The organism is Psychrobacter sp. 1Y4 (genome assembly GCF_051847555.1).
Map to the genome: position 1 here is coordinate 1 of NZ_JBPYDE010000003.1, position 57671 is coordinate 57671.

Genomic DNA, 57671 nt, shown 5'->3' on the forward strand with positions numbered 1-57671 from the left:
TTCAGTTGGTTAGAATACCGGCCTGTCACGCCGGGGGTCGCGGGTTCGAGTCCCGTCCGCTGCGCCATATTTAAAACGAATTTAAACTGTAAAGTTTAAGCAAGTTTCGCCTCAAACATTAGATTGTTTGAGGTTTTTTTGTGTCTTACATTCTTTACCCTATACAGATTGACATAACATACCTTAATTGAGATTTATAGGTAACAAAACTGGCGTACATTTATTGTTTGTCCTCAAAAAGTCAATATCTACTAAAATTTAAGAAGTGGCCATAATGAATCAAATGAGCGAGTGGATACTGGCTATCATGGCAAAGTTTGGCTATTTAGGTATTGTATTTGCTATGTTTGCCGAAAACGTTTTTCCGCCCATACCTTCTGAAGTTATTATGCCAGCAGCTGGTTTTGCCGCATCAAAAGGTGATTTAAATCTTATAATAGTTATACTGGCTGGTACGATTGGCGCTACGCTAGGTGCCCTACCTTTATATTATCTAGGAAGCCTATTTGATAAAGAACGATTGATAACATTCGCAGAGAAATACGGCAAATACGTATTTGTAAAGCCTGATGATATCTCCGCGACTAATGACTGGTTTGATAACCATGGTAAAAAAGCCGTATTCTTCGGAAGAATGGTACCCGGTATTCGCTCATTTATCTCAATCCCTGCTGGGATGAATAAAATGTCACTCTTACCTTTTTTAACCTTAACGGCATTAGGGTCTAGCATCTGGACAACTGTACTAATGCTTGCGGGTTATTATTTTGGTGAAAACTATCAGATGGTTGAAACTACCCTAGCACCTTATTCTAAGATTTTTGGCGTATTGGCTTTAATTATTATCGCTGGTTGGTTTATAAAACGCCGATTGTCTGACTAGTTCCTTTCAATGCTCAATCTGCGCTAAGCGTCTCTTCCTTTTTGTTTTATCTAATGAAAATAGAAACACAAACATAGCAGCTGAGAGCATCAGCTCTACTATAATAAATATACTCAATGTGAGTTTATAGTGTTATAAAATAACCATATAGCCTACGATTTAATCAAAAAGGACTTTTGGAGGCTAAACGTGCAACCAATTGATTTGATGCAAACTACATATCTGGCTTTTTATATTGCTGATCATGGGAAACTGCTAGATCGAACGATTAGTCTGATTGATGGCTCGCCTTTTAGTCATTGTGAGCTTGTCATCAATGACCTTGGTAATCAGTGCTACGATTGTATTAGCTCAAGTCACCGTGATGGCGGACTAAGACGCAAGAATATCGACATGTCAGGCAGTCACTGGGTTCTGATACCAGTTAAGTGCGATATGGGTCATGTTCTTCGTTGGTTCGATAAACGCCAAAACTTCAAATATAACTACTTTGGCATAATTAGAACTGTAATCCCAAACTTTTATGAACCTGCACATTCGCTGTTTTGTTCTGAAGCTTGTGCAGATATGCTTGAATTAGTTGATCCCGGAAGTTACGGACTCAAAAAGCTCTACGAATGGGCAACTCAGATAAATACACTTATGGCTGTAGATAAACCACCTATTGAACTATAAATTTCAGCGGAGGTTTCTTGATGCAATCTACCTATTTAGCTTTTTATACTGCTACACATGAGACGCTATTGGATCGAGCGATTAGTCTAATTGATGGCTCGCCCTTTAGTCATTGTGAGCTTGTCATCAACGACCTTGGTAATCAGTGCTACGATTGTATTACCTCAAGTCACCGTGATGGCGGACTAAGACGCAAGAATATCGATATGTCGGGCAGTCACTGGGTTCTGATACCAGTTATGTGCGATATGGGCTATGTTCTACGCTGGTTTAATAAACGCCAACATTTTAAATACGACTATCTTGCTTTATTCAGGCCAAAGACTCCTGGCTTTTACAATCCTGTATACCGAGTATCTTGTGCGGAAGCTTGTGCAGATATGCTTGAGCTAGTTGATCCCGGAAGTTACGGAATCAAAAAGCTCTATAAGTGGGCTTTAAACAATGGTAATAGTGGTTAATTGGCCGTTAGAACCGTCAATGCCTTTCTTTTACATCCACCTTGTTACGTTAGGATCTTTAATCAGTTGTTTAATGAGATTTTAATAAATCAAATCAGCGACTGGGTAAGTAGGCATGATGATGACAAGGCTAAAACTTTCAATAAGTTAAACTTTACAAGCGATGCTGGCAGCTTTGGCTTTTTCATAAACACCATCAGCATCCAAGCCTAAGGCATTGACATCATCAAGATACTTCTGTGTGCCCTTTTCAAGAGGCCCTTTCCAGTCTGGATCGTTGAGTGGATCTAAAATATCAATAACCTCGTCACCTTTGTCTCGAGCTGCTTGCAATTGTACCGAATAAGTCTTATCCCACATCGCACCTACTTTCTTGCTAAGTGCCATACCTGAGTTGGCATCAATAACTTGTTTCAAGTCTTCTGGCAAGCCTTCATATTTGTCTTTGTTCATAGTTACCATTAAGGCGGAACTATAGAATGGCATATTAGTATGATATTTTGTCAGCTCATCAAGCTTAAAAGTTGCCATAGCTTCCCATGGAAAGCTCAATCCATCAACAACACCGCGCTGTAGAGAAGTATATATATCATTAGCAGGTAGTCCTACAGGTGAAGCACCCATACTTTCAATAATGTCACCCGCCACTGCTGAAGGCCTACGAATACGCATACCTCTCATATCTTCAGGAGTTTTAATTAATTTATTAGTGCTATGTAAAGTCCCAGGTCCCGTAGCGAACATGAACAGTAAGTGTGAGTCATCATACTCACTAGCAATAGCACCATTATCATAAAGCGTTTGTAACATACAGCCTGTCTGTGTGGACGAATTAGACAAACCTGGAAGCTCTGCGATTTGAGACAGTGGGAATCGACCGCTGGTATAACCCTGTACCTGAGAGCCGATGTCAATCGTTCCTTTTACTGCAGACTCATAAGCAGTATCTGCTTTACTAATCGTTGCTGAAGGATAGACTTCGACCTTGAGACGTCCATCAGAATCTGCTTCTATTTTTTTGGCCCACGGTTCAAATATTTGCTCGTTGATATCGGAGGTCGATGGATAAAAGTGTGAAAAACGTAGAACGATAGTTTCCTGAGATGAGGCCTCGTCACTACTGCTATTGGACTGGTTAGAACAACCAAATAGGCTGACAGCTGCAAGCGCCGTTATAGATAATAGAGGGGCAAGTTTCACTATTAATTCCTTTTGATAGTGATTAAAAATTAGAGGTTATTTTATTGATTGGCTGGATAATTACGAGCTTGTCGATTCAGATTTTTTGCAGCATATATGACATTCATTGTTAAATAAGCTTCTATAGAATTTAGAAGCATTATCAATAATGCTTCTAAATTAAAAAGCTATTTAAAATTAGCAGCTATAATGATAGCTGTCAAATCATTTTATGACGTGTTTATACAGGTATTATTATTAATCATATACTCAGTAATTTGCTCCTTATTACAAACGTTAAGCATCAAAAATAATAATAAAATCTTAATAAATTAGATATAAAGCACTATAAAAACTTAGTATAAGTTCATACTGGAAAACTTATAAGTAAGGAACTTATGTATACAGAACCATGAATACTACATTACAATTAGTACTGCTTTATACATGGAAGTACCTCTACACAAGGAAGAACACATGATAGGGATTGAATTTTATACCAATGGTCATATCGTTAGCGAAGCTGACAGTATGCGCCAAAAGCTCGGTGCATTAGCCAAGCAGTACTCTGCAACATCGGCTATTATCGTTACGGATGCTGGCATCACTCAGCTAGGCTATGTCGATATTGCTCAGCAATCGTTGCAAGAAGCTGGCATACAAGCAGTTGTTTTCGATGCCGTTGTAGCTGACCCGCCTGTTCAAGTCGTCAATGACGCTATCAAAATTGCTAGAGACAATAAGTGTGAGTTGGTTATTGGTTTAGGTGGTGGTAGCTCTATCGATACTGCAAAAATTGTCGCTTTATATCCAAACGACTTTGAGTCTGTTAATGATATTTTGGATAAAGATGTCAGTGGTTTTAACAAGCTACCTCTGTTTGCGATACCGACCACCGCTGGTACTGGCGCAGAATCTACCTTTGTATCAGTCATCACGGCAAAAGATGGCAGCAAAAAAGCGATTTATACCCCAAAAATCCTACCTGATGTCGCCATTTTAGATGCGACGCTAACCCTTAATTTACCTCGCCACATTACTGCTGCAACAGCACTTGATGCCATGGTGCATTGTGTTGAAGCTTATACCAGCCGTACGAAAAAGAATCCTATCTCAGACGCCTTAGCGCTTCAAGGCTTGCAGATGCTCTGGAATAACTTTGAGAAAGTATTAAATCAAGTCGATGATATCGACGCTCGTGCTGATATGCTACTGGGCTCCACGCTAGCCGGTATTGCTTTCGTCAACTCTTCCGTAGCCGCTGTACATGGACTCTCCTACCCGCTTAGTATTAACTTCCATATTCCACATGGACATGCCAATGCTCTTGTTATGTGCGGGGTATTTACTTTTAACTTATCAGCAGCAGCACCTCTCTATGCAGAGCTGGCTCGTGCCGTCATGCCTGCTCAAACCTCTGGTATGAATGATTTTGATGCGGCAAGTCAGTTCATCAAACAGTTGCGAGGTTTCTTAGAGATGAGTGGCCTTAAATATCGTTTGAGTGAATTAGATATTACAGACCAGGATATCTCTGCTCTAGCAGACATAGTGACGAATACTTATGCTCGACTGATTGCGACCAATCCTAAGGATATGACGTTAGATGAAGTGACAACGATATATAAGGAGATACTCTAAAAGAAAAACAATCATTATGTAAAATAATTGCACTTATTTATCAAGGAAGATAACCACTAATTAAGGGAAATAATTATGTCGAAATATGAGTTAGACGTTGTCGTTGATGGCTTTCATTATCTAGAAGGCCCTCGCTGGTATAAAAACGCTTTATGGTTTGTTGATTTTTATACGCAGGGGGTTTACCGCGTTAATGATCAAGGTGTGGCAGAAAAAATTGTCCATATTGAACAGCAACCTTCTGGTTTAGGTTGGTTGCCTGACGGTCGTATGCTGGTAGTATCGATGAAAGACCGTAAAGTCTTACGCTTAGAAGACAATGGCGAATTAGTCGTGCACGCTGACATTTGGGAGCATTGCGGTGGACATGCTAACGATATGGTGGTCGCTCCCAATGGAAACGCTTACGTCGGTAACTTTGGCTTTGACTTGATGGGCGGCGCTGATCATGAGCACGCAGGACTGGTACTGGTTAGACCGGATGGAAGCTCACAAGTGGTTGCAAAAGGTTTGTCTTTTCCCAATGGCATGGTGATATCAGCCGATGAAAAGACCTTAATCGTCAACGAACTATTTGGCAATAAAATCTCGCAATTTGATATTAATAAAGATGGGACACTTGGCGAAAAACGTGACTTTGCAAGCTTTGGCGAATTGGGCGATGAGCCAAACCTTGGTGTGCGTATAGGAAACGCCGAAATTCTACCAGACGGCCTTGCACTAGATAGCGAAGGCGCTGTTTGGATTGCAGATACTTTAAATCAGCGTGCTGTACGTATTAGCGAGGGTGGTAAAATTTTAGAAACTATCGATACCGCACCTGACGGTATTTTTGCTGTGGCTCTTGGTGGACAGGATGGTAAAACACTATTTATGTGTGCAGCCCCTGACTGGGATGAGGCATCGCGTAAAGCTGAGACTAAAGGTCGTATGCTGTCTACACAAGTCAAAGTCGATCATGCTGGGACACCATAATAACGAATAAACTTTATTTAAAAACGTAAGAATCATAGTATTTCTTAGCTTTCGATAATATGTACTATAAATGCAGCAACGTAATGACGCTGCATTTCTCCCTATGTCCTTTGACAAACCTAATATCATACTTAAAAACAAAACTAGCCTAGTGGTATTTTGTTGCTAATGTACTGTTTCAAAATCAATAATAACCGTATTTATACCATCGACTTTATGCCTGTTTATTGCTACAGTAATTTTTCGTTGTTGGTTCATAATAGCTCTCAGCACCGATCCTTTATGACCTCAAACTTGTTTTAAATTTGACCTATTTTTCTACTATTGTTCTAGTATTTATTGATATTCGAGACCTTTTATGATGTTAAATAAGCAATATGCGATCCTACTGCCTATACTATTAGCAGCTGGTTGTGCCACTCAACCGACAACGCAGCAACCAACTAAGCCTGTGCGTCAAGGCAACGTTCAGGTGACACAGACTCAAACTATCAAAGTAAAGCCTGCTCCTGTCATTGTTCAACAACAGACGGTCATTACCCCTAAACCTAGCTACCGCAGTTTTTCAGACTGGAAATCAGACTTCTCTATGCGTGCTATGTCTGCCGGATATAGCTCATCCGATGTCCAGCGTTTACTCGGCTCAGCCTACCTAAACGAGCAAGTTATTTCACTCGATTCAGGTCAGCCTGAGTTTTCTAAAATGCCGTGGGAGTATGCAGACTCAGCGGCGTCAGATGGACGCATCGCAACTGGTAAACGCAAATTTGCAGAGCAGCGCTCGTATTTATCAAGTTTAGAATCCCAATATGGTGTTAATGCAGAGATTATTGCTGCGATCTGGGGTATGGAGTCCTCGTTTGGTGCAGTCACTGGCAACAGCTATTTACCAAGTGCACTTGCAAGCCTTGCCTATGATGGACGCCGTCAAGAGTTTGCTGAGACTCAATTACTGTCACTTATGCAGCTATTACAGCGTGGCGATGTATCTTGGTCTCAACTTGAAGGCTCTTGGGCAGGTGGTATGGGACAGACGCAGTTCATCCCTGATACCTGGGTAAAACATGGTGTCGATGGCGACAGTAACGGTCATCGCAATCCATGGTCAACGGCCGACGCGCTGGCATCAACCGCCAACTACCTGAGCAACTCAGGCTGGGTACGCGGTCTGGCACCATTCTACGAAGTCACCTTGCCAGCATCTTTTGATTACTCTACGGTCAGTACCAAGCAGCCTGCTGCTAGATGGGCAGCCCTCGGTCTCGATACCATTGATGATGTAAGCTTAGATGCCAATACGCAGATGGAGCTTTGGTTACCTGCTGGTAAAGATGGCCCAGCCCTACTGCTTAGCCCTAACTTCGATGTGATAAAAGTCTATAACAACTCATCAAACTACGCATTGGGCGTCAGCTTATTAGGTAATGCAATCGTTGGAAAAAGTGGCCTACGTAAATCATGGCCACGTTATGAGCGCCCACTATCAACGGCGCAAGTGACCCGTTTACAACAGCGCTTAACCAGTGCAGGCTATGATACCAAAGGCGCTGATGGAATTATCGGCACCAATACTCGTAAGGCATTTCAGAGCTGGCAGGCTAACAATGGACAAACACCAGATGGTTTTATCAGTCAAAGTAGCGCCTCATCATTGACTAGCTGGTGAAGTTATGGCTTGTATATTTTATCTTTGATATATATCTGATAACTATATGCCTGATACAGATATACCTGTTGCCTATACTAAATTGAATAAAGCTCAACGAAGTAACAATTTTCTATATTGAATGATTAATATGAAAAATTAGTATAAGCAAAGATAGTTTGTCTAAAAAGAGAGATAGTTAAAGAAGAAAGGGGCAGCGCACATTAATTGTCGCTCGCCCCTTTTTTTAAAATATTTACACCAGTAGCTGCTAGAATTATGAGAAAGTTATTTTATAATAATATATTAGGAATCCTCCCCACAAATTCTAGTCTAACTCTGTTATTACTTCCTAGTAATCCAAAAAACATGTTCAGAATAATGCTATCTCTAAATTTTCGTATATGAAAGATAGTATATTTATTTTCGCTAAATAAAAATACCTGTAAAAACAGGTTGATTAGAAAATATTTTACGCAAACAACTTCAATTATACGATGATATATAAATATTACTGGTTACGGAAATAAGTTGATAATAGAAACTATAAATATGGAGGCATTTATTCTATTTACTAAATAACCTCATCTATTTCTTAATTAAAGCAAAGAAATCATCAGTACCAACTCATACCCTTAATAATCATCTCAGTTATATCTCCTTAGCTCAATGGCTACTAAATATTTATAACCCTGCATCTTCTTGCGTAATTGCCACTATCTTAATGGGGACAGCATAGGTCCATGGTGCCCCACTTGTGCAGATGAATTTACCATCTACAAAAGATACAATACGAGCGGTAAAGTCATTATTCTTATGATCTGTAATAGCCCGCTCATCACTTTCGTCGTCTACTGCACACCATATGTTATGGTCACCGTTTTTTAACATTGCTCGAGTTAGATCACTACCTTTTAATTGATTGTTCATTTTAAACTCCTTAGTCATTAGTTTTTTTTGAAAGTTTAAAAGATTTATTACATTATAGTAATATAAAGCCTTTATCTTTTATTATTCAAAATGAAGTCAAATACCTGTATCACTATCATTTTTCGAATGATAATATTTTTATATTAATTGGATTTTTGCCATGAATTAATTAGTAAAATTAAATAATCCAGTTTTAGATTGTTTAGTTAAAGATATGACTTTGAACAATCTTGACTTAACTTAACAAACTAAGTGCACTAACAGCTACTACTTATTTTTTCATTGTCATAAGTGGTACAAATGTATTCTTAAATGGTAAAATCAATCGAATAAATAGTAGTACTGCTGTTAAATAAAGCTTACTAAGGCTAATGAATGGTCATATATTCAAAAATGTGTCTATTAGTCTGCTACACAAACGGTTGATTCTAAGATTAATGTAGTGCAGCTGGTTAATATCTAGCTTTAAACCCCTCCGATTACATCTTATATTCAACAACTACTACTCAAAAACTCCATACTTTCAGGTAAAATAGAATCTATGACAGCTTCTATCACCCCTACCTCTCGTAAGATTATTCACCTCGACATGGATGCTTTTTATGCTAGTGTTGAACAACGAGATTTTCCCCAATACCGTGGCAAGCCTTTAGTCGTGGGTGGAGATCCAAGTGGTCGCGGTGTGGTCGCTGCTGCCAGTTATGAGGTGCGTAAATTTGGCGTACGCTCTGCGATGTCCTCTTATGAAGCCCGCAAGCGGTGCCCAGAGGTGATATTTGTACGACCAAGATTTGATGTCTATAGAGCAGTCAGTAGCCAAATTCGCTCTATTATGCATAGTCTGACACCGCATGTTGAGCCACTATCTTTGGACGAAGCTTATCTTGACGTTACAGGCCTTCAAGTACATAAAGGCTCAGCTACCCTAATGGCTAACTGGTTACGAGTACAAATATTAGAGCAAACAGGACTAACGGCATCGGCAGGTGTTTCGTTTAATAAAATGCTAGCAAAGATTGCTTCTGATATGAATAAACCTAATGGTACAGCGATTATCACCCCTGATGATGCAGAAGCATTCATTAGTACGCTACCTATAGAGCGTTTTCATGGAATTGGTAAAGCAACGGCCAGACGCTTACATGCTATGGGAGTGTCTACTGGTGCTGATCTTCGTCAGGTGCCCGCTGCCGCATTAGTTAACGAGTTTGGTAAACGAGGACAGTTTTATCATGATATTGCTCATGGACGTGATGAGCGATTAGTAAAATCTGAACGTCAGCACAAATCAGTCGGTTCAGAGACTACCTTTAAAGACAACCTGAACGATTGCGAACAATTACGGTTACAGATACATGAGCAGAACGCTGATGCGTTTAAACAGATGAACAATAAGCAGCTTATTGCTTATACCATTACCCTCAAAGTAAAATACGCTGACTTCACACAAATAACGCGCTCACATACTTTATCCACGGCTTTTATTAGCGCAGAATCTGCGCATTACTGGTTAGATAAGCTATTTTTAGACATACCGCGCGCCCTACCTATTAGACTCGTAGGAGTCACCTACTCGTCTTTAGCTTCTGCAGTACAGCCCCTACCACAACTTACCTTATTCGATTAATCGTGTCTTTTTTATACTGATCTGACTATATTTGGAACTTTTCCGCTATTATCCCGTTTCTGCTAAACTAATGCCAAAATTTTACCTACCTGTATGACTCATTATGACCAACTTAAACATCAAAACCACCACTCCTAATGTAGATAACGATACCGATATGAATGATACTCAACATGATGATAGCCCACTGACTTATCTGAGCGTAGCCGATTACGATTATGAATTACCAGACGAGCTAATTGCTCGCTATCCGTTAGCTAAGCGCTCGGATTCTAAGTTGCTTTATGTACCCACTATAGATCAATCAGAACAAACAAGTCTGCCTCAAGACCATTTATTTACCGCATTACCGTCGTTGCTTGACGCGGGCGATCTTATTGTCTTTAACGATACTAAAGTAATGAAAGCGCGACTATTTGGTAAAAAAGATACTGGAGGGCGCGTTGAAGTATTGATTGAACGTTTGATAGAGCGCGCGGAACTAGAAGATATAAATATCAATCATGAATCATTAGCCACACGCCAAAATATTGCACTGTGTCATGTAAAATCCAGTAAAGCGCCAAAAATTGGACAACGCTTATGGTTAGCTGATGACAATATGAGCTGTGAGATGATCGGTCGTCAGGATAACTTATTTGTGTTAGCTTTCGATGCGCCTATTCTTCCTGATTTAGAAATCTACGGTGAGCTGCCAATCCCGCCTTACTTTGAGCGTCATGCTGATGCAACTGACAATACTCGCTATCAAACGGTGTTTCATGATCCTGCCAAACTGGCCAGCGTTGCCGCGCCCACAGCGAGCTTACATTTTGATGAAACCACTCTCTTAGCTTTGACTAACAAAGGGGTTAATACCGCGTTTGTCACTCTACACGTTGGTGCAGGTACATTTGCGCCTGTCAAGACAGAAAACCTGCTCAATCATACTATGCATAGTGAATATGCCCATTTACCGCAAACAACCGCAGACCTAATCAATCAAACCCATGCAAAAGGTAAAAAAGTCATAGCTGTTGGCACGACTGTTGCACGTGTTCTTGAGACGGCTTATCAAAAAACGGCAAACGATGGACAAATTATTGCTGCATGGTCAGGCGATACCGATATATTTATTTATCCTGGTTTTGAGTTTGGCGTGATTGATCGTCTACTAACCAATTTTCATTTACCCAAGTCTACCTTATTAATGCTTGTATCCGCATTTTCAGGTAAAGCAGCTATTGAACAAGCTTACCAACATGCAATTAGCCATCGATATCGCTTTTTTAGTTATGGGGATGCGATGTTATTGGATAAAAAAGTACATTAGCAGGGTGTTAAATATTATTTAATTAAAGCGATACGAGTACCTAATACATTGCGATAAACATAATTGTATTTGGCTATTTTCGTAAGTCATTTCTCAATAAGTCATAATAAAAAGGGCTGCGCATGTCTTGGCATTTACCTCATCGATTGACTAATATTCATCACGCGGTGTCAGTAGCACTCCTTTGTTCTGTGAGCTCTATTGCGTGGTTACCTGTTGCTCAAGCAGCCACTATGGGTAAAACAACCATTACCTCTGCTCAGCATGAACCTTTGACTGCCAGTATTACGGTCACCGACATCGATGCTAAAGATTTTGCCGCTAGTATTGCAAGTCCTGTGATTTATCAGCAAATGGGGCTGACCCCTACAGCATCTATGGCTGTACGGTTTGTACCGATTTCTGCCACCGCAGGTCAATTACTTATCCAGACATCACAGCCTGTAACAATGCCATTTGCAGATGTCGTACTAGCAATAAATGATAATGGCCAACGCAATGTCATTCCTAAGACTCTACTGATGCCTCTTGGTAATAATAACGTACCAATTAAACAGTCCAAACGAGTGGTATCAGGTGCGCCAAAACCAAACTTGCCGGTAGTGTCAAACTCTAACGCTAAACCCCTAACGGTCAGACGTGGTGCGCCGCCACCATTGATTATGGTACCAGATACCCAAACGCCAGCATCAATGCAGACATTACCAAAAACTGTCTTGCGTAAAACACCTAATGTCAATGCACCAGCAGTGACAAGTCCAGCTGAAACCACCCCTTTGTCAGTATCTCAGACTTCACGTGTATCACAGATAAGCTCATTAAAGATAAGAGAGACAACCGGTTTGTCTGCTGACGACCTAAACAACAAAGGTTTGAGCAATGTTAATTCAACGACGAATAATACTAACACTAAACAAACCAGTAAAACAGATCCGGTAAATACCAGTGACCCAAAAAGCGTCTTAGCATTAGAGAATTCGGCTGCCTCTAATACCAGCTTGGCTGCTAAAGATAATACGCAAAAAAACAAAGCTCTAAACAACAGTATGCCCGTGAAGAATACTGCGTTTAGCCCTATCGAAACTGCTGTTAATACCAACAAACAAGCCGATATCTTAAATATTCAAGTAACTCGTCAAATACAGCTAAAAACAGATCTCAAAAATAGTCCAAATCGGCCAACCCCTTTTACAAATGATATTAAGGCGACAAGCACTTCATCCAACGCACCATTGCCCTCTGCTACCGTTTCCTCAAATACCGGTACTGATATAGCGGCCACAGACTCTATGTCAGACAGTAAAAGTACAGCCATGACAAGCTATACCGTACAACGTAATGATAATCTTTGGCTTATCTCTCAGCAGATTGCACAGCAAAATAATGTTGACGTATCGACGGTTATGAAACAAATAAAATCGCAAAATCCTGATGCTTTTATTGCAAAGGATGCTGACTTGCTAAAAGCCAACGCTGAGCTGAGCTTACCCAGTTATGACATCGTACCTTCACAAGAAAGTCTGCAGACTGCTATTGCAGCTCAAAGACAACATTACATACAGGTCAGCCGGGCTAAAAAAAAGAGCGTAGAGAGAAAAAAGACAACTGCTGCAGACTCGACTAGCGACAAGGAGTTAACAGCATCTACAGACATGTCCTCTAAAACAAAAACAACATCTAAACAGTCAAATAAGCCTTCAGAAGTCGCTCCTAAAACCTTGCCAAAAGCACGTTTTTCTGTTGTTGCGCCTGGTCGTGATGGTAGCGCTGATGGCACTCAAACTAAAGCTGGCGCGGCAACTGGTAATGGATTAAGCACAGATATTTTAGCCACGCTAAAATCGGCGCGTCAACGGACCGCTGAGCAGGCTAAGCGGGTAGCAGCAACCAACAGTATTCTTGGTAGCTATGCCAAAAAATTACAACTACAAAACCAAAAACTGGCTGAGCTTGAAGCTCGTCTCAAAAAATTACGCAATCAATAATTGCCTCGCTGCTCAGCATAAATTGCTGTAAACAAGGCTCGTAGGCTTAGGAGTATTTATGGATAATATGCTGTATATCATTGTGGGTCTGGTAGCAATTTTACTGGTAGCGGTACTCGTGCTACGCAAAAACAAGGCCAAACAACCAACCACACAACACTTGGATAAGACCAATCAAAGTGTAGATGCTCATGCATCCACATTAAAGCCAAAGACGGCGTCTGTAGACTCAAAACAAGTCCCTGTTCAGCAAAACGCGACCAAATTTGATCCATTAACCGTGGCTCAACGCTTTATAGATCAGCAGCGTTATGATAAAGCCATTGAAACCATTGAACGAGGCTTAACTGAAAAACCTCAAGATTCTGAGTTATTACTTAAGCTATTAAATATCTATGCAACAACCGATCAGCGTGAAGATTTTAATAAAACTTATAACGCGATCAAATTGTCCGGTAATGCAACTGCTATAGACAATGCTGATAAACTCAAAGCTCTATTAGACCAAGAACAAACGCAAAACCAACCGATAAAACCTGAATCTGACAATGAAGCTGCGTTTGAAGGTATAGATTTTGACTTATCCACCTCACAGACTGTTACGGATGTTAAATCTGATACAGACAACGACAATTTAGATAGTTCTGAAGCATTTAGTGACTCTGTATCATCACAACAAAGCATCCCTAGCGCTAACAATGATTCTGATGAAAATTTTGACCTGACGTTAGCTGATTTGGAAAGCACAAACGCAGGAACTAACAATCTAAATGCCAGCAGCCTAGAAACTAGTCATTTAGAAACTACTCAGCTAGAAACTACAGCAGATGGCGATGACATCAGTGATTTTGATATAACCGAAGTGACAAGTGCTGATGAAACAAGTGCTCGGCCTGTTACTGTAGATGACGTTAATAAGGATCAACACGTAAACAACGTAAACGTCGATGATGACTTTATGCTTGATTTCGATTTGATGACAGATGATAGCAACTCGTCGGAGCTAGATTTTGATGATGTTCAAGCGCAAGACAGCCAGTCACAAGATGTCAGCTCGGATGACGAATTTGTTTTAGACTTTGATGACTTGGTTGAAGAGGCAGATACTAGTAAAGAGACAGATACTACTAATCAAGAAGACAATATTCAGCCTACTAACGACGATTTTGCGTTACTGCTAGAAGATGAAGATAGCTTGTCTGTTACAGACGACTTGGCAGTTGAAGATAGCTTAGTAGTTGAAGATAACGCCCTTGTTACAAGCTCATTAGACACTCAAGAAAACCTTAATGAAAATGAGCAGGTGTCAGGAAACGACGTTGTAGACAGTTTTGCTGCACTTGAGACAACTGACAGTAGCGACGAGCCAGCTGTAAGCGAGGCTACACAACTAGAATTAGCAGCGACTCAGGAAGTAATTGACGACAGTACTGATGAGAGTATTGAAGAGACTTTATCAATAGATGAAGAATTTGATTTTGATGAAGTTGCAACTTCACCTACTGCCGATACACCAGTAGAGAATGAAGCTGATATCAGCTTCACCGAGGACTACCATGCAGATATTCAAAACGATACGACAGTTGCAGCGTCCGATAGTGATTTTGCCGCACAGTTTGCAGCAGATTTCGATTTTGTTCAGACCTTGGACAGCAATCAGGTGACGTTAGATTTAGCAGGTCAGTATTTACAACTGGGTGAATACGATAGTGCTAAACGCCTACTCAATGAAGTCGTCACTCAAGGTGATAGCGAACAACAAAGTCAAGCAAAAGAGATGCTAGCGCGTACTGCTTAATATAAAGGTAGAGTGCTCTACAGTATTTTGAACAAAGATTATTTATCAACAAGCATCTTATGAAAATAAGATGCTTGTTTCTATTTGACGGTTTATCATTTATATTAACCCTATTTTATTTTTTTCACTCACTTCTAGTACGGTAAACCCATGTCATTACCCCCGACCTCGACAAATCTATCGTCCAACTCTATTCAGCTCATTTATGCTGGTGGTACCTTTGGTAGTTATGGACGTCCATTGGCGCCTTTAGATGCCGACATTTTCTTGCCAGCTTTACAGACGCTGCTCACCAATTACAGTCAAACAAACTATCTACCAGAGTTCTCGTGGTTAGATAACACACTAATTAAAGATAGTAGCCAGCTAACTTCAAACGATTTTATGCACTTTTACAGGCTCCTACTAGATGCCTATGCGACAGGAGGACGTCAATTTATACTTATTACAGGCACAGATACTTTAAGTTATCTTGGCGCATTTTTGGCAGAGGCTTTTGCAGGCACTGATATGTGCTTGATCGTTACAGGTAGTATGCGTCCACTGTTAGACAGCGACGTGTTACAGACATATACTGTTGATGCAAATAGCGATGCATGGAACAATCTTAGTGAGTCCCTACGTCTGGCTGCTGCTGGAGAATCCGGCGTCAAAATTAGCTTTGGCGGCGAGTCATGGCCTGCACAAACAGTACAAAAGATTCATAGTCATGACTTTATGGCTTTTACTGGTCATACTCGTGCTGGCTATCCAAACAACAGTTATATAAAGCAGCTGCCAGACACTCGTCGTCAACACTGGCTTGATGACCAAATGGCTGTTGGTGACAGCATCCAAGCGCGTGCCAAACGGGCGAGCGTACATGCGCTATACTGTCTGCCCAATGCACCTGATATCTTGGGCAAACAACTAGAGGCACTGTTGACTGAGCCACCCTGCGGTATCATTTTATTGGGTTTTGGTGCAGGCAACGTTCCCTACTCTGAGAGTTTAGCCACCGCATTAAAACGTGCATATGAGCAGGGTCATATGGTGGTATGCGCTAGCCAATGCCCATTTGGCGGAGTCAGCGATAGTTATGCAGCGGGCAGTTGGCAATATGACTACCATGTCATCGCTGGTGGACGCTTAACTATCCCTGCTATCTATGCGCGGTTATTATGGTTATTGCTACGTTATGATACACCTGTACGCAGACGACAACGTTGGACATATACTGTCAACCAGTCAGGAACGACTTTGAACAAAAACCGCTAACCGTGAGCGCCAAGCAACAAACAAGCACTTACTTCAAACGCTACGATTATTATGGAAGTTAAAAGATTAATGGAATCTGAGAAACAAGACATCCCTACTTATAACTTGGCGCTCGCTATCGAGTTTTTGGGCACCAATTATCGAGGCTGGCAACGTCAAAAAGAGGTGACAGGAGTACAAGAGGTACTAGAAAAAGCCATCAGTACTGTCGCCAACGAAACTGTTGAAGTTATCGCAGCGGGTCGCACCGATGCCGGAGTCCACGCTGGTAATATGATTGCGCATTTTGTCACTTGCGCCTACCGTCCGACCCATAATTGGCTACGTGGTATCAATAGTCTATTACCTGACGATATTGCCCTACGCTGGGTGCAACCTATGCCAACAGACTTTCATGCTCGTTTTGGCGCTATAGCACGTCGTTATCGTTACATCACGCTCAATCAGGCTGCGCGTCCTGCCATACTCAACCGTCAAGTGACTCATATTCACGAACCTTTAGATGTAGCAGCGATGCAACTTGTGGCAGCTGATATTGCTGGGACTCATGATTTTAGCAGTTACCGTGCAGCAGCTTGTCAATCTAACCAGCCTATACGTACTGTTAGTCACGCAAAGCTTTTTACGCATGGCGCGTTTGTTGTCTTTGACATACAAGCCGATGGTTTTTTGCATCATATGGTACGTAACTTGATGGGTACACTACATGCAGTTGGAAGGCATGAGCTACAACCTTCAGACTTCTTAACTATTTTGGCAAAAAAAGACCGTACCATTGCGCCGCCCACTGCTTCTGGTGACGGACTATACTTTATCAACGCTTACTATCCTGAGCATTATCAGCAGCTGTTACCCATGTCACCACTTACTCCCCTGTGGCTCAACTTACCTGAATAAAATATTACCGACTGATATACATAACACTTGCTCACTGTCAAGCAAAAACAATGATTTGTTGCTTTAATATTGAAACTTACGTATAATATCGGTTTATTTTTCATTGATAGATACCAACTATGGCTAAAGACGATATTATTGAATTTGAAGGTGAAGTTATTGATACCCTTCCAAATACATTGTTTAAAGTTCGTTTAGAAAACGGACACGAGATTATTGCTCATATCTCAGGAAAGATGCGTAAGCACTATATCCGTATTTTAACGGGCGACAAGGTTAAAGTAGAAATGACGCCTTATGATTTGACTAAAGGTCGCATTACCTACCGTGGCAAAAACTAATCTCTTATAGTGTTTTATCTTTAAGATATCAGCTATTTACTCTTAAGTCGTTGAGTAGATTATCTTGTTATTATGTAACACTAAACGATTTTTACGATAATAATAAAAAATGGTAGCCTGTTTCTTGCTATCTTTTATAATCAATCGTACTTAATTTTGCCAAAAAAATACCGCCAATTTTGAGCGGTATTTTTGTATTTGAGGTTTGGAAACTACTTGAATTCTACTGTTGCGTCATCTTTGATCGTACCTAGTAGTGCTAAAGCGTCCCAGTTGGTCAACCTTATGCATCCTGATGATGCTTGTCTGCTGATGCGGGCCGGGTCTGGTGAACCATGAATGCCATAAGTAGGCTTACTTAGCCCTATCCATACTATTCCTACTGGATTATTCGGCCCTGGCGGAATAATCGCCTGATTGCCATCCTCGCCAGTATAAGTGTAGTTAGGTTCATGTACTTTGACTTCAACTTTATGCGTCCCTGATGGTGAGGGTGTTTCCGTGCTACCGACAGTCGTTGGATAACTTGCAACTAAGTTGTCTTTCTCATCATAAGCATATAGAGTTTCAGTCGCTTTATCAGCGACTACTCGACTTATCGGTTTTGTGTTTGGATTACCAGGGTTATAAACAGTGATGGTCTCTCCAGGCTCAAACTTAGCATTCGGGTTAAGAGTCTTAAGATACTTCTCACTCATATGAAATTTTTCTGCTAACGCTTCACTGATGCTTTCATAGTACATACCTTCAAGCTTGGCTTTCGCTTCTGCACCAGTAGGAATGCTAGTAGTTTTCACATTCACATCGGCATCATTTAGCTTATAGCTAACCAATACAGGTTGGGACATAAGCTTTTTATTGTTAGTTAAGGCTTGCCATGTCTCATCATTGAGATGATCTGTCACCTTCAAACCACGAGCTTTTTGGAACGCTTGCATGGCCTTTCGAGAGTTTTTACCCCAATAACCATCTATAGGCCCGACACTACTTTGGTTCCAGTTCAGTAAAGCTTGAAGCTTGGTACTCATGCTACGATTTACCTCTACCCCTTTCTGCCAACTATCGTTATTCACCTTTTGAGCAAACTTTGGTAAGTTATCTGTCGCATACTTAATAGTAGGCAATAGCTTGTTCAATGAAGTTACCGTGTCACTATCTCCAGCAAGCTTTTGACTGACTCCATTAGTCACCGGACTAACATCAGTGCTAGAAAATTTGTTACTAGCATTAGCATTGGTATTGGTATTGGTGTTAGCAGCAAAACTTGGGTTCATTAATAGTGCTACAATTAGTCCTAACACCCCCATGCTTTTACTTTTTGGTTTATACATATTTTATTCCTCAATTTTTTATTATAGACAGATCAAAATTATTGTTTTGTTTTTCGCTTTTGATAAAACCAAGCAAGATGATAATCGACCTATTTCTATGGATAGCTCTATAAGATACTAGTTGTATACACTCTTTGAGCAGATATAATCATGTCACAATAGCATTATATAATGTAACAGATTTATGTTAACAAACATCTAGTCTTATAGTCTCTGTGTTAAAAAAGCGCCTACAGTACAGATTATAGATTTAACCGCTATGATCTAAGTATTATTAATCATAAAAAACCCGCAAACTGCTGAGCAATTTACGGGCAAACTATCTTTAAGACTTTTTGTAAAACAAATACTAATGTCTATTATTATATTCGTATAGATTTATTTATACAAGCTTTGCCAATACTGCCTGACCCATCTCTTGACACCCTACTTGTCGTAAATCAGCTTCACTACTGTCTAAGATATCAACTGTACGTAAGCCGTCATCAAGAACATCACTCACTGCCTGTTCAATCGCTTGGGCAGCTTGTTCTTGCTTAAAAGTATAGCGTAGCATCATAGCGACAGAGAGTATGGTGGCTAATGGATTGGCTTTATCTTGTCCAGCGATATCGGGTGCAGAACCATGGCAAGGCTCGTACATCCCTTTACCCTTTTCATCAAGACTGGCGGACGGCAACATGCCAATAGAGCCTGTTAGCATAGCCGCTTCATCAGATAAAATATCGCCAAACATGTTGCCCGTTACCATAACATCGAACTGCTTTGGATCACGAATCAGCTGCATACAAGCATTATCTGCATACATATGACTAAGTGCAACGTCAGAATACTGAGATTCTTGCATTTTAGTCATGGTTTCTTTCCAAAGCTCAGTGACTTCTAAAACGTTTGCTTTGTCTACCGAACAGATTTTTGCAGGTTTATCACTTGCTTTAGCACGAACTTGCGCCAAATCAAAAGCCACCTTACCGATACGCTCAATCTCGCTGGTTTTATAGACCATGGTGTTATAGCCTTGCTGTTCACCATTATCCAAAGTACGAATGCCGCGCGGTTCACCAAAATAGATACCACCCGTTAGCTCACGAACGATTAATAAGTCTAGGCCTGAGATAATTTCAGCCTTAATACTAGAGGCATTCGCCAATTGCGGATAAAGCTTAGCAACACGTAAGTTGGCAAATAAACCAAGCTCACTACGGATTTTTAGCAGACCACGCTCAGGACGTTTACTGCGTTCGATGGTGTCCCATTTGGGCCCACCAACTGCACCTAACAATACGGCGTCCGCTGCACGTGCTTGGCTAAGTGTTTCTTCTGGCAAGGGTTCACCAGTTGCATCAATAGCTGTTCCACCAATCAACCCAGACTCAAGAGTCAAGTTTAATTTAAACTTTTTGTTGACGGCTTGTAGTACATCGATGGCTTGGGTCATAATTTCAGGACCAATGCCGTCACCAGCTAATGTTAAAATCGTTGCCATACTAATCCTTGTTGATAGATAAAAAAAGAAGAGACAAGCGTCTAATGTTGCTTTAACCGATCTATGTCCATGATATATGACATCAAATTAATGGGTCGAAAGATACAATATTACACCTTAGCTTTTGACTGTGTTGCTTGTGCTGATTGCTTTATTTGGTTTGTCACGTTCGTTTCTACAAACTCACCCTGACTTTCGTTATTCATCTGTTTACAAAACTGACGCTTGATACTATCGTTTTGAATAAGATCAATACATAAAGGATTGGGCGAGGCTGTGTCTAATAAACTGCCCGTATCTTGGCTAGATTCTTTACGGTAAGCACGGAGTAGATAAGTGTCTGGCTCTATAAACTCATGGATCATAGCAAAACGCTCAATATAACCCATATTATTTTCAGGATAAAAATTTATATGCACTTCACGTTTTGCAGGCTTAACTCGCGCATAATAGTTTATCATCCCAGCCATACCAGAAGCTGATAACGGTACAACCTTGACAGAGTGCTGATTCTTTAATGGTGTAAATAGCACATTTTGTGTACGCTTAACAACTTTATCATCCGTATCAAACACACTTAACAGCTTATGATCTACTGGTTGATGTGTATCTGGCGCGATAACCGCAGTTTGGTCGATTTGCATAATTTCACAATGATAAGTACCCGCACAAGCGATGTTTACTTCTCCAGCAATCGGTTTGATTTTCCCTGCCCACTTGTCAGCGCTTTCTGCATCATCTATTTTCTGATAGCCTGTTAGTAGCTGACAACCCGACAATAGCAAGCTTGTTGCGATAGAAAGACTGGTAAATATAGCAATACGTTTTTTATTCATAATGATGACTACTATTTCATAGTGATAACAAATTACCTTTCATTCTAGTCATTTTGTTACGATAACTCAACGTTGTATTATTGACCAATTCATTTTTATTAAACATCAATTTATATAACATTAAAAACTTAACTTTATGCTTTGACTTGATTGAATATCCACGGCGTCTTTTGTTGCATTTGCTGTTCGTACGCATTAATCGCATCACTTTGCTGTAGAGTAAGCCCAATATCATCTAGTCCATTTAATAGACAATGCTTACGAAAATCGTCAACTTCAAAACAGTATTCTTGTCCAGTTGGATCAATAACGACTTGTCTCTCTAAATCTACGCTTAACTCATAACCTTCATTTTTCAAAGTTTCTTTCATTAACTTATCGACAATTGCTTCCTCCAAAATAATGGGAAGCATGCCATTTTTAAAGCAATTATTATAAAAAATATCAGCAAAACTTGGGGCAATGACCGTACGAAAACCATACTCAGACAACGCCCAAGGCGCATGCTCACGGCTAGAGCCACAGCCAAAATTCTTGCGGGCAAGTAAAATAACGGCATCTTGATAGCGTGGCTGATTTAGTACAAACTCTGGATTTATTGGACGCGTGCTGTTGTCCTGACCTGGGTAGCCTTCATCTAAATAACGCCAGTCATCGAATAAGTTGACGCCAAAACCAGTACGCTTAATAGACTTCAAAAACTGTTTAGGGATAATTTGATCGGTATCGACGTTTGCGCGATCTAGCGGACAGACGATACCCGTTTGAGTATTATAAGCTTGCATAATAGTTCCTATCGTATTCTCAGTAGTGTTGGTAGATACTGATTGGCAAAATCAACCCATGATGTATTATCGACATAAATAAATAGTTTTATACAATCAGTATCAGACGCGTTGTGACGGATGCGCAGCTTAAACAACGCAATTGTCTATCAACTAAAAAGTACGTACATCCACAAAGTGACCAGCCAATGCAGCGGCGGCGGCCATCGCAGGACTGACCAAATGCGTACGTCCGCCAGTACCTTGACGACCTTCAAAGTTACGGTTAGACGTCGAAGCACAGTGCTCTTCTGGTTCAAGCTTGTCTGCATTCATCGCAAGGCACATTGAACAACCTGGCTCTCGCCACTCAAAACCTGCATCAGTAAATAGCGTGTTTAACCCTTCGGCTTCGGCTTGTCGTTTTACTTGTCCAGAGCCTGCTACTACGATGGCTTCTTTGATCGTATCTGCAATTTTACGACCCTTAATCACTGCTGCTGCGTCCCGCAAATCCTCTATACGTGAGTTGGTACAAGAGCCTATGAAGACCCGATCAAGTTGGATATCAGTAATCGGCTGACCTGCCTGCAACCCCATATAGGTATAAGCACGTAACCAACCCTCTTGCTGCGTCTCATCAGCAGCCTGATCAGGTGTGGGTACCGACTGAGTAATATCAACGACCATCTCAGGCGATGTGCCCCAAGACACTTGCGGGGCAATCTGACTACCATCAATCTCTATAATCGTATCAAACTTGGCATCATCGTCCGAAAACAATGTACGCCAGTAAGCCTCTGCTTGCTCCCACTGCTCATCAGTTGGCGCATAAGGACGACCTTTAACATAATCAATCGTTGTGTCATCTACAGCTACCATACCCACGCGTGCGCCTGCCTCAATTGCCATATTGCAGACAGTCATGCGCCCCTCCATACTCATATCTTCAAATACTTTGCCTGCAAACTCAATGGCATGACCGTTGCCACCAGCAGTCCCGATCTTGGCAATAATGGCAAGTACCACATCTTTTGAGGTCACGCCAGCACCAAGTTCACCATTCACGCGGATTTGCATGTTTTTCATTTTTTTGGTAATTAAACACTGGGTTGCAAGCACATGCTCTACCTCAGAGGTACCGATGCCATGAGCAAGACAACTAAGCGCACCATGGGTTGCAGTATGCGAATCACCACACACTACCGTCATGCCTGGAAGTACCAAGCCTTGTTCAGGACCAACCACGTGCAAAATACCCTGACGAGTATCGTTAATGGTGAATTCAGCAATATCGAATTTAGCGCAGTTATCATCTAACGTTACGACCTGCAAACGCGATACCTTGTCTTTGATACCAGAGACCCCTTCAAGTCGCTCTTTGACCACTGTAGGTACGTTATGATCAGGACTAGCAATGTTAGCCGACAAACGCCATGGGGTACGATTAGCAAGCTCCAATCCTTCAAATGCCTGCGGACTTGTTACCTCATGCAATAAATGACGATCGATATAAATTAAGCTCGAACCATCATCGCGCTGTGTGACTTCATGCGCATTCCAAAGTTTGTCGTATAACGTGTGACCGGCCATGTTGCTATCCTTTGTTAATTGCTAATTGTCTATGATGAAATGCCACTGTATCTAGCGCATGCTAAACGTTTTTGGCCGCATAAAGCTCTTTGCTCTTTCTTAAGGTTACTTTGATAACGGTTATTTTATTCGGACGTCGTTCATCGACAAGTTATCAAGCGATTAAAATAAAAACATCAAAAAGTACTTTGATACCTTGTGATTATAGCAGCCTAATTCTATAATAATAATTGATGATTTTTATCTATTCACAAACTTTTATTTCTAATATATAACGAATAGACAAGCCAACTTTTATTTATAGCTTATTTTGAAGCTAAGGACATCGGTGTGAATACCACTAATTTGACGACGTTTGTGACTGTTATGCAAACAGGTAGCATCTCAGGCGCAGCAGAAAAGCTATTTATCACTCAACCTGCTGTCAGTAAACGTATCAAAAACCTAGAGGACGAGTTCAATATCGTCCTTTTTGATACAGTAGGTCGAGGTATCGTACCGACTCAAGCAGCAAGTGAGATGCTACCACATGCCAAACGCTGGTTAGAAGATTATGAAAATTTTAAAATAAACTTGCAACACTCTAAGCAAATGGTCTCTGGCAAGTTGGTCATCGGTACCAGTCATCATATTGGTTTGCATCATCTTGCACCAGTGCTAAAAGATTTTATCCAAAGTTATCCTGCTGTACAGCTCGAAGTCCATTTTGTGGATTCAGAAGAAGCGCACAAAGCGGTTCTTGATGGCAATTTATCTTTGGCTTTTTTGACGTTACCACCTGTTTATGATAAGCGTCTAACCTATCATACATTGTGGTCAGATCCATTATATTTTATGACAGGTACGCTGTCGCCATTAGCCACAAAAACCAATGTAACTTTAGAGCAGTTGGCTCATTATCCTGCTATTCTGCCCTCTGCTAATACTTTTACTAGTCAAATTACTTTGGCAGAGTTCGCCAAACACAATTTAAAACCTTATGCGACAATGAGTACCAACCCTCTAGAATCTATTCGTATGTTAGTGTCGGTAGGACTTGGATGGTCTGTATTACCGCAAACGTTAATCAGTCAAGATTTAGAACGTATTAATATGGCCGATAATATTGAGCTACAGCGCTATCTAGGCGTCGTTATCAATCCAAAGCTTACACGCTCAAGTAGCGTTGAGGCACTGTTAGAATTGCTTGCTCCTATCGATTAGTAATGGGGCCTACTGAACATAGCTACCAATACAGTCAGCAAATAAATCTACCAAATAATGTTATTTGGTAGTTAGCGACCCACATGAAAAGCAGTGGTTCGCAATTATAATCTCTATACGTTATAATACGCTCAAGTTTATGTTCATAACATATAGTTACCATAATAACACTGATACTCACCTATTGAATGGTTTGAGTAAGTTACGATAGCAAACAATACTGTTTTATTAATCGTTTATTGTAATAAGCGGTTCATTAATCATAGATATTATCAGTAATAGTCTTTAAGAATGGTGCTTTATGGTTGAACTTTCCTAAATTTTGCATACTCTATTTGTATAAGATGCAGAGTTGACAGTTTTAAATGATTGATTTTGTCCACAACGATTGATTAAAACGACTTAAATTAGGTAATTTAATTAATGGTTGATAACGCGATGTTATAGGTAAAAACAGCATCAATCATATAAAACTATAAGTAAGTACTGACTATAAGCAAAAAGCCATTTTGTTCTACTTAATGGCTTTTTTTGTCTTTATACATCGTCTTTTAATCGTAAGATTTTATAGTTAAATATAATTAAAACCAACAATGTTGGTTAAGGACAGTTTATATGAATGGGATTTCTAGTGGCGTGCTAATATCACTTGGCGCCTATTTTTTGGTAATGATTGGGATTGGCATTTACGCCTACTTTAAACAAGCAAACGATACTGAAGGCTATATGCTCGGTGGCCGTAACCTAGGCCCTGCTGTCACAGCCTTATCAGCAGGCGCATCAGACATGTCAGGTTGGCTATTACTAGGTCTACCTGGGTATATGTATGCCGACGGTGTGGTCAGTGTCTGGATTGCACTTGGTTTAACACTTGGTGCCTTATTGAACTATATTATCGTCGCCCCGCGTCTACGCGTTTATACCGAAGTTGCTGACAATGCAATTACTCTACCCGACTATTTTGCCAATCGCTTTGAAGACAAGTCGCACATGCTACGTGTCATATCAGCATTGGTTATCATCTTGTTCTTTACCGTTTATACTGCTGCAAGCTTAGTTGGCGGTGGTAAGCTTTTTGAGAGCTCACTCAATTTATCTTATAGCATGGGACTTTGGGTAACGGCTGGTGTTGTTGTCGCCTACACCTTATTTGGTGGTTTCTTAGCAGTTTCAATGACTGACTTTGTGCAAGGTATCATCATGTTATTTGCGATGGTCATCGTGCCGATCGTTGCCTTTACCGATCTTGGTGGCATTTCAGCTACTACACAGGCGGTTGGAAATATTGATACAAATCTGCTAAATGTTACTAGTGGTATGACTGTTATTGGTATCATCTCCTTGATGGCATGGGGGCTTGGTTATTTTGGTCAACCCCATATTATTGTACGTTTTATGGCTATTCGTTCAGTTAAAGATGTACCGACAGCACGTAATATTGGTATGAGCTGGATGGTCGTTAGTCTTATTGGTTCATTGATGACTGGTTTTGCTGGCCGTGCTTATGTACAAAAAACTGCTATGACTCTCGATGACCCCGAGACTATTTTCTTAGTATTTACGCAGTTTTTATTCCATCCATTGGTGTCAGGTTTCTTATTGGCTGCTATTTTAGCTGCTATTATGAGTACTATCTCATCTCAGCTATTGGTGGTATCAAGCTCACTAACAAAAGATGTCTATAAATTATTCTTTGACAAAGATGCACCAGAAGCCCGTCAAGTATTGGTTGGTCGTATCTCAGTTATTATCGTCGCTGTAGTTGCTATTTTCCTAGCGTCTGATCCAGATAGCTCGGTATTGAACTTGGTTTCTAATGCTTGGGCAGGATTTGGTGCAGCGTTTGGACCACTGGTTATCTTCAGTCTTACTTGGCGCGGTATGAACCGTAACGGTGCCGTTGCTGGTATGGTTGTTGGTGCATTGACGGTTATTTTATGGGTCTATGGTCCATTCGAGATGAATGGTGTGGCATTAAATAGCTGGTTGTACGCTATTGTTCCAGGCTTTATCTTAAGTACCATTGCTATTTTTGTAGTTAGTATGATGACTGGCGGTCCAAGACCTTCAGTATCTGCTAAGTATAAAGAGATGGAGCTAAACTTAAACAAATAAGCTTATAGACCGTCCTATCGCTATAAAAAAACCTCGTCACTATTGACGAGGTTTTTTGTTGTCAGTTTCTTATTAGTAATTATTTACTTAATACAAGCCGTTTTAACGAATAAGAAATGTAGCTTGACCTATACTACAAGCATGAAATTGATTTAATGATGTTATATGGTTTGTGAGAGCATGCAACAGATATGGTCTTTATAATTATAATTTTTATAGTAAGTTCGAAATAAAAAAGACGCGTTGATAATAACCATAAAAAAGCGACCCATTATGGATCGCTTTTTTTATAAAATATAGTACAACTTATAAGTTAGGTCTTTTATGGTTAGATTAAAAATCTTGTTTTGCTTGGTATGATAGCTTCACACCGACGATATAACCGTCGTTGTCATCAAAATCAGCAACGATTTTGTCAGTTGGCAATGCACCTTGAGCATCACCGAACCATAAGTATTTTCCACCAGCTGATACGGCCCATTCTGGAGTGACATTATACTTAGCGCCCAGACCAACACTGTAGTAGCCTTCGACAGGTCCTAATGACGTCGTAGGATCTCCAGCACCACTATCCCAACCAATAGTACCATTTACTGCTAACGCAGGTGCTAAACGCTTAGCCAAGCCCAGCTCTACCTGCCATTGATCGTCATCATAATCAACTAAGTTTAAACCATCTTCTGCATACAGTTCGTTGTTTTTACTGACTTCATTATATAATGGCGGTGTTATTTTAAAATCACCCCAAGGTACCCAGCGTACTTTTGCTGTGGCTAAAGTCGTTGGATTGATACCGGTTTGGAAATCAAAATTGACCGATTCTGGGGTCGTGATTTCGTACTTACTGCTTTGATTGGCTGCGGCAGGATCACCAGCTAGAACGCCAGCTAGCGGATATGTTTCGGCTATATTCATATCATGGTCAATCTCAGAACGATATGTCAGTGCCGCTTTTAAAGCAATTTCAGGTTTGCTATATGACATACCTGCGATCCAACCATAATCCATATCAGGATTACTGCTTGAAGTATAGCCAGTCGCTGGACCATAAGCCAATCCGCGCAGTTTTACTTCAGATTCAATACGCTGAGCGACCGGACCACCATATAATTGGAACTCTTTATTAGCACCGAACTTCATACCTAGAAGTCCTGTTAAGCTTTGGCTACGAACCTCTACATTGGTATTTTCACCTGCATTACCTGCCTCAGCTTGTGCTATTGCACCTGCAGTACCAAGATTAGTAGCATCGTCCACAAAACCTTGTGCTGCTTCTGCTTGTTCTTCGGCTTGTCGTGCAAAATCTTGTGCGACTTGTGGATCTGTAGCTGTTGCAGCTAACTGTCCAAGTCGTTGCGCTTCTGCACCAGCGGCTTGAGCATCTTCAGTTAAACCTTGAATAGCATCTCCAATAGTCGCAGCATTCACTCGTCCATTAGTTAACTGAGTGATAGAAGCATTAATATCGCCTTTTGAAACGAAATTACTATCACCAGTATATTCAGCAGCAGCACCAAATGGCTCATCATATAAAAGACCGATACTAAAGGTATCATTGATATCTGCTTTTACGCCATAACGGAAAAAATCATAAGATTCAGCAATATCACCAGTGTCACCACCTTCAACATAAGTATTACTGCTAGGCACATTATTTGCGCTATCTCTACCACTAACGTCAGCATCAATGTAAGTATAGACAGATTCGGCATAAACGCCATCTTGGAAGAAAGCAGTGACATCTTGACCCGAGCGATCAAGGCCAGCAGCGTTTGTTACGCTGGCTACAGAAAGCGTTGCGATCGCTACCGCAAGTGTTTTTAAATGAAAGGTAGTGCGCATTGTATATCTCCAAACGTCCTCGTTGTTTTACCGTTCCTATAATCAGTAGGTCAGAACAATCTCCTTCCATACCTATTATTTAAACGGTCTCCTAATTTGAATAGTAATGGCTTTCTCACACTAAGACAACACTTAAAGTACTTTATTTCTCAAATATGACTGGACAGTTCTTAATTATTATTATGCACTTAAGTGAATATTATTAATATTTTTCTAACCGAATAACTTATGCATACCGACTTCTTGTCAACCAAATTTATACTGTCAAGAACGCTTTCAATAAATAAGTTTAATTTATAAAGACCAATAAAAAAGCGACCCTTATTGGATCGCTTTTTTATCATTAAATAATAAGTATTAGATGACTATTGCTGCATCGAGATAGACGTGCAATTCTTAGCACTATTGCGCTTGGTAAGAAACTTTAACCCCTAGTACATAACCGTCGTTGTCTTCAAAGTTGCTGACGATATCTTGGGTTGGTGTCTTACCTTTTGCATCACCAAACCATAAATATTTACCGCCTGCTGATACTGCCCAGTTTTCGGTGACATTGTATTTGGCACCAAGACCTGCACTATAGTAGCCTTCGATAGGACCTAAAGACGTGACTGGGTCACCTGCTCCGCTATCCCAGCCAACTGTACCACTAACTGCTAGAGCTGGTGTTAGGCGTTTGGCCAATCCAAGCTCAACAACCCATTGCTCATCATCATAGCTGACTAAATCTAAACCTTTGTCATCTCCAGTCAGAGTTTTACTAACTTCATTGTAGTTTGGTGGTGTAATTGCAAAGTCATCCCAAGGTACCCAGCGCACTTTTGCAGTCGCCAGTGTCGTTGGATTAACACCTGTTTGGAAGTCTAAATTGACTGATTTTGGTGTGGTAATTTCAATTGAATTACCAACGCCTACATCAAAACTTTCGCCAATCTGGGTTTTGTGATCAATCTCAGATCGATAAGTCAGAGCAGCTTTTAAAGCAATTTCAGGCTTGCTGTATGAAGCTCCAGCTAACCAACCATAATCTTGGCTAGGGTTGATATTCGCAGTATAGCCCGAAGCTGGACCATAAGCAGCACCACGTAGCTTTACATTAGCTTCTATGCGCTGTGCAACTGGGCCACCATACACTTGGAAGTTTTTGTTTTGACCAAGCTTCATGCCCAATATACCCGTTAGGCTGTGGCTACGTACTTCAACATTGGTCGCCTCACCTGCTGCATCTGCTGCTCCTTTTAGAATTTCTAGTTGAGCCAGCCCTTCTGCTATATCTGGCTTAGCAGCGTCTGGTATATTTGGATTAGCTAGAGCGCCTTTAGCCTGAGCGATTGCACCATTGAGTGTTGCAACATTCGGAATGTCTCCTCCTGATCCACCTGCAACAATCGTATCGGCATCGTCGATTGAAACAAAGTTGTTGTCACCACTGTAAAGAGCAGCAGCACCAAATGGCTCGTCGTATAACACGCCAATACTAAAGGTGTCATTGATGTCGGTTTTTACACCATACCGAAAAAAGTCGTAGGATTCCGCGATATCATCTATTTTTCTGCCTTGTACATAGCTTTCATCATTAGAGCGTACCACTGCATTGTCATAGCCTGTGACATCAGCATTAATATAGGTATAGACGGTTTCTGCATAAGTGCCATCTTGTAAAAATGCAGTAATATCTTGACCTGAGCGATCAAGACCAGCAGCGCTAGCAACGCTAGCGATAGAAAGAGCTGCAACAGCTACTGTGAGAGTTTTTAAATGAAAAATTGCGCGCATTGTCTATCTCCAAACGTCCGCATTGTTTTACTACTTTGTCCTATGTAGACAAGTAAGCAGTATCCGAAGTCAAAGATAGTAAAGTTTTTGGCACACTAAAACAACTGAAAAAAAATATTATTTCTCTTTTATGACTAAATAGTCATAAAAGAGTGTTTTTATGTATATAGATGAATATAATAGTTTAGAGAACTTGATCTGTTTTTATAGCTAGTTATAGCTAGTTATAGCTATACGCGCTAGTAATGCGGTGGTCTATCTGCTATTACATCGAATGGTGCAATGCCGTCGTCAGTCCTCTGGCTTTCTACTTGCTTATAGACCAGTTGGAGCTGACGCTGTAACGTATGAATATGCTGGTCTTGACGAGCAATTACCTCATCAAGTCGCTCTACAGTCAATTCAAGATGCGCCATGCTCATTTGTAGATCGACCATTTGTGTTTGTAGTTCAGATAGTTCTATTGCATGATCTTTTTGGTTTGCATTATTCTTTGATGCTGTCTTCATACTTATCTCATTGTCATAATTATTTGTAGCATGGAGCTTATATTATAGGTCATTTATAGGGAACAAAGCATTAACACAGGAATCAAAACCATCTTACTAAAATTTTAATCATAATAGAGGTGATAAAAAGTCCTTGCTTACACTAAAGTCATCTAGCAGCATGTTATACTGTTAACAATTTGGCAATATTCTTTAAACCTCTATTGTCCACTCATTGTTTTTATCACTATATATAAGCTTAAGATAATTTATGGCACTGATACATTTAAAAAATATTCATCTCGCCTTTGGCGTCGCCCCTGTCCTCGATGGTATTGATTTTAGCATTAATGAAGGTGAGCGCGTCTGTTTGATCGGCCGCAATGGTGAAGGTAAATCTACTTTATTCAAACTCATCAACGGCTCTTTACAGCCTGATAGTGGTGAAATCATCATCAATGGTAGTGCAAGCGTAGCGATGCTTGAGCAAGATGTACCTGAAACCAGTGGTAAAATACTCGACATCGTCATGGGTGGTAGCCGCCATACCGCTGATTTACTGATTAAATACAATCAGCAAACTGACCTATGCGCAAATGGCGATATGGATGCGTGCGAGCGTATGGCAACGTTGCAACATGATATCGACGCTGTGCATGGCTGGGATCTAGAGCGCGAAGCAAGACGGTTAATTACAACGATGGGGCTTGATCCTGAAGATGATTTATCCTCTTTATCTGGTGGTCGTAAGCGCCGTGTGTTACTGGCGCGGGCATTAGTGACCAAGCCTGATATGCTCTTATTAGATGAGCCGACCAACCATTTAGACGTTGATAGTATTGAGTGGTTAGAGCGCTTCTTGCTCGACTGGCAAGGCCTAACTCTACTGTTTGTCACTCACGATAGAGCATTCGTTGATAAGCTTGCGACTCGCATTGTAGAGCTCGACCGCGGGCAGCTGACAAGCTATGACGTGACTCAGGGCGCAAAAGGTTATGCCCGTTATCAAGAACTTAAAGAGCAGCAGTTACTAGCAGAAGAAAAGAACAATGCCAATTTTGATAAAAAACTGGCGCAAGAAGAAGTATGGATTCGTCAAGGCATTAAAGCACGTCGTACCCGTAATGAAGGCCGCGTTCGTGAATTAAAAGCATTACGTGAAGAGCGTAGCGCACGCCGTGAGCAAGTTGGTAATGTTAACATTACTATGGGTGAAGGTGAAAAAAGTGGCAAGCTGGTCTGTAAGGTTAAAAACCTGCATCTAGAGTATGACGGTAATGTGTTGGTTGATAATTTTACAACCACTATTATGCGCGGTGATAAAATCGGCATTATAGGTCCAAATGGTGCAGGCAAAACCACACTTATTAAAGCCCTACTCGACATGTCTGATGATGAGGTAACCAAGACTGGTAGCGTTGAGCTTGGGACAAATTTGCAAATCGCTTTTTTTGATCAACTACGAGATCAGCTGGATCTTGAAGCAACTGTCGCTCAAAATGTATCAGAAGGCTCAGACTTTATCGAAGTTGGTGGTCGTAAAACCCACATCATGAGTTATTTACAAGATTTCTTATTTGCGCCTGAGCGTGCACGTACCCCGGTTAAAGCTCTATCAGGTGGTGAGCGTAATCGTGTCTTACTGGCCAAACAACTGCTAAAACCTGCCAATATCCTAGTGCTTGATGAGCCAACCAACGACCTAGATATGGCAACCCTTGAGCTATTAGAAGAATCGGTCAGCAGTTTTAACGGTACCATTCTCCTTATCAGCCATGATCGCTCGTTTATGGACAACGTGGTCACCTCTACTTGGGTATTTGACCAAGACGAAAATGGCAAAGGTGTGGTTAAAGAGTATGTAGGTGGTTATCAAGAATATTTGATACAGAAAAAACGTGTTCAAGCTGCTCATGCGGCCAAATCTGCAAATAAAGCCTCTGAAAATACCAAATCTACCAATAAGTCAGCAGCGGAAAACAAACCTAAAAAAACAGCTAAAAAATTAAATTTTAATGAGCAGCGTGAGCTTGATAACCTACCAAAACAGATTGCTACTCTTGAGCAAGAACAAACTCAATTACAAGAGAAACTAGCGGATGGTTCATGGTTCACCGAAGACTTCGACGCTGCAACCGTTGCAAGCGAGCGCTTATTAGTGATCGAAGATGAGATAATGAATATGCTTGAACGTTGGGAAGCCCTCGAAAACAATTAGAGCATTGTTAAATTAGATCAGTCTACAAAAGCAACTTACCTAGGTTTATGAATAGACCATAGTAACAAATCATAGATAAGCAGGTTTGGAATATGTTTAGGTGAACCAAATGATAGTAAATCTATGGAAAGTTAGTGAACATTGCCCTAATTTCGAGTATCATTCTTGGTCTTTGAATATCCTTATTAATTTTAAGGTGATTATTGCAATCGGATTTTAATATAATAAGGTTTCAGCTTTGATTTGGCTGTGACTTTTTCATAAGACTATAGCTATAAACAATGTGTTGTCAGAGTCGTTTTATTTTTGACACATTAATTTATTTTATGACCAAAATAGCTTAGAATAGCAACAATTAGCAAAATTAGGCACAGCTAACGTGGCTTATATATTTGTATTGTAAATTTCTAAGTCACAAACCCAGTGTGGGATAATCCCATTTCATTCACCTGGAGGAAGTATTAATGAGCCAAGCCGAAGGCGTTAATGTACAACGTCGTAGAGTTCTTATTGCCTCGACTGCCGCAATTGGTGCAGCTGGGGTAGCTGCTGTAGCAACACCTTTTGTTCGTTCTTGGACCCCAAGTGCTAAAGCAGAAGCTGCCGGAGCGGCAGTTACTCAAGACATCAGTTCTATCGAAGATGGACAAATGATCGTCGTCAAATATCGTGGCAAACCTATTTTTGTGGTTAAGCGCACTGAAGACATGATAGGTACGCTTGAATCAGTAAAACCGCTGTTATCTGACCCTGATTCTAGTGCATCGCTACAACCTGAATACTGTGTCAATCCTACTCGCTCTCTTGAACCGGGTATACTGGTGGTAGAAGGCGTTTGTACGCATTTGGGCTGTGCACCGAACTATCGTCCTGACGTTGGTGCAGCCGACTTAGGTGGCAATGACTGGTATGGTGGGTTTTTCTGTCCTTGTCACGGTTCTAAATACGACCTAGCGGGTCGTGTCTATAGTGGCGTTCCGGCACCGCTTAACTTACCCATCCCAGAATATAGTATGGATGGTACTATCTTGACGGTTGGGGAGGCTTAACATGAGTATGGGTAAAAAGTTAATGCATTGGGTGGACGCACGCTTTCCTGCGACCGAAACCTATGAATACCACATGTCAAAGTACTATGCGCCAAAGAATTTTAACTTTTGGTACTTTTTTGGCGTATTGTCAATGGTGGTATTGGTCAACCAATTGGTGACCGGTATTTGGCTTACGATGATGTACAACCCAAGTGCTGAAGGCGCGTTTGCGTCTGTTGAATATATCATGCGTGATGTGAAAGGCGGTTGGCTTATTCGCTATATGCATTCGACTGGTGCTTCAGCCTTCTTCGTTGTAGTCTACTTGCATATGTTCCGTGCCTTGCTTTATGGTTCATACCAAAAGCCTCGTGAGCTTATTTGGCTGATCGGGATGGGAATTTATTTGGCGTTGATGGCTGAAGGTTTCTTCGGTTACCTACTGCCTTGGGGCAACATGTCATTCTGGGGTGCACAGGTTATCTTAAACCTTCCTGCCGCGCTTCCTGTGATTGGTGATGGCCTTGCTGAATGGGTTCGTGGTGATTATATTATCTCAGGTATTACGTTAAACCGTTTCTTTGCGCTACACGTCGTTGCTATTCCTCTAGTACTTGTGGGCTTAGTCTTTATGCATATCGTTGCCTTGCATCATGTGGGTTCAAACAACCCAGACGGTATCGATATTAAAAAGCTTAAAGATAAAAATGGTGTGCCATTAGATGGTATTGAGTTCCATCCTTATTACACCGTGCATGACATGATCGGTATTGTTGTCTTCTTTATCTGTTTCTTTGCTGTAGTGTTCTTCTTCCCAGAAGGCGGCGGTTTCTTCCTAGAGCCACCAAACTTTGAAACAGCGAATTCACTAAAAACACCTGAACATATTGCACCTGTATGGTATTACACGCCTTTTTATGCAATCTTACGTGCTGTTCCAAATAAACTTGGCGGTGTTATTGCAATGGGTGGCGCAATTGCCGTGCTATTCTTAATACCATGGCTTGATAGATCACCAGTACGCTCTATACGTTATAAAGGTATCTTGTCTAAGATTGCATTAACTGTGTTTGCTATTAGCTTCATTGTACTGGGTTATTTAGGTGCTACGCCTGCGACACCAACGGCGACTATCATGGCCCGTGTCTTTACAATCTTGTATTTCTTGTTTTTCTTGTTGATGCCGATTTACACTGCTATCGAGAAGTGTAAACAGCCACCAGAACGTGTTACCGGAGGTCACTAATGAACACGCTAACAAAATCCTTAACAGGTTTAGGCTTAGGCGCGGCATTGACCTTGACTGCTGGTACGGCACTGGCAGCAGGCGGCGGCGGATGCGGGACTTTTGTCAATGCCGAAGGCGTTGAAGAACACTTAGCCTGTAGTACAGCGCCTATTGATTTTACTAATAAGGGCTCGCTACAAAACGGTGCAAAAATATTTATGAACTACTGTGCAGGTTGTCATTCTGCACAGTACGTCCGTCATTCACGTATTGCTAAAGATCTTGAAATACCACCTGAGCTTGTAGAAAAGTACTTGATGGTAACCACTGATCAAATCGGTGATCATATCAATGCTGAAATTGATCCTGAGATTCAAGCGTCATGGTTTGGTGCTGCACCACCAGATTTAACGCTTGAAACCAGACTGCGTGGTGATGATTGGGTTTATACATACTTACTATCGTTTTATGAAGATCCTAGCCGTCCTTGGGGGGCTAACAACTTAGTACTGGCAAATGCGGCCATGCCTCATGTATTGCATAATATGCAAGAAGAGTTAAGTGCTGAAGAATTCGAATCTGAAGTCGGTGACTTGGTGAATTTTATGGCATGGATGGCTGAACCTGCCCGTCATGACCGTCAAGTAATTGGTTTTTTTGTCATCTTATTCTTATTGGTACTACTCATTCCAGTTTACTTGCTTAATAAAGAGTTTTGGAAAGACGTGAAATAATAAAATAAGTAGACGTTAAAGATGTAGAAATTCAGTATAAACTAGGCACTACTTAGGTAGTGCCTTTTTTGCATTGTTTTAAAGTTCAATAAAATCTATCTTAGAAATAAAATAGACTTGCTGTGACTATATAAACTCTAGCAGTATATAATGTTTACGCACGCTACCTTGATAAACAGGGTAACTTTGTTTACGATGACACCCTCAACTATTAACATTAGGCTCTCATGATTGATGCGAATGACATTCCGAGTAGTCAGCTGATTTTATATGCTGATGATGGCTACGACAGTCATGTGGTACGCCTGTTGCTTGAAGAAAAAAAGCTTGATTATTATTTGTCACGTTTACACTCAGAGCGCCCTGAAGACCTTACTGAACTGAACCCTTATCATACATTGCCTGTGTTACAGCAGCGCGAAATCTCACTATATGAGATTAACGTGATTTTTGAGTATTTAGAAGAGCGTTATCATGCAAATAAACTGTTGCCTGATACGCCTCAAGAACGTGCGCAGTTTCGTCAGTTAGCTTGGCGTATTCAACATGATTGGTTAGTGCTTGGTAAACGCTTGCTTAAACATCCAGATAGCTTTAACAAAACGCAAGCAGCCTCAGCAAAAAAACAGCTGACTGATTCATTAATTACCCTATCACCACTATTTGCTCATAAATCATACTTTATGTCAGATGAATTTGGATGGTGTGATGTGCTATTGGCGCCTTTATTATGGCGACTGGACGAGATGGGTATCGAGCTACCACGTGCAATTAGTCGTCCTTTACTAGACTATCAAACGCGGCTTTTTGAGCGTAATAGCTTTCAAAAAAGTGTTCGCTAATTAGATAACTTTATATAGCTGTCCTAGAATAGCAACTGACCCAGTATAAGCTAAGTAAGTTTATCCTTATCCGTTAGCTAAAAGCCATATAAAATTACTTTATTAATCAAAAACCAAAAAATATAGGAAACCATCAGATGAGCGAAACCACGTCTATTACCCCAACTCGTCCCTATATGGTGCGTGCGCTATATCAATGGATAGAGGACAACGCCCTGACACCATATTTAATGGTTGATGCCACTGCCAAAAACGTGCAAATACCAACCGAACACGTACAGGATGGCCGTATCGTGCTTAATATCGCTAGCCGCGCTACTGGTAATATGAGTATGGAGAATGATTATATTCACTTTAGTGCACGTTTTGGCGGAGTATCGCAAGAGATTTGGGTGCCACTACCTGCCGTCATGGGTATCTATGCAAAAGAAAACTCACAAGGTATGTTTTTTGACCCGAGCGAATATGAAAATTATGATCCTGAAGAAGACTCTGTAGGTACGTCTAAAAAGAGCACAGCTACCGAGTCCAAGCCGAAACGTAATAATAAAGCGGGTTTAAAAGTCTTAAAATAGTAAATGGCAAAATACAAAAAAGCTGGACGTATTTAATACGCCCAGCTTTTTTATTGTCTATTTAAAGTTTTACAACTCAAATCAAGTTCTCGGTAATGTCACACCGCGTTGACCTTGATATTTACCGCCACGATCTTTATAGCTGGTCTCGCAGACATCATCTGCATCACTTTGGAAAAACAACATTTGTGCCACACCTTCCCCCGCATAAATACGTGCAGGTAAATTGGTAGTATTACTAAACTCTAAAGTGACGTGCCCTTCCCACTCAGGCTCAAGCGGCGTCACGTTGACGATGATACCGCAGCGTGCATAAGTCGATTTACCAAGACATATAGTCAATACATCACGTGGAATACGAAAATATTCCATCGTACGTGCTAATGCAAAAGAATTTGGCGGAATAATACACTCATCACCAACAATGTCGATAAAGCTTTTTTCATCGAAATTTTTAGGGTCAACGACTACCGAATGGACGTTAGTAAAGACCTTAAATTCAGGTGCACAGCGCACGTCATAACCATAGCTTGAAGTACCGTAACTAACCAGACGCTCACCTGCATCATTAAAGCGTACTTGACCCGCCTCATATGGCTCGATCATACCATGTTCTTCAGCCATTTTACGAATCCAGCGGTCAGACTTGATAGACATTGTTATTCCTCAAAATTTTTAATAGCGACGATTATACGGAATTGATAGATCAATTTATAGAGTAATCACAAAATTGCTTAAGCTGGCTTTTTTAAACCTACTTAAGTTAATTGTCGGTTAAAATATACGCTTATCATCGACAGGTTTAGCAAACTTACTAATATTGGCTTCAATGTTCTTAGCAATGTTCAGATAATAGGATGCGAACTCATCATTAGCTAAAACGCTTGGCTCACCTTTATCCACTTGCGCACGAATACCGCTGGCGAGTGGCAGCTGACCTAATAGCGGCACGTGATATTGCTCAGCGATAAGCTCACCGCCTCCAATACCAAAGATGGCTTCGGTATGATGACAGTTGCTACAAGTATGCAATGCCATATTTTCAACCACACCAAGTACTGGAATACTGGTTTTGTTGAACATCTCAACACCTTTTTGCGCGTCAAGTAAGGCAATATGCTGCGGCGTCGTTACAATCACTGCGCCAGTCACTGGAATACGCTGTGCAAGCGTCAGCTGAATATCACCCGTACCTGGCGGCATATCAATGACCAAATAGTCTAGCTGTGGCCAGTTGGTTTGGTTATATAGCTGCATGAGCGCACCTGTGGCTTTTGGTCCGCGCCAAGCGACAGGTGTATTATCACTATCAAGCAAGCTACCTATAGATAGCATCGCTAAGCCATGCGCGTCAACAGGAACAAACTGCTCATTTTCTAGTTGCGGTTTTACATCAGCGACGCCCAGCATCGTTGGCATACTAGGCCCATAAATATCAGCATCAAGCACACCAACACGGTTGCCAAGCTCTTTTAAAGCCAAGGCAATATTAACGGTGGTGGTTGATTTACCGACGCCGCCTTTGCCTGACGCTACTACGATAATATGTCGAATACGCGGATGTGCTGCTAGTGAAGCTTGAGTTGGCGCCGCTTTCGTTATGGGTGGTTCGCTGTCTGTATGTGACTGTACGCTTGACTTATCTTGCTTAGCCATTGCATCGGTCGTCTTTGGCATCTGTTTCGGTAAGCTTGCTCCGTCACCTTTTGCTGGTGCAGGCAGGCGCACATTCATATGGATCGTTTGGATACCATGCGGATGCAGCAGTTGTCCAAGCTCTTGCTGAATGGTTTCAGGATCACTATCTTGTGGCAACCGTAAGTCTAAGGTTAGCTGGTTACCGCTGCGCTCAAGCCCTGTTATCATGGTAGCAATGCTAACAGTACCTACTTCATAGCCCAGTAGTACTTTATCTACTGCACTATCACGTTCTGCCTGTTGCTTGGGAGTCTCAGGTTTTTCTGACGTTATTTTTTTTATAAAGTTAAACATAGCTACTATTACTGCCTATAAAAGTGGGTGGACATGGTAAAAGAGCTCAGTTAACAATGCTATAAATATGAAAAACCAGATAGTCTATGAGCTTTTTAGCCAAACCTTTTATCGTGACAGTGTAGCTCAATTACAAGGATAAAAAAACCACAACGCTAATCGTACAAGGCCCTGTACAATCTGTTTTTTCTGCCTTTTAACTTAAATACTGGTGTCGATGATTATTGTATCTATATTTAGCTTGTTAAATGGACAAAAATTGTGAAGCAATAAAGAGGTAGATAAGCACACCTGAGGCGTCACATACTGAGGTAATTAAAGGTGCACTCGCAGTAGCAGGGTCAAACCCTAGTTTATTGAGCACAAAAGGAAGGCTCATACCAATCACACAGCCGATCATAACCACGGACATCATACTAAGCGCAAGCACTAGTGATACCACAGCATCACCGCGTATGTAACCGATGATAGAGATAGCCACTGCCATCGTAGCACCAAGCATGAGCGCGACCAGAGCTTCTCTGGCTAGTAGTGAAAACCAGTCTCGCATGACCACATCCCCAGTCGCTAGGGCGCGCACCATTAAGGTCGCAGACTGCGATCCGGCGTTACCACCACTATCTACCAGTAATGGCAAGAAAAACACCAATACCAGATTGGCTGCAATGACCTCTTCAAAATTTGAGATGCTTAATCCTGATAGTAAGTTCCCAAATACTAAAAACACCAACCAAAACACGCGCTTACGATATAGCACCCGAATGCTAACATCTTTGAGCTTGCCTACCATAGTTGAGATGCCGCCTGACTTGTGAAAGTCATCAGTGGCTTCATCACTTGCAACGTCCATTGCATCATCATGGGTAACAATGCCTACCAAAGCACCACTATTATCGATAATTGGCAGGGCAATCAAGTCATATCGTGCAATGGTTTTAGCCACTACTTCTTGATCGTCATCGACATGACAGGACACCACAGTACTCATCATCATGTCTGCAATAGCCTGATTAGGCGACGCTAAAATCAATACTCGTAATGACACTACCCCCATTAACCTACGTTCGTCGTCAATTACGTAGGTGTGGTAGATGGTCTCAGCATCAGGCGCTTCCAAACGTAGAGCATGCAAAGCTTCGGCAACCGTCATCTGAGCACTCAAAGTAGCATAGTCTGATGTCATCAAAGCACCAGCCGTGCGCTCTTCATAAGCGGACAGTTTACGAATATCTTCACGCTGCGCCTGTGCCAGTGCTGGAAGTAAAGCATCACGCTGATCTTGGTTTAAATGTTTATATAAGTCAGTGCGTTCATCAGCAGGCATCTCCCCTACCAATATCGCCATGATATTCCGAGGAAACTCATGCGCCATAGCAACTTGAACATCAGGCTCTAAATAAGAAAAAATGGTGGAGCGATTAGATAGACGTTCTAATAATTGCCAAGCAAGTTTAGACTCCATAAGTGCGAGCACATCAGCAATATCGATGGGGCGCAAGTCTTGTAATTGATTGACTGACTGCTCAAATTCGTGTTGTTCAGTAGCACAGCTTAATGTCTTTGCTAAGGTCTCTACAACATCTTTGCTATTCATTATTCTTACTCCGAGCGACCTTTAAGCGGTGCAGCAAACAATAATAAAAAAGAGTCAACATCATTGGCTCAAGTCAATAGAAGACAAGATGTTAATGGATTGATTTTTTATTAGCAAGCGATAGTCAATTCAAATTCGTATGGGTATGAATAAACTGGTTTTGGATGAACAAAAAAACCACAATGCCAATAGTACTGGCTTTGTGGTAATCTAAAAATTATTTTCTTATTTATAAATGTTCTTATAAATGATGGGAGTAAAAACTTATCTCATGCACCAACCATGACTGGCATTGATAGACTGACCGGTAAATACATTGGTTGGAAAAGCGGCCAAAAACAGTGCCGTTTGCGACACATCTTCGATAGTCGTAAACTCTTTATTGAGCGTATTCGCAAGTAAGATATCGTTGATCACAGCCTCTTCACTGATACCTTTTGCAGTAGCCTGTAGTGGTATTTGCTCATTAACCATTGCCGTTCTGACAAAGCCTGGAGAAATCATATGCGAGCGTACATTATGCGGAGCACCTTCTTTGGCAATGGCGCGGCACAAACCTAGTAATCCGTGCTTTGCAGTAATGTAAGGTGCTTTAAAAAGTGACGCATCATGAGCATGAATTGAACCGATATAGATAATCGTGCCACCTTTATTGTCTTTATACATATATTCTACAGCCGCTTTAGTGGTTAAAAAACCACCATCTAGATGGATAGCTAACAGGTTTTTCCAGTTGTCGAAACTCATTTTATTAATCGGATTAATAAGCTGAATACCTGCGTTTGAGACCAAAATATCAATACCACCAAAGGTATCGACAAGCTGTTTGGTACCACTGTTGACAGCATCTTCAGATCTGACATCCATATTGATTGCCAGCGCTTTACCGCCAGCTTTGGTAATCATATCGACTGTTTCTTGAGCGCCTTCAAGATTAATGTCAGCGACGCCGATCAGAGCACCAGCTTTTGCATAAGTCTCAGCAATGTCACGCCCAATACCAGCAGCTGCACCAGTGATTAAGGCTACCTTGCCTGTCAAATCTTGTTGTACTTGGGTCACCATAGTTTGTCCTTATTATGGGTGGGTATAATAGTAATGGCGAAACGCTACAGTTGTAGCAAGCCTTTAACTAAGCACGCACTCACTGTTTTTGTAGCTCAGTGATAAGCTATGCGCAGTTCCGTTGCACAGTTTTTGTAGCGTTCTGACCCTATTACTTAGGGTTAACACGCATTATGAAGTGTCTCGTATTGCGTGGTCTTGAATAAACAACAGCCGTTTGAATGCTGTTATTAGGAAAAGGAGATAACGAATTGTAGAAATTTTTTGTTATTAATGATGGTTCTTGATCGTACTTATTGAATGTTTTTTGATAGGTAATAATGGTATCAACTCAGAAAAACGAGCATAGTTATTGATAATCAATATTATAGCCAGTCGATATAAAATAGATAACCGCTAGCGCTAGAAAATACGCTCGCTCATTTGATACGGATAGTGTTGCCAGTAGAGCTATGTGTAATAGATGAGGATATACAATAGATTGCGATATTACACAGATTATCGGTAAAGAGTTAGATGCTGAATCGGTACTGGAGCAGCGCCATGACGTTGCTGTCACACACTAAAAGCAAAGTGACAACAATGGGCTGTTGGTTATAATTGAATATTATTTATAGAGTGATATGCATTGAATGTCAACTATAAATTTGAACTAAAGATTAAAATATGAATTGCTTAACTATCCCTGTGAATGATCAGCTTATATTATCATTATGATATTAATAGAAAAAAGCCTTAATAACCCTATCTTAATAGCCTTATAGAGCCATCGAGATAAAGTTACAAGGCTTTTGTTCTGTTTAAAGCAATATAAAGATAAATGTATTTATTCAGAAGATCAGTTCATAAACCAGCCATGACTGGCAACGATAGACTGCCCTGTAAATACGTTACTTGGGAACGCTGCTAAAAATAGCGCTAACTGAGCAATATCCTCGACAGTGGTAAACTCTTTATCGACAGTATTGACTAACATAATATCGTTAACGACTTCCTCTTCGCTGATACCTTTTTCAGCCGCTTGCTCAGGGATTTGTTTTTCGACCAACGGCGTTTTCACAAACCCTGGACATACTACGTGCGAGCGCACGTTATGAGCTGCGCCCTCTTTTGCCAATACACGGCACAGCCCAAGCAGACCGTGCTTAGCGGTAACGTAAGGTGCTTTATAAAGTGAAGCTTCGTGCGAGTGTACCGAACCCATATAAATGACCGTACCACCTTTGTCTTCTTTATACATATGTTGTACGGCAGCTTTAGTAGTTAAGAACGCCCCGTCCAAATGGATAGCCAGCATTTTTCTCCAGTCATCAAACGCCATTTTACTAATTGGATCAATGATCTGGATACCGGCGTTAGAAACGAGAATATCAATACCACCAAAGGTATCGACTAACTGTTGTACGCCATCATTTACGGCATATTCTGAGGTGACATCCATAGCAATTGCAAGAGCACGTCCGCCAGCCGATTCTATGGCATCGACCGTTTGCTGCGCCGCTTCAAGATTAATGTCTGCAATACCAACCGCTGCCCCTGCTTTGGCATAAGTCTCAGCGATATCGCGTCCAATACCACTTGCAGAGCCTGTGATTAATGCTACCTTTCCTGTCAGATCTTGCTGTAATTCGGTCGCCATATTTTGTATTCCTTGATTAAATAGCTTTTTGAATGCCTGTGCTAGATATATTTATGCACCATAACTACTGAGCAATACTCACAGGCGTTTTTTCTTGCAGCTCATCAAAGCTCACACCGTTTGCAAGCTCAACCAGCTTTAAGCCATTATCAGTGACATCTAATACTGCAAGCTCGGTAATAATACGATCTACTACTCCTTTACCTGTTAATGGCAGCTCGCAATTGGCAAGGATTTTTGGATCGCCATGTTTGTTCACTTGTTCCATCAGTACAATCACACGCTGCACGCCAGCAACCAAATCCATGGCACCGCCCATACCTTTGACCATTTTTTTGGGAATCATCCAGTTGGCAAGATCGCCCTGCTCTGAGACTTCCATCGCGCCCAATATTGCCAGATTGACATGACCGCCACGAATCATAGCAAATGATTCTGAACTGCCAAAATAACTGGCACCAGGCTCTGCGGTTACTGTTTGTTTACCCGCATTAATCAAGTCAGCATCGACATTTTCAGCAGTTGGAAACTCACCAATACCTAATAGGCCGTTTTCTGATTGTAGCCAAACGTCCATACCTTCAGGGATATAGTTGGCCACTAAGGTTGGTAGCCCTATTCCTAAATTCACATAATAACCATCTTGTAGTTCTTTCGCGGCACGCTGTGCCATCTGCTCTCTTGTCCATGCCATGATATTTTCCTTATTTTTATACCAATCCTAAAAAATATTTTAAATAGCTATTTCATTTATTTATCTAAATAAGTGCTTAATCTAATACAGTGTCCAAGCAACATCTAAGCGCTTTCAACTGCTTTAGTTGTCGTTTTCTCAATACGTTTTTCAGGACTATTATTCAACACAATACGCTGCACAAAGATACCAGGTAAATGCACTTCATCGGGATCAAAAGTGCCTGTCTCTACGATTTCTTCTACTTCGACGATGGTGATTTTGCCAGCCATTGCACAGTCTGGATTGAAGTTACGAGCAGTTTTGTTGAATATCAAGTTGCCTGACTTATCTGCTTTTTGCGCTTTAATTAGCGCCACATCAGCACGCAATGTATGCTCAAGTACATATGTGCGACCATCAAAATCACGCGTCTCTTTACCTTCTGCGACAAGTGTACCAACGCCAGTTGCAGTATAAAAGGCAGGAATACCCGCGCCACCCGAACGTAACTTTTCAGCCAATGTACCTTGCGGGGTCAGCTCAACTTCTAATTCGCCCGCTAAGTATTGACGCTCAAACTCTTTGTTTTCACCGACATAGGATGAGATCATTTTTTTGATTTGACGAGTTTGTAGTAGCAATCCTAAGCCAAAGTCATCAACACCTGCGTTGTTACTGATACAGGTTAAATCTTTAACACCGCTATCACGCAATGCTTCGATCAACGCCTCAGGGATGCCGCATAGACCAAAACCGCCAATAGCAAGAGTTTGGCCGTCACTGACAATACCTTTTAACGCTTCTTCTGCACTACTATATACCTTTGATTGACTCATGGTTGACTCCTATAATTATCTGTTCGTTGATTTATATTCATTACGCATCCGTTCTATTATTGCTTTTAACTGATTCTATTAATTTTGCTAGTCTTTACATTTTGTACATGCTGATATGTCATTCCAGTTATACCACTAACTATACCACCAACCAAAATACACCCATAATAACTGCCCCTGATACGGCAAGCACTATTAGGCAATAACCCATAATAGCTCGAGCATCTAAGCCTGCAATACCCAATAATGGTAATGCCCAAAATGGCTGAATCATATTGGTCCATGCATCGCCCCAAGCTACCGCCATCGCTGTCACTGCTGGATTAACACCAAGCTCAACGCCAGCAGGTATCATAACAGGCCCTTGTACAGCAAACTGACCGCCGCCCGATGGTACAAAAACGTTAACCAAGCCTGCGCTTAGAAATGCAAAGATGGGAAAGCTGTCTGCTGAAGCAGAGTTGACGAAAAATTCGGTAACTTGTGTACTAATAGAGATGCCATTAGCGTTTGCTCCGGTCATGATACCCATGATGCCGCCATAAAACGGAAACAACAATACAATACCAGTGATGCCGCCTATACCTGAGTTTACTGCGCGATAATAACGCTCAAGCGTGCCATGCGATAACAACCCGACAAACAAAAATAGCCCAATAACTATATTGAGCCCTAAATTAAAACCATTACTACTAAATTCACTGATGTAGTACATCAAAGCCAACGCTAGCAAAATTATAGCGACTATACGGCTGTCATCCAATATTTGTGCTGGGGTATCTCTACGAGGCGATACATAAGCTTCTTTTTTAATGAGCTTGGGGTCGATAACAGTAGGGTTTTTGGGGTGCATAAAACGATTTAGAAGAGGCAAAATTACGACTAGCAAGCCGACAATAAGTAAATTATAACCAGCAAATACCGTCTGTGATAAAGGCACCGCTTCGGTCATGACATTACCCGATAGCGTGAGTAAAGTATCGCCGCCTGAGCTTAATGTTAGCGGTATCGATCCTGAAAAGCCCCCATGCCAGATAACAAATCCTGAATAGGCTGCGGCTACCAATAAGGGATAATCGACATTGGCGACTTTTCTGGCAAGTGATTTGGCAAAAATAGCCCCAATAATGAGACCAAACCCCCAGTTTATCCATGAACCAACCAAACCCACCAAGGTCGATACTATGATAGCGGTCGAAGGAGAATGAATACGGCTGGCAATATTATCCAGTAAACGCTGAATGAAGGGTGCACTAGCGAACGCATAGCCTGTCACTAATATGAGGGCCATTTGCATGGCAAAGCTATGTAGCGACCATAATCCATTACCCCAATGTCCAGCCATAGCAATCATATCCTGACCAGTAACGGCAAGACCAACAACAAAGGCAATGAGCGTTAAAATAATTGAGAATACGAACGGAGATGGCAAATAACGGTTAACCAGTTGTACACTGGCGTTGGTTATGGCATTAAACATATCCACATTCCTTGTCGATCAATGTTTGTTATTTGAGTCTTTTGACAATGAAATCTTGCTTAGCAAAAGCACTTCACAAATATGATAGCTTATCTGCGTTGCCAAATATACAGAATTTCCAAATATGCAAATAGTTATGTTAATACGTTTTATATCGATATATCATATGTAATTTTTATAATAACTTAACACATTATCCTTGCAGCGACTAGATAATAACGTTAAGAGTGTACCAGTCATCATAGTAACTCAGTATATGGTAAGCCAATATGTTATCAATGTGGATTTATGTTTAATATAAGATTATATATTGCTTATTTTGATTAATTTTATTGACCTACATTCATATGCCCTGCATAATCGCTGACTGAATTTTGCCAAGGAGGGCAGTCATGTTTAGCACATTTGCTATCATTATTACTTTATTTTTATTAATGTTTTTTGCTTATCGCGGTTATTCGGTGCTCATCCTAGCGCCGATTATGGCGACGTTAGCGGTCTTTTTATCAGGTGATTTTTTAAGTAGTATTCCCGCCTATACCGATGTGTTTATGGGGGCATTAAGTGGTTTTTTGCTTAAATTCTTCCCTATCTTCTTATTAGGTGCGCTGTTTGGACGGTTGATGGCAGACTCTGGCGCGGCGACAGCGATTGCCAATACCGTGGTCGAAAAGCTCGGTGCCAGTAAAGCCATTTTAGCCGTTATTTTGGTTTGTGCTATCTTAACCTATGGTGGTGTCTCGTTATTTGTCGTAGCGTTTGCTATCTACCCAATCGCCAAAGACTTATTCAAAGCCGCTGATATTCCTAAGCGCTTGATTCCGGCGGCGATTGCTTTAGGCTCATTTACCTTTACGATGACGGCATTGCCAGGCACGCCAGCGATTCAGAATGCTATTCCGATTCCTTATTATAATACCAACGTCTTTGCAGCGCCTATCTTAGGTATTATTGGCGGTACGATCATGTTCATTGGTGGGTGGTTATGGTTGCAGTCGCGCGCTCGCAAAGCCAATGCTGCAGGTGAAGGCTATGGTCAACATGATGATGACGTGGGCGTCGGTGGTATCGATGCTAAAAAAGAGCCTACAGGTGACACGACAAACAATACTGCACAAAACAACATCGCTAAAAGCAATCTAGCAACATCAAGCGCCATGCACAACACGCATCAAACCTCGTTTGCCATCGCCATGATTCCGCTGGTATTGGTCATCGCTCTAAACGCGTTACTTACTTATGCTGTTTTTCCGTCATTAGACTTTAGCGGCTTGCAAGCCCAGTTCCCAGACTTAAATATCGATGGATCACTTGGACTTTGGTCAATTATTATCTCGTTAGTTGTAGCCTGTATAGTTTTGATCGTATTGCGTATTGGTCATTGGAATAACCTACAAAAGACCATCAACCGTGGTACTTACGATTCGATGTTACCGATTTTTAATACGGCATCAGAAGTTGGCTATGGTGCGGTGATTGCATCATTGGCAGGTTTTCTTATCATTCGTGACAATATCTTAAATCTAAGCCCTAATAACCCGCTTATCTCAGAAGCCGTGGCGATGACCACGCTTGCTGGTATTACAGGCTCATCATCTGGTGGTTTAAGTATTGCACTGTCGACGCTCGGTGACGACTATTTAAGAATGGCGGTAGAAGCTGGAATTGATCCAGAGCTTATGCACCGTGTGGCAGTTATGGCAGCGGGCGGTCTTGACACTCTGCCCCATAGTGGCGCTGTCATCACGTTATTTGCTATTTGCGGCTTGACCCATAAACAGTCATATTTAAACCTTGCCATGGTCACCATGGTTATTCCGTTAATCGCTGTTACCTCTATCATTATCTTAGGTACGATGTTTGGTTCTTTCTAAACAAATCTATATTAATATGTGCATAAAAACCCACTTCGTACTTTACTTGGTGGGTTTTTTAACGTGATTAATTACCGAGGATTGTCACAAATTTGGTCGAATTACGGTATCATAGGCACAATTTTTAAATTTTTCCTTTTTTAAAAGCTTTACCATTGATAACATCGCGTCCGCCCGCCATAAATAGCGTGCGATGATGATAACTAACCCGTTTATATAAAAGTATAGGTGACAAAAGTGCGTGAGATTTTAGTAACAAGTGCGCTGCCCTACGCCAATGGCTATATCCATTTGGGGCATCTTGTAGAATATATTCAGACCGACATTTGGGCGCGTGCGATGAAGGCACAAGGCCATCAGGTTACGTATGTCTGCGCGGATGACGCACATGGTACGGCAATCATGCTAAAAGCTGAAGCCAATGGCATCACGCCAGAGGAGCAGATTGCCTCAGTTAAAGCCTCGCATGAAGCGGACTTTGCAAAGTTTTTGATTAACTTCGACAATTATCACACCACTCATTCAGAAGAAAACAAACATTTCTCTGAGCTGATTTATCGCCGTCTTAATAGCGCAGGGCATATCTCAACTCGCGATGTTGAGCAATTATTTGATCCTGAAAAGCAGTTATTTTTGGCCGATCGATTTGTCAAAGGAGAGTGCCCTGAGTGCGGTGCGCTGGATCAATATGGTGATAACTGTGAAGTATGCGGCACAACTTATGACGCGACAGATCTCAAAAATCCGTACTCGACGTTGTCTGATGCCACACCTGTGCTAAAAACCTCAAAGCATTATTTCTTTGACTTGCCAGAATTTGAGCAGTTTTTAAAAGATTGGACGCGTAGTGATAATCGCCTGCAAGTATCGGTCGCCAACAAACTCCAAGAGTGGTTCGAAGCTGGGCTTGCCAGTTGGGATATCTCACGTGATGCGCCCTACTTTGGTTTCCAAATCCCAGATACGCCAAGCGACGAGCCGGACAAATACTTTTATGTATGGTTAGATGCGCCAGTCGGCTACATGGCGAGCTTTAAAAACCTATGCGATAAGCGTGAAGGTACAGAGCAAGCGCTTGATTTTGATCGTTACTGGGCACAAGAAAACGAGCACAAAACAGAAGTTTATCACTTCATCGGCAAGGACATCGTGTACTTTCATGCGTTGTTTTGGCCGGCCATGTTAGCAGGTAGTGAGTTCCGTACCCCAACCGGCGTTTTTGCTCACGGCTTCTTAATGGTCAATGGCGAAAAAATGAGTAAGTCACGCGGCACCTTTATTAAAGCCGAAACTTACGCTGATCATTTACACCCTGAGTATTTGCGTTACTACTTCGCTAGCAAATTGTCTGATAAAGTCGAGGACATCAACCTTGATTTAGAAGACTTTATGCAAAAGGTCAACTCTGACTTGGTGGGTAAAGTGGTTAATATCGCCAGTCGCAGTGCCGGCTTTATTGTTAAAAAGTATGACGGGATGCTGTCGGACGTTTGCGTAGAGTCAACGCTGCTAGAAGATATTACCAAAACCGGTGATGAAATTGCTGCCGCTTATGAGAATCGCGAGTTCTCACGTGCCATGCGTTTGATTATGCAATGTGCGGATAAAGCCAATGAATATATTGACGAGAAAAAACCGTGGTCGCTTGCTAAGATCGAGGGTACTGAGCAAGAAGTGCAAGACGTATGCTCGGTGGCGATTAATATCTTCCGTCAATTGATGGTATATCTTGCGCCAGTATTACCTGAGCTGACGGCCAATGCCAAAGCGTTCTTAAATATTGAAGACTTAAGCTTTGCTAGTCGCAATGAGTGGCTACTGGGTCAAAAAATCAATAAGTTTAAACCTTTGATGCAGCGTATCGAAGAAAAAGATATCGAGGCAATGGTTGAGGCGTCAAAGGAATCTTTGGCTCAAGCCGCTATACCAGTTGCAAGCGACACAGATGCAAATAATGATAGCAAAGCTGCCAAAAACACACAGCCAGCTAACACTGATACTAATACTAATACTAATACTGAGCAAGCGGATTATATCGGCATCGAAGATTTTGCCAAAGTTGAGATGAAAGTGGCACATGTTTTAGAGTGCAATCACGTCGAAGGCGCGGACAAGCTACTACAATTTACCTTAGATGTCGGCGAAGACAAACCGCGCAATGTGTTTAGTGGCATTCGTAAGTTTTATGAGCCTGAACAGTTGGCTGATAAGAAAGTGATTTGTGTGACCAATCTTGCCCCGCGAAAGATGAAGTTTGGTGTTTCAGAAGGCATGGTGTTGTCGACTGGTGATCCCAAAACAGGTTTAACGGTCGTTACCCTGCCTGATGACTGTGTCGTTGGTGATACCTTGGCATAAGTTTTGAGTGTAATGTGAAATAATAAAAAAGATGTCTACATGGCATCTTTTTTTGTGTCTTTTTGAATTTGTGTATTTTTTATAACGTAATGGCTAAAAACCGCTTTATATTGCTTTATAAAAGTGCCACAGCATTGTTTAATAATACCTATGACGAATGCGCTTTAATTTTTTATTGCGATAACTTACATTACTGTCATAATATAGGGGTTACATAGAATTCAGCTCCTATACATAACGATCGACGGAACGATTGCTTTATTGTTAACCTGCTATTTTGACATCAACATAGCATTGAACGGACCAATCTGCATTCTCCAATACTACTTTAAAGATCAAAGATCACGAAGACGAGTGCAAGCACTACTATGATTAGGCTTGATGAATCTGGTTTTTGGAATTGATACAACTTATGAGTTAATCTAATAATGACTATTGCTTCTACCCTACGCTTAAGCCTATATGGTGCTGCTATCAGCACCGCTCTTGGATTGATTGGCTGCTCAAACTCTACTGATACTGCAACAGCGACTAATGAAAATCCAGCAACTGATACTGACAAACCTGCCAAGACATTAGCCATCACTCAAATTGTCGAACATCCATCACTAGACGAGATGCGCCGTGGTATTATCGATGAGTTGGCAGATAACGGCTATGTCGAGGGCCAAAACTTAACCGTTAATTTCCAAAGTGCACAAGGTAATACGGCGACAGCAGGGCAGATCGCTAAGCAGTTTGCAGGCGACAATCCAGATGCCATTGTAGCCATCTCAACGCCATCTGCTCAGTCAATCGTGGCATCCACCAAAACCGTTCCAGTTGTTTATACTGCCATCTCAGACCCTGTTGCAGCCAAACTTATCGATGATAAGGGCGTTCCCATTCAAACCAACGTGACAGGCCTATCCAGCCAATTGCCTATCGAGCCGCAGTTAGAGAACATTCAAAAGATTGTCCCCGATGCAAAAACCATTGGCTACGTTTATAGCCCAGGTGAGGTCAACTCTGTGGTCGTGCTGAATCAGCTTAAGGAGGCGGCATCAACACGTGGACTCAAAATACTCGACGTAACAGCCAACCGACCAACTGATGTTGCTATGGCGACGCGCAGTCTTGCTGGTCGCGCTGATGTCATTTATACCTCGTTAGACAATAACGTCGTGTCTGCATTCGAGGCGATGGCAGGTGCAGCAAACGAGCTTGATATTCCAGTTATTGCTTCAGATGAATTTAGTGTCAGACGCGGCGCGACAGCAGCACTTGGGGTAAATGACTATGATTTTGGGCGTACTACTGGCAAAATGGTTTATCGCGTATTAAATGGAGAAGCCGTTAACACTATTAAACCTGAGGTTATGAACACGTTAACTTTGTATGCAAGCCCAAAGCACGCAGCTGAGCAAGGAGTGAGCTTATCAGAAGACTTACTAAAAGATGCCATCAACACTGATACTGATGTCGATACCAAATAAAAAGTAGTAAGATAACAATCAGCACGTCAATTATTTATATAGTGTACGGACACACTATTATTTTAGGAGCGAGACCCATGTTTTATCAAAACCGTTTTGGTCATTTCAATTTTAGCAAAGCCTTGTTATTAGGCGGTATGTGTACTGCCATCTTAACCGGCTGTAACCAGTCGGCACAAGATACGAGTGCGCCTGATGGTGCGGCTACTAGCGATGACGTCACAGCAATGAAGACTGTCGCTATCACTGCCATTGTCGAGCATCCAGCACTTGATAGTGTTCGTAAAGGTGTCATCGACGAATTAAATGATGCAGGGTTTAAAGACGGTGAAAACTTAACGGTCAACTTCCAAAGTGCTCAAGGCAATACAGCGACAGCAGGTCAGATTGCTAAGCAATTCGTTGCAGATGCGCCTGATGTTATCGTCGCTATTGCAACCCCGTCTGCTCAGTCTGTTGCTGCCTCTACCAGCAGTATCCCGATGGTATTTTCAGCCGTGACTGACCCAGTAGCAGCCAAACTGGTGTCTAAGCTTGATGGCTCTGGCACTAATGTCACAGGTGCATCGGATGCCCTACCCTATGAGCCACAAATTGACTTAATGCGTCAAATCATACCCGATCTCAAAAACGTCGGTTATGTCTATAGTCCAGGCGAAGTCAACTCAACCATCATTTTGAAAAACTTAAAAGAAAAACTGACGCCACTTGGTATCAATGTGCATGAAGCGCCGGCTCAGCGTAGTAATGATATTGCGATGGCTGCACGTAGCCTTGAAGGTAAGGTCGATATGATCTACACCTCAACCGATAACAACGTGGTATCAGCTTACGAGTCATTATATCAAATCGCTAAAGAAAGTAAGATTCCATTGATTGCGTCAGATACCAGCTCAGTTGAGCGCGGTGCCGTTGCAGCCTTAGGTGTGAATTATTACGATCTTGGCCGTGAGACTGGAAAAATCGTAGTACGTATCTTAAATGGTGAAGAAGCAGGTGCTATACCTGTATATACACCGCAAATGCTTGACTTGTATGTCAGTCCAACACATGCAAAAGAAGAAGGTATTAGCTTATCACAAGCCGTCATCGACCAAGCAAAAGAAGTGGTAGAATAGCGCACCTTTGTAGGCTGCCTAAAATTAAAACCGTAAAACAGACGGTAATAGCGAGCACAATGAATATCGCCAACTATCATCTGCTTTGATGTTCAATAGCGACATGTTTTGATTTACCCTAACCGCAGATTACTTAATCTGTTAAATTCACCACTTAGACGTTTAGCTAAGATTGGCTTCTATGTTGCTGGGACAAACAGTATTGGCAGACACCATTTATTGGTTTTACCAGTCAATCATTAGAATGCGATTCGCTAAACGCCTGGTTATGACTTACTGATCTCTTATGTCTTTAATCGCTTTTTTTGGTGCGCTTGAAAGTGGTCTGATTTACGGCCTCGTAGCACTTGGTGTGCTAATCTCATTTCGTACCCTCGATTTTCCCGACTTAACCGCTGATGGAAGTTTTCCGTTAGGTGGCGCGGTCGCTGGTATCTCTATCGTCGCTGGTATTAACCCGTGGCTTGCCTGCGTTTTTGGTATGCTGGCAGGGTCAGTCGCTGGTATCGTCACAGCATGGTTGCATGTCAAGCTAGGTATTTTACAGCTGCTTGCCAGTATTTTGGTCATGGTTGCCCTATATTCTGTCAACTTACGTATCATGGGCGCACCCAATCTACCACTGCTTGGTGAAACCACCGTATTTAGCTCACTTGTGACTGATGGCAACGGTTATTGGATGCGCTGCTTAATTATTGGCGTCGTTATCTTGCTTGCCAAGCTACTGTTAGATTGGTTTTATAGCACCGAAACTGGTTTGTCCATGCGCGCGACTGGCTCCAACCTTCGCATGGCACAAGCACAAGGTATCAACACCTCGTGGATGACTATTATCGGTATGGCAGTCTCTAATGGTTTGATCGCTTTAGCCGGAGCGCTGTTTGTGCAGACGCAAGGCGGTGCAGATATCTCTATCGGTATTGGTACCATTGTCATTGGTCTGGCAGCAGTGATCATCGGTGAGACCATTATTCCTGCCAAACGCATTTGGCTCATTACTTTTGCTGTAATCGTTGGCGCAGTACTGTATAAGTTGTTTATTCAGGTTGCGTTATCAAGTGATACGCTACGTAGTATTGGCTTTGGTCCACAAGATTTGAACTTAATTACTGCTTTACTCGTCGTATTGGCATTAGTATTGCCAAAAGCTAAAACTAAGTTTTTATCTCGTAGAGTTCGCGCTTGATGATGCTTAAGATAGCCATACAAGCTTGAAGAAGCTTTTAGCTTAAAGAGATGACAAGGAACCACGATTATGATGCAAGCCACAGATTTACGGTTAACTTTTAACCCAGGCACGCCTATCGAAAACCCTGCCCTACGCGGTATCAATCTAAACATTGCTGATGGTGAGTTTGTCACTGTCATCGGTACCAATGGCGCTGGTAAATCAACTTTTTTAAATGCAGTCAGTGGTACCACACGTGTTGATAGTGGTTCAATATTATTGAATGGCATTGATGTCACCAAAAAAACCGCTCATCAGCGCGCTCATTGGGTCGCGCGTGTGTTTCAGGATCCGATGGCGGGCACTTGTGAAGCCTTGACTATCGAAGAGAATATGGCGCTCGCCTATAAGCGCGGCGGCAAACGAGGACTGAATTTTGCATTGAACCAAAATAACCGTGACCTGTTCCGAGAAAAACTATCAGTCTTGAAATTGGGGTTAGAGAAGCGTCTAACCGACCGCATGGGACTGCTGTCAGGTGGACAACGTCAAGCGGTTAGTTTGCTTATGGCCTCATTGCAGCCTTCTAAGATTTTATTGCTAGATGAGCATACTGCTGCGCTTGATCCTAAGACAGCGGCGTTTGTTTTGGAGCTGACAGATAAAATCGTGACAGACAATAATCTCACGACTATGATGGTTACCCATTCCATGCAGCAAGCCTTAGCACATGGCACACGTACCGTTATGCTACATCAAGGACAAGTGGTCTTAGATGTTGCTGGCGATATTCGTCGTGGTATGACTGTCCATGATCTTCTCGATATGTTTGAGCAAACACGCGGTGAAAAGGTCGAAGATGATAGCTTGATTTTGAGTTGAACAACTCAGCTAAATAGTTTGGATTTAAAAAGTAAAAACGCCTGTCTAGTAGCAGGCGTTTTTTATTGGCTGAAAAATCTCAAGTTCTAATTGTATTTTAAGTTTCAACATACTCATTTTTCTACCTTTTTATGAGTTATAAACAGTTTATTAATATCTATCCAAATACATACTTCTTGAAGGTTTTTTGTTATCTATAGTTAATTATATACAAACTTCTCGTTAGTCACTATATAGTTGTTATATAAGCTTATTTGCCACCATTTACTATGAGGTTTGTTATGCGCAAAATTCCTATTTACTCTCATCCTGCTGCTGGTTGGCCAGCGCTCATTGCCTCTACTCGTAAACTTATGGATTATAAGGCCTTTGTGCGCGGTAGCTTAAGCATGTTGAAAAGCAATCAGCCTAAGACGGGTTTTGATTGTCCAGGCTGTGCATGGCCTGATCATAAGTCTCATAAAACACTTGATATTTGCGAAACTGGTATTAAAGTCATCGCTAGTGAGGCCATGTCTACTAAAGCAGATGCCAAATTCTTTGAAAAATATACCGTCAAAGAGCTCCAGAAATGGAACGGCTACGAGATTGAGCATAGTGGTCGTTTATCAGAACCGCTTCGGTATGATGCAGCGCAGGACCGCTATCTCCCTATCTCTTGGCAGGCTGCTTATGAGATTATCGCGAAAGAGTTGAATAAGCTTGACTCGCCAGATGACGCTTTATTTTATACCTCAGGGCGAGTAACGAACGAGCCTGCCTTTATGTATCAGCTGTTTGTACGCTGTTTTGGCACCAATAACTTGCCTGATTGCTCCAATATGTGCCATGAGCCAACATCCGTTATGCTGGGTAAGCAATTGGGTGTCGGCAAAGCCACGGTCATGCTTGAAGATTTTGAAAAGGCCAAACTGCTATTATCCTTTGGACATAATCCAGCCACCAATCATCCACGCATGCTTGAGATGCTGGCACACGCGCATAAAGAAGGCTGCCGAATCATCTCTATCAATCCGATGCGCGAACAAGGCTTAAAGGCTTTTAGAAATCCGCAAAAACCCACGCACATGGCAGCAGGTCAAAGTGATGAGATGACTGATGAAGTCGTCCAGATTCAAATTGGTGGCGATACGGCTTTGTTAGCGGGTATGGCCAAATGGCTGGTCGAGCATGACAAAATTGATCACAATTTTATTACCGAGCACACCTCAGGTTTTGAGGCATTAAAAGAATGGCTAACCGAGCAAACTTGGACAGATATTGAGCGCGGTAGTGGTATTGTACAAGCAGAGATTGTCAAACTGGCAAAATTGGTTGCCGATAGTCCAGCGACGATATGTACTTGGGGCATGGGCGTTACGCAACATGTGCAGGGCGAAGACAATGTGGCTATGATTACCAACTTGCTGCTGCTTATGGGCATGATAGGTATTGATGGTGCTGGCGCTTCGCCAATTCGCGGGCACTCTAATGTGCAGGGCGATAGAACCATGGGTATTCATGAACGCCCTAAGCAAAAACTTTTAGACAGCCTTGAGCGGGTGTTTGAACGTTCGATGCCGCAAGAAGATGGCTATGATGTTGTCTCAGGAGCAAAAGCTTTGATCGACGGCAAGCTTAAAGCTTTTATGGCTATGGGCGGCAACTTTGCAGTAGCAGCACCAAATACTAGTGCGATTCAACAAGCTTTAACGAACAACAAATTGAATGTTTTTGTTGGTACCAAACTTAACGGCACCATGCTGTATCCTGGTGCCAATAATATTATTCTGCCTTGCTTAAGCCGGATTGAAAGTTTAGTGACCGCTAAAGGCGAGCAGTTTGCCACCATCGAAGACTCTATGTG

46 protein-coding genes (1 of these 46 running past the window's edge) are annotated in these 57671 nt (G+C 41.6%); 28 read left to right on the forward strand and 18 right to left on the reverse strand.

What is annotated here, in order from left to right:
• Window positions 1–274: 274 nt before the first annotated feature.
• The 3 genes from ACS8FC_RS02840 to ACS8FC_RS02850 all read left to right on the forward strand — a co-directional run bounded on the left by ACS8FC_RS02840 (window position 275) and on the right by ACS8FC_RS02850 (window position 2019).
• Entirely contained in the window at window positions 275–883 is a 609-nt protein-coding gene (locus ACS8FC_RS02840) for a DedA family protein (protein ID WP_439295812.1), read from the forward strand.
• A 189-nt stretch (window positions 884–1072) separates the two neighbouring features.
• Window positions 1073–1558, forward strand: a complete 486-nt coding sequence (locus ACS8FC_RS02845; RefSeq protein ID WP_439295813.1) for a hypothetical protein — start codon at window positions 1073–1075, stop codon at window positions 1556–1558.
• A gap of 20 nt (window positions 1559–1578) precedes the next feature.
• On the forward strand, window positions 1579–2019 hold the full coding sequence (locus tag ACS8FC_RS02850) for a hypothetical protein (protein ID WP_439295814.1): 441 nt from the start codon (window positions 1579–1581) through the stop codon (window positions 2017–2019).
• Window positions 2020–2166: 147 nt separating this feature from the next.
• Here ACS8FC_RS02850 and ACS8FC_RS02855 read toward each other — a convergent pair whose 3' ends face one another.
• Complete coding sequence (locus ACS8FC_RS02855; RefSeq protein WP_439295815.1) at window positions 2167–3219, reverse strand: TRAP transporter substrate-binding protein; 1053 nt, start codon at window positions 3217–3219, stop codon at window positions 2167–2169.
• 456 nt (window positions 3220–3675) lie between these two features.
• On the opposite strand from ACS8FC_RS02855, the gene ACS8FC_RS02860 reads away from it, so the two are divergent.
• From ACS8FC_RS02860 to ACS8FC_RS02870, 3 genes are all read left to right on the forward strand, one after another.
• Window positions 3676–4839: an iron-containing alcohol dehydrogenase gene (locus ACS8FC_RS02860; RefSeq protein ID WP_439295816.1), complete on the forward strand. Its 1164-nt coding sequence runs from the start codon at window positions 3676–3678 to the stop codon at window positions 4837–4839.
• 75 nt (window positions 4840–4914) lie between these two features.
• Window positions 4915–5814, forward strand: coding sequence for an SMP-30/gluconolactonase/LRE family protein (locus ACS8FC_RS02865; RefSeq protein ID WP_439260620.1), 900 nt, complete (start codon window positions 4915–4917; stop codon window positions 5812–5814).
• 358 nt (window positions 5815–6172) lie between these two features.
• The gene (locus ACS8FC_RS02870) at window positions 6173–7480 is read left to right on the forward strand and encodes a lytic murein transglycosylase (protein WP_439295817.1); all 1308 of its coding nucleotides are present in this window, start codon (window positions 6173–6175) and stop codon (window positions 7478–7480) included.
• Between the two features lie 663 nt (window positions 7481–8143).
• On the opposite strand, the gene ACS8FC_RS02875 is transcribed toward ACS8FC_RS02870, so the two are convergent.
• Window positions 8144–8389 carry a hypothetical protein gene (locus ACS8FC_RS02875; RefSeq protein ID WP_299216540.1) on the reverse strand — a complete coding sequence of 82 codons (246 nt, stop codon included), beginning with the start codon at window positions 8387–8389 and terminating at the stop codon, window positions 8144–8146.
• Between the two features lie 541 nt (window positions 8390–8930).
• Here ACS8FC_RS02875 and dinB point away from each other — a divergent pair.
• The 7 genes from dinB (at window position 8931) to infA (ending at window position 17606) form a co-directional block, all read left to right on the forward strand.
• A complete protein-coding gene (gene dinB, locus ACS8FC_RS02880; RefSeq protein ID WP_439295818.1) occupies window positions 8931–10016 on the forward strand; it encodes a DNA polymerase IV in 1086 nt (361 codons plus the stop codon).
• Window positions 10017–10173: 157 nt separating this feature from the next.
• Window positions 10174–11328 carry a tRNA preQ1(34) S-adenosylmethionine ribosyltransferase-isomerase QueA gene (queA, locus tag ACS8FC_RS02885; protein ID WP_439260827.1) on the forward strand — a complete coding sequence of 385 codons (1155 nt, stop codon included), beginning with the start codon at window positions 10174–10176 and terminating at the stop codon, window positions 11326–11328.
• A 122-nt stretch (window positions 11329–11450) separates the two neighbouring features.
• Window positions 11451–13313, forward strand: a complete 1863-nt coding sequence (locus ACS8FC_RS02890) for a type IV pilus assembly protein FimV (RefSeq protein ID WP_439295820.1) — start codon at window positions 11451–11453, stop codon at window positions 13311–13313.
• 58 nt (window positions 13314–13371) lie between these two features.
• Window positions 13372–15111 carry a FimV/HubP family polar landmark protein gene (locus tag ACS8FC_RS02895; RefSeq protein WP_439295821.1) on the forward strand — a complete coding sequence of 580 codons (1740 nt, stop codon included), beginning with the start codon at window positions 13372–13374 and terminating at the stop codon, window positions 15109–15111.
• Between the two features lie 150 nt (window positions 15112–15261).
• Window positions 15262–16368 carry an asparaginase gene (locus ACS8FC_RS02900; RefSeq protein WP_439295823.1) on the forward strand — a complete coding sequence of 369 codons (1107 nt, stop codon included), beginning with the start codon at window positions 15262–15264 and terminating at the stop codon, window positions 16366–16368.
• Between the two features lie 69 nt (window positions 16369–16437).
• Window positions 16438–17265, forward strand: a complete 828-nt coding sequence (gene truA, locus ACS8FC_RS02905; RefSeq protein ID WP_439295824.1) for a tRNA pseudouridine(38-40) synthase TruA — start codon at window positions 16438–16440, stop codon at window positions 17263–17265.
• A 119-nt stretch (window positions 17266–17384) separates the two neighbouring features.
• Window positions 17385–17606, forward strand: coding sequence for a translation initiation factor IF-1 (infA, locus tag ACS8FC_RS02910; protein WP_068036477.1), 222 nt, complete (start codon window positions 17385–17387; stop codon window positions 17604–17606).
• A gap of 212 nt (window positions 17607–17818) precedes the next feature.
• On the opposite strand, the gene ACS8FC_RS02915 is transcribed toward infA, so the two are convergent.
• From ACS8FC_RS02915 to leuC, 5 genes are all read right to left on the reverse strand, one after another.
• Window positions 17819–18937 carry a L,D-transpeptidase family protein gene (locus tag ACS8FC_RS02915; RefSeq protein WP_439260595.1) on the reverse strand — a complete coding sequence of 373 codons (1119 nt, stop codon included), beginning with the start codon at window positions 18935–18937 and terminating at the stop codon, window positions 17819–17821.
• A gap of 382 nt (window positions 18938–19319) precedes the next feature.
• Window positions 19320–20423 carry a 3-isopropylmalate dehydrogenase gene (leuB, locus tag ACS8FC_RS02920; protein WP_439260594.1) on the reverse strand — a complete coding sequence of 368 codons (1104 nt, stop codon included), beginning with the start codon at window positions 20421–20423 and terminating at the stop codon, window positions 19320–19322.
• A gap of 110 nt (window positions 20424–20533) precedes the next feature.
• Window positions 20534–21259 carry a hypothetical protein gene (locus tag ACS8FC_RS02925; protein WP_439260593.1) on the reverse strand — a complete coding sequence of 242 codons (726 nt, stop codon included), beginning with the start codon at window positions 21257–21259 and terminating at the stop codon, window positions 20534–20536.
• A 134-nt stretch (window positions 21260–21393) separates the two neighbouring features.
• Window positions 21394–22044, reverse strand: a complete 651-nt coding sequence (leuD, locus tag ACS8FC_RS02930; RefSeq protein ID WP_439295825.1) for a 3-isopropylmalate dehydratase small subunit — start codon at window positions 22042–22044, stop codon at window positions 21394–21396.
• A gap of 153 nt (window positions 22045–22197) precedes the next feature.
• Window positions 22198–23616 carry a 3-isopropylmalate dehydratase large subunit gene (gene leuC, locus ACS8FC_RS02935; protein WP_439295826.1) on the reverse strand — a complete coding sequence of 473 codons (1419 nt, stop codon included), beginning with the start codon at window positions 23614–23616 and terminating at the stop codon, window positions 22198–22200.
• A 330-nt stretch (window positions 23617–23946) separates the two neighbouring features.
• Here leuC and ACS8FC_RS02940 point away from each other — a divergent pair, with 330 nt between their 5' ends.
• Together ACS8FC_RS02940 and putP are read left to right on the forward strand one after the other, a co-directional pair.
• Window positions 23947–24819 (forward strand): LysR family transcriptional regulator, encoded by an 873-nt coding sequence (locus ACS8FC_RS02940; RefSeq protein WP_299216559.1) that lies wholly within the window; start codon window positions 23947–23949, stop codon window positions 24817–24819.
• A gap of 615 nt (window positions 24820–25434) precedes the next feature.
• A complete protein-coding gene (gene putP / locus ACS8FC_RS02945) occupies window positions 25435–26934 on the forward strand; it encodes a sodium/proline symporter PutP (protein WP_439295827.1) in 1500 nt (499 codons plus the stop codon).
• Between the two features lie 333 nt (window positions 26935–27267).
• Here putP and ACS8FC_RS02950 read toward each other — a convergent pair whose 3' ends face one another.
• The 3 genes from ACS8FC_RS02950 to ACS8FC_RS02960 all read right to left on the reverse strand — a co-directional run bounded on the left by ACS8FC_RS02950 (window position 27268) and on the right by ACS8FC_RS02960 (window position 31061).
• Window positions 27268–28776, reverse strand: a complete 1509-nt coding sequence (locus tag ACS8FC_RS02950; protein ID WP_439295828.1) for an outer membrane protein transport protein — start codon at window positions 28774–28776, stop codon at window positions 27268–27270.
• Window positions 28777–29178: 402 nt separating this feature from the next.
• Window positions 29179–30552, reverse strand: coding sequence for a hypothetical protein (locus ACS8FC_RS02955; RefSeq protein WP_439260588.1), 1374 nt, complete (start codon window positions 30550–30552; stop codon window positions 29179–29181).
• A gap of 239 nt (window positions 30553–30791) precedes the next feature.
• Window positions 30792–31061 carry a SlyX family protein gene (locus ACS8FC_RS02960; RefSeq protein WP_439260587.1) on the reverse strand — a complete coding sequence of 90 codons (270 nt, stop codon included), beginning with the start codon at window positions 31059–31061 and terminating at the stop codon, window positions 30792–30794.
• Between the two features lie 250 nt (window positions 31062–31311).
• Here ACS8FC_RS02960 and ACS8FC_RS02965 point away from each other — a divergent pair, with 250 nt between their 5' ends.
• The 6 genes from ACS8FC_RS02965 to ACS8FC_RS02990 all read left to right on the forward strand — a co-directional run bounded on the left by ACS8FC_RS02965 (window position 31312) and on the right by ACS8FC_RS02990 (window position 37668).
• Complete coding sequence (locus tag ACS8FC_RS02965; protein WP_439295829.1) at window positions 31312–33258, forward strand: ATP-binding cassette domain-containing protein; 1947 nt, start codon at window positions 31312–31314, stop codon at window positions 33256–33258.
• 464 nt (window positions 33259–33722) lie between these two features.
• Window positions 33723–34307 carry a ubiquinol-cytochrome c reductase iron-sulfur subunit gene (gene petA, locus ACS8FC_RS02970; protein ID WP_439260585.1) on the forward strand — a complete coding sequence of 195 codons (585 nt, stop codon included), beginning with the start codon at window positions 33723–33725 and terminating at the stop codon, window positions 34305–34307.
• A 22-nt stretch (window positions 34308–34329) separates the two neighbouring features.
• Window positions 34330–35535 carry a cytochrome b gene (locus ACS8FC_RS02975; protein ID WP_299217979.1) on the forward strand — a complete coding sequence of 402 codons (1206 nt, stop codon included), beginning with the start codon at window positions 34330–34332 and terminating at the stop codon, window positions 35533–35535.
• Window positions 35535–36251 carry a cytochrome c1 gene (locus ACS8FC_RS02980; protein WP_299216576.1) on the forward strand — a complete coding sequence of 239 codons (717 nt, stop codon included), beginning with the start codon at window positions 35535–35537 and terminating at the stop codon, window positions 36249–36251. Before ACS8FC_RS02975 ends, ACS8FC_RS02980 begins: the two co-directional genes overlap by 1 nt.
• Window positions 36252–36478: 227 nt before the next feature.
• Window positions 36479–37093, forward strand: a complete 615-nt coding sequence (locus tag ACS8FC_RS02985) for a glutathione S-transferase N-terminal domain-containing protein (protein ID WP_439260584.1) — start codon at window positions 36479–36481, stop codon at window positions 37091–37093.
• A gap of 137 nt (window positions 37094–37230) precedes the next feature.
• Window positions 37231–37668 (forward strand): ClpXP protease specificity-enhancing factor, encoded by a 438-nt coding sequence (locus ACS8FC_RS02990; RefSeq protein ID WP_439295830.1) that lies wholly within the window; start codon window positions 37231–37233, stop codon window positions 37666–37668.
• Window positions 37669–37749: 81 nt separating this feature from the next.
• On the opposite strand, the gene dcd is transcribed toward ACS8FC_RS02990, so the two are convergent.
• The 8 genes from dcd to ACS8FC_RS03030 all read right to left on the reverse strand — a co-directional run bounded on the left by dcd (window position 37750) and on the right by ACS8FC_RS03030 (window position 46950).
• Window positions 37750–38325, reverse strand: a complete 576-nt coding sequence (gene dcd / locus ACS8FC_RS02995; RefSeq protein WP_058369435.1) for a dCTP deaminase — start codon at window positions 38323–38325, stop codon at window positions 37750–37752.
• Window positions 38326–38442: 117 nt separating this feature from the next.
• On the reverse strand, window positions 38443–39660 hold the full coding sequence (gene apbC, locus ACS8FC_RS03000) for an iron-sulfur cluster carrier protein ApbC (protein WP_439260582.1): 1218 nt from the start codon (window positions 39658–39660) through the stop codon (window positions 38443–38445).
• Window positions 39661–39904: 244 nt separating this feature from the next.
• On the reverse strand, window positions 39905–41254 hold the full coding sequence (gene mgtE, locus ACS8FC_RS03005) for a magnesium transporter (RefSeq protein WP_439295831.1): 1350 nt from the start codon (window positions 41252–41254) through the stop codon (window positions 39905–39907).
• Window positions 41255–41518: 264 nt separating this feature from the next.
• The gene (locus ACS8FC_RS03010) at window positions 41519–42319 is read right to left on the reverse strand and encodes a 3-hydroxybutyrate dehydrogenase (RefSeq protein WP_299216594.1); all 801 of its coding nucleotides are present in this window, start codon (window positions 42317–42319) and stop codon (window positions 41519–41521) included.
• A gap of 838 nt (window positions 42320–43157) precedes the next feature.
• On the reverse strand, window positions 43158–43958 hold the full coding sequence (locus ACS8FC_RS03015; protein ID WP_439295833.1) for a 3-hydroxybutyrate dehydrogenase: 801 nt from the start codon (window positions 43956–43958) through the stop codon (window positions 43158–43160).
• A gap of 64 nt (window positions 43959–44022) precedes the next feature.
• On the reverse strand, window positions 44023–44652 hold the full coding sequence (locus ACS8FC_RS03020) for a CoA transferase subunit B (protein WP_439295834.1): 630 nt from the start codon (window positions 44650–44652) through the stop codon (window positions 44023–44025).
• 104 nt (window positions 44653–44756) lie between these two features.
• Window positions 44757–45470: a CoA transferase subunit A gene (locus ACS8FC_RS03025; protein ID WP_439295835.1), complete on the reverse strand. Its 714-nt coding sequence runs from the start codon at window positions 45468–45470 to the stop codon at window positions 44757–44759.
• Window positions 45471–45609: 139 nt separating this feature from the next.
• Window positions 45610–46950, reverse strand: a complete 1341-nt coding sequence (locus ACS8FC_RS03030) for a short-chain fatty acid transporter (RefSeq protein WP_439295836.1) — start codon at window positions 46948–46950, stop codon at window positions 45610–45612.
• Between the two features lie 392 nt (window positions 46951–47342).
• Here ACS8FC_RS03030 and ACS8FC_RS03035 point away from each other — a divergent pair, with 392 nt between their 5' ends.
• The 7 genes from ACS8FC_RS03035 to ACS8FC_RS03065 all read left to right on the forward strand — a co-directional run.
• Window positions 47343–48824: a GntP family permease gene (locus ACS8FC_RS03035; protein ID WP_439260577.1), complete on the forward strand. Its 1482-nt coding sequence runs from the start codon at window positions 47343–47345 to the stop codon at window positions 48822–48824.
• Window positions 48825–49061: 237 nt separating this feature from the next.
• The gene (gene metG, locus ACS8FC_RS03040) at window positions 49062–51182 is read left to right on the forward strand and encodes a methionine--tRNA ligase (protein WP_439295837.1); all 2121 of its coding nucleotides are present in this window, start codon (window positions 49062–49064) and stop codon (window positions 51180–51182) included.
• A gap of 428 nt (window positions 51183–51610) precedes the next feature.
• The gene (locus tag ACS8FC_RS03045; protein ID WP_439295838.1) at window positions 51611–52657 is read left to right on the forward strand and encodes an ABC transporter substrate-binding protein; all 1047 of its coding nucleotides are present in this window, start codon (window positions 51611–51613) and stop codon (window positions 52655–52657) included.
• 77 nt (window positions 52658–52734) lie between these two features.
• Window positions 52735–53775 (forward strand): ABC transporter substrate-binding protein, encoded by a 1041-nt coding sequence (locus ACS8FC_RS03050; RefSeq protein WP_439260574.1) that lies wholly within the window; start codon window positions 52735–52737, stop codon window positions 53773–53775.
• A 286-nt stretch (window positions 53776–54061) separates the two neighbouring features.
• Window positions 54062–54961 carry an ABC transporter permease gene (locus tag ACS8FC_RS03055; protein WP_439260573.1) on the forward strand — a complete coding sequence of 300 codons (900 nt, stop codon included), beginning with the start codon at window positions 54062–54064 and terminating at the stop codon, window positions 54959–54961.
• Window positions 54962–55030: 69 nt separating this feature from the next.
• Entirely contained in the window at window positions 55031–55825 is a 795-nt protein-coding gene (locus tag ACS8FC_RS03060; RefSeq protein WP_299216624.1) for an ABC transporter ATP-binding protein, read from the forward strand.
• Window positions 55826–56106: 281 nt separating this feature from the next.
• On the forward strand, window positions 56107–57671 hold the 5' portion of the coding sequence (locus ACS8FC_RS03065; RefSeq protein ID WP_439295839.1) for an FdhF/YdeP family oxidoreductase. It continues 811 nt past the right edge of the window; only the first 1565 of its 2376 coding nucleotides appear in the window; the start codon lies at window positions 56107–56109; its stop codon lies off the right edge, out of view.

Excerpts from the sequence above, each read along its gene's own strand:
- ACS8FC_RS02840 (WP_439295812.1), top strand. The coding sequence starts at position 275 with ATGAATCAAATGAGCGAGTGGATACTGGCTATCATGGCAAAGTTTGGC.
- ACS8FC_RS02850 (WP_439295814.1), top strand. The coding sequence starts at position 1,579 with ATGCAATCTACCTATTTAGCTTTTTATACTGCTACACATGAGACGCTA.
- ACS8FC_RS02860 (WP_439295816.1), top strand. The coding sequence starts at position 3,676 with ATGATAGGGATTGAATTTTATACCAATGGTCATATCGTTAGCGAAGCT.
- ACS8FC_RS02865 (WP_439260620.1), top strand. The coding sequence starts at position 4,915 with ATGTCGAAATATGAGTTAGACGTTGTCGTTGATGGCTTTCATTATCTA.
- ACS8FC_RS02870 (WP_439295817.1), top strand. The coding sequence starts at position 6,173 with ATGATGTTAAATAAGCAATATGCGATCCTACTGCCTATACTATTAGCA.
- ACS8FC_RS02875 (WP_299216540.1), bottom strand. The coding sequence starts at position 8,389 with ATGAACAATCAATTAAAAGGTAGTGATCTAACTCGAGCAATGTTAAAA.
- dinB (WP_439295818.1), top strand. The coding sequence starts at position 8,931 with ATGACAGCTTCTATCACCCCTACCTCTCGTAAGATTATTCACCTCGAC.
- queA (WP_439260827.1), top strand. The coding sequence starts at position 10,174 with ATGAATGATACTCAACATGATGATAGCCCACTGACTTATCTGAGCGTA.
- ACS8FC_RS02890 (WP_439295820.1), top strand. The coding sequence starts at position 11,451 with ATGTCTTGGCATTTACCTCATCGATTGACTAATATTCATCACGCGGTG.
- ACS8FC_RS02895 (WP_439295821.1), top strand. The coding sequence starts at position 13,372 with ATGGATAATATGCTGTATATCATTGTGGGTCTGGTAGCAATTTTACTG.
- ACS8FC_RS02900 (WP_439295823.1), top strand. The coding sequence starts at position 15,262 with ATGTCATTACCCCCGACCTCGACAAATCTATCGTCCAACTCTATTCAG.
- truA (WP_439295824.1), top strand. The coding sequence starts at position 16,438 with ATGGAATCTGAGAAACAAGACATCCCTACTTATAACTTGGCGCTCGCT.
- infA (WP_068036477.1), top strand. The coding sequence starts at position 17,385 with ATGGCTAAAGACGATATTATTGAATTTGAAGGTGAAGTTATTGATACC.
- ACS8FC_RS02915 (WP_439260595.1), bottom strand. The coding sequence starts at position 18,937 with ATGTATAAACCAAAAAGTAAAAGCATGGGGGTGTTAGGACTAATTGTA.
- leuB (WP_439260594.1), bottom strand. The coding sequence starts at position 20,423 with ATGGCAACGATTTTAACATTAGCTGGTGACGGCATTGGTCCTGAAATT.
- ACS8FC_RS02925 (WP_439260593.1), bottom strand. The coding sequence starts at position 21,259 with ATGAATAAAAAACGTATTGCTATATTTACCAGTCTTTCTATCGCAACA.
- leuD (WP_439295825.1), bottom strand. The coding sequence starts at position 22,044 with ATGCAAGCTTATAATACTCAAACGGGTATCGTCTGTCCGCTAGATCGC.
- leuC (WP_439295826.1), bottom strand. The coding sequence starts at position 23,616 with ATGGCCGGTCACACGTTATACGACAAACTTTGGAATGCGCATGAAGTC.
- putP (WP_439295827.1), top strand. The coding sequence starts at position 25,435 with ATGAATGGGATTTCTAGTGGCGTGCTAATATCACTTGGCGCCTATTTT.
- ACS8FC_RS02950 (WP_439295828.1), bottom strand. The coding sequence starts at position 28,776 with ATGCGCACTACCTTTCATTTAAAAACACTTGCGGTAGCGATCGCAACG.
- ACS8FC_RS02955 (WP_439260588.1), bottom strand. The coding sequence starts at position 30,552 with ATGCGCGCAATTTTTCATTTAAAAACTCTCACAGTAGCTGTTGCAGCT.
- ACS8FC_RS02960 (WP_439260587.1), bottom strand. The coding sequence starts at position 31,061 with ATGAAGACAGCATCAAAGAATAATGCAAACCAAAAAGATCATGCAATA.
- ACS8FC_RS02965 (WP_439295829.1), top strand. The coding sequence starts at position 31,312 with ATGGCACTGATACATTTAAAAAATATTCATCTCGCCTTTGGCGTCGCC.
- petA (WP_439260585.1), top strand. The coding sequence starts at position 33,723 with ATGAGCCAAGCCGAAGGCGTTAATGTACAACGTCGTAGAGTTCTTATT.
- ACS8FC_RS02975 (WP_299217979.1), top strand. The coding sequence starts at position 34,330 with ATGCATTGGGTGGACGCACGCTTTCCTGCGACCGAAACCTATGAATAC.
- ACS8FC_RS02980 (WP_299216576.1), top strand. The coding sequence starts at position 35,535 with ATGAACACGCTAACAAAATCCTTAACAGGTTTAGGCTTAGGCGCGGCA.
- ACS8FC_RS02985 (WP_439260584.1), top strand. The coding sequence starts at position 36,479 with ATGATTGATGCGAATGACATTCCGAGTAGTCAGCTGATTTTATATGCT.
- ACS8FC_RS02990 (WP_439295830.1), top strand. The coding sequence starts at position 37,231 with ATGAGCGAAACCACGTCTATTACCCCAACTCGTCCCTATATGGTGCGT.
- dcd (WP_058369435.1), bottom strand. The coding sequence starts at position 38,325 with ATGTCTATCAAGTCTGACCGCTGGATTCGTAAAATGGCTGAAGAACAT.
- apbC (WP_439260582.1), bottom strand. The coding sequence starts at position 39,660 with ATGTTTAACTTTATAAAAAAAATAACGTCAGAAAAACCTGAGACTCCC.
- mgtE (WP_439295831.1), bottom strand. The coding sequence starts at position 41,254 with ATGAATAGCAAAGATGTTGTAGAGACCTTAGCAAAGACATTAAGCTGT.
- ACS8FC_RS03010 (WP_299216594.1), bottom strand. The coding sequence starts at position 42,319 with ATGGTGACCCAAGTACAACAAGATTTGACAGGCAAGGTAGCCTTAATC.
- ACS8FC_RS03015 (WP_439295833.1), bottom strand. The coding sequence starts at position 43,958 with ATGGCGACCGAATTACAGCAAGATCTGACAGGAAAGGTAGCATTAATC.
- ACS8FC_RS03020 (WP_439295834.1), bottom strand. The coding sequence starts at position 44,652 with ATGGCATGGACAAGAGAGCAGATGGCACAGCGTGCCGCGAAAGAACTA.
- ACS8FC_RS03025 (WP_439295835.1), bottom strand. The coding sequence starts at position 45,470 with ATGAGTCAATCAAAGGTATATAGTAGTGCAGAAGAAGCGTTAAAAGGT.
- ACS8FC_RS03030 (WP_439295836.1), bottom strand. The coding sequence starts at position 46,950 with ATGTTTAATGCCATAACCAACGCCAGTGTACAACTGGTTAACCGTTAT.
- ACS8FC_RS03035 (WP_439260577.1), top strand. The coding sequence starts at position 47,343 with ATGTTTAGCACATTTGCTATCATTATTACTTTATTTTTATTAATGTTT.
- ACS8FC_RS03045 (WP_439295838.1), top strand. The coding sequence starts at position 51,611 with ATGACTATTGCTTCTACCCTACGCTTAAGCCTATATGGTGCTGCTATC.
- ACS8FC_RS03050 (WP_439260574.1), top strand. The coding sequence starts at position 52,735 with ATGTTTTATCAAAACCGTTTTGGTCATTTCAATTTTAGCAAAGCCTTG.
- ACS8FC_RS03055 (WP_439260573.1), top strand. The coding sequence starts at position 54,062 with ATGTCTTTAATCGCTTTTTTTGGTGCGCTTGAAAGTGGTCTGATTTAC.
- ACS8FC_RS03060 (WP_299216624.1), top strand. The coding sequence starts at position 55,031 with ATGATGCAAGCCACAGATTTACGGTTAACTTTTAACCCAGGCACGCCT.